Raw genomic sequence first — 57,078 nt, 5'->3', positions numbered from 1 at the left:
GGTCCTCGAAGACCTCCTCGTCGGGAATGACGCGCCCCTCGTTGGGGTCAGCGAGGAACAGCTGTCCGGGCTTGAGACGGCCGCGCTCTTCGATGTTTTCGGGCTCGGTCTCGAGCGCGCCGGCCTCGCTGGCCATGATCAGCTGATTGTCCGTCGTCACGTCGTACCGGCACGGACGCAGTCCGTTGCGGTCGAGGACGGCACCGACGCGTTCGCCGTCGGTCGCCGCGACGAGCGCGGGACCGTCCCACGGCTCGACGAGCGAGGCGTGGAAGTCGTACCAGTCCTTTCGATCGGGGTCCATCGCGTCGTCGCCGCGCCAGGCCTCCGGAACGAGCATCCGCAGGGCGTGCTCGAGGTCCCGGCCGTCCTGCATGAGGAGCTCGAGGGCGTTGTCGACGCTCGCCGTATCGGATTGGTCGGGGTCGTCGATGATCGGCTTGACCGCCTCGAGGTCCGCCAGGACGTCGCTCTCGATATCGGTCTCGCGGGCCCGCATCCAGTTGATGTTCCCCTGAATGGTGTTGAACTCGCCGTTGTGGATGATGTTCCGGTAGGGGTGGGCGAGGTGCCAGGCACCGAGCGTGTTCGTCGAGAATCGCTCGTGGACCATCGCGAACGTCGATTCCATGCGCTTGTCGGTGAGATCGGGGTAGTAAGCGGGGACCTGAACGCCTTTCAGCAGTCCCTTGTAAACGACCGTCTTGGAGTCGAGAGAGACAACATAAAACCGCTCTTTGTTCTCGATATCGGCGCTTTCGACGGCGTTCTCGAGCGCGCGTCGGGCGACGTAGAGTCGGCGGTCGAAGTCGTCGCCGGAGATATCGTCGTCGGGTGCGACGACGACCTGATGGACGTCCGGTTCGGAGTCGACGGCTGTTTCGCCGAGGTCGTCGTTGTTGGTCGGGACGTCCCGCCACTCGAGGACCGAGAGATCGTAGGTGTCGACCGTCTCCTCGACCAGCGAGACGAGCGCGTTGCGAGCCGCGTCGTCCTGGGGCAAAAAGAGCGAACCGACGGCGTAGGTGTCCGGAAGCTCGGCGTCGAGGACCTCTCGGAAGAACGAATCGGGCGTCTGAAGCATGATGCCGGCTCCGTCGCCGGTGTTCTTCTCCGCCCCGGTCGTCCCCCGGTGCTCGAGATTGATGAGTAGTTCGAGTCCGTCAGCGACGACGTCGTGGCCCCCATCCCCATCGAGATCCATGACGACGCCGACGCCGCAGTTCGACCGCGCGTCCGCGGGGTCGGCGAGCCCCTGTGAACGCTCGGCGGATGACGCTATATGTGGCTGTGGCATAGCCCTCCCTTGCGGAAACAGATATAAGAGGCTAACCCATTATGGCTAAGTGTATTATAAACACATATGGTGTGATATAAGGTATTTGTGGGGGCCTTATATATGAGCCACGTCACCGTCCACGCGCCTTCTCGCCGCAGTTGCTACTGCTATCGGATCGAGCTACCGCTCTGGGGTCGAGGTTCAGGACGGCACTGTTCGAACCCCCTTCCGGGAAGCGGTGCTTCCCGACAGCGGGGTAAATTGTCAGAGGCACGTAGTGTTCACCCACCAGAGTGAACACCACAGTCTCTAATTACTCGCCGCTGGTAAGCACTATTGGGTTAAAGAGTTAGGTGCGTGTGACTGTGACACCCACGATTCGTCGAGGTGACCGTTCGAACCAGTTCCCCAAGTGGGGCCGACCGGTTCATGTGGGGAGTCCGTCTCGACCCTGTTCGCACCGACGAACCATCTCACCGTTTTACGCATCCCGATGTGAGCGTTCCGTCGAAGACGACATCCGATCGAAAGTACCTGCCGCCGGCAGCGAAACACCGGAAAGCTGACGGTTCGATTCTCGGCTCAAGCGAGCAACGACGAGTCGACGTGTTACCACCGAACGGGCGTGCTACCACCGAACGGGCGTGCTACCACCGAACGTGCGTGTTACCGCCGAACGGACCTGCTCCCGTCGAGTAACCGCGCTAGTACGACTTCGCGAAGTAGGCGATCTCGTCGGCGGGATCGCCACAGACGCCACACTCGTCGCGGTCGGGTTCGGGGACCTCGCCGGCCGTCGTCCCGCCTTCGTCGGCCAGGGGCTGCATGACGATCTCGGCGGCGATCTTTTCTTTGATGGCCGTTTCACAGGCCTCGTCGCCACACCATGGCGTCTTCACGTAGCCGCCGTGTTTGCCGATCGTCCCGAGGATATCCTCCGGACTGTGGGCGTCCCGGACGTTTTCCTCGAGGTTCTCTTCCGCAGTTTCGTACAGTTTGTCGTAGATCTCGTCGAGGTGCTCGTCGACGGCGTCGACGATCTCGTCGCGCTCGGCGACGGACTGTTCGTTGTCCGGCCGGTGGACCAGCGTGGCTTCCCCGTCGTCGACCTCGTGGGGGCCGATCTCCAGACGCAGCGGGATCCCGTTGAGCTCGTGTTCGTTGAACTTGAAGCCGGGATTGCGCTCGTCGCGGTCGTCGAGTTCCACGCGGAAGCCGGCTTCCTCGAGGTCGTCGGCGATATTTTCCGAGTACTCGAGGACGTCGTCTTTGGTATCCTCCTGCCAGATGGGGACGATGACGACCTGCGTGGGCGCGACCGTCGGCGGGAGCACGAGCCCCTGATCGTCGGAGTGGGTCATGATGAGCGCCCCGATCGCCCGCCAGGAGAGCCCCCACGAGGTGGTGTAGGCTGTCTGTTCGGCCTCGTCCTCGTCCGCGAAGGTGATGTCGAACGCCTCGGCGAAGCTCTGGCCGAGGTTGTGGCTCGTCGCTCCCTGGACGGACTTGCCGTCGGGCATCAGCGCTTCGACGGTCGTCGTCGTATCCGCGCCGGGGAACTTGTCGTGTTCGGGCTTCTTGCCGCGCAGCACCGGGATCGCCAGCACGTCCTCGTAGACGCGCTCGTACTGCCCGAGGCGGGTCCAGACCTCCTCCCACGCGCCCGCGTCGCTCGCGTGGGCGGTGTGGCCCTCCTGCCACATGAACTCCTTCGTCCGGAAGAACGGCTTCGTCTCCGTGGCCTCCCATCGCACGACCGAACACCACTGATTGAGCCGCATCGGCAGATCGCGGTGGCTGCGGGTCCACTCGGCCATGAAGGGCGCGATGATCGATTCGCTCGTGGGACGAACGGCCAGTCGCTCCTCGAGTTCCTCGTGGCCGCCCTGGGTCACCCACGCGACCTCGGGATCGAACCCTTCGACGATGTCCTTCTCCCGCTCGAGGTAGCTCTCGGGGATGAACATCGGGAAGTAGACGTTGTCGACGCCGGTCTCCTTGAACCAGCCGTCCAGCGAGTCCTGAATGGCCTCCCAGAGGGCGTAGCCGCGGGGTTTCGTGACGATGAACCCGCCCATCGGGGCGTAGTCCGCGAGGTTCGCCTTCTGGACGACCTCGGCGTACCACTCCCCGGGCTTGTGCGATTTCGACTCGGTGATTCCGAGTTCTTGACTCTCGTCGCTCATTGTGTCGACATGCAGGCAGCGCGGGCTTAAACCATGCGAAGGCCACCGGCGACGTTGCGTGGCTGTTCACCCCCGACTCCGCGCAAAACGGTCGCCCGCGACGCTCCGCTGTGTCTGTCACGCACGCGAGACCCACGATTGGACGGAAACCCGTCCCGTTGAACGTGCCGGACCGCGGGCCAGAGTGCGAGCGTGAGCACGCCCGACCGCTCAGATCGAGATCCGCTCGCCCAGTTCGGGCGCCGTCGCGTCGTAGCCGTCAGTGCGCAACTCCGCCGCGAACGCTTCGCAGCGATCGCCGTGATTGATCAGTACCGTTGCATCCGCATATGACTCGAGGAACGCACGAACCCCCTCTCGATCCGCGTGCGCGGAAAAGTCGTACTGTTCGACCTGCGCGCTGACCGGCATCATCCGGCCGTCGATCTCGGCGCTCCCGGTCTCGAGCAGGTCGCGGCCGGGTGTCCCCTCGACCTGATAGCCCGTCATGGCGATCTTGTTCGTCGGGTGGGTGCGGATCGCGGGCACGTAGGTCATCGCGGGGCCGCCGTGGAGCATCCCGCTGGTCGTGACGATCACGGTATTCTGTTCCGCGATCCGTTTGCGCTGGCCGTCACGGCCGTCGACGAATCGAGCGTTGCCCTTCGCGCGTCGCAGGAGCTCGGGGTCGCGCAGGAATTCTCGGTTCCGGTCGCGTAAGAAGAGTTCGGTGACGCGTTTCCCCATCCCGTCGACGTAGCACTCGAGGTCGTGTTCCTCGCAGATGCAGAGGACCTCCTGCGTGCGGCCGATGCCGAAGGCGGGGACGACGACGGTGCCGCCCTCCCAGATCGTCGTCCGAAGGCTCTCGGCGAACTCGCGTTCGATTTCGGGTCGCGGCGGTCGCGTCACGTCCGAGTAGGTGCTCTCACAGAGCACAACATCGGCGTCGGGCCGAGCGGTCGTGCCGTCGAGTAACCGCTGTTCTTCGGTGTGGAAGTCGCCGGTGTAGAGCAGTCTCGTCTCGCCGTCATCGACGAGCACGTGGGCGCTACCGGGAACGTGGCCGGCGTCGAAAAAGGTGATTTCGTACCCGGCGGCCTCGAAGGGACTCTCGTAGCCGTGGTTCTCGGAGACTTCCGCGACGCGAGCGAGTTCCGCCTCGGTGAACGGACAGTCGTAGCTTCCGCCGTGGAGCTTCAGCGTGTCCCGCGCGAGGACCATCGTGAGGTCGTACGTCGGTTGCGTCCAGTGGATCGGCGGCCGCGCGTCGCCCGACAGGAGCGCCGGAACGGAGCCGACGTGATCGAGGTGGCCGTGACTGACGACGACGGCATCGGGGTCGACGTCGCCGATCGGAAACGACGGTGGGTTCCCCGAATCCATTCCGAAATCGAGCAAGAGCGTGTCGTCGATGAGGATCGCGCTCCGGCCGATCTCGCGCGCGCCACCCAGCAACTGGACGTCCATTGCGAGTTCCTTGCATCTCGTCCGGTTTGCCTCCGTTGGTTCACAGATTTCGGTCAAGAAACTCGATATCTGCATCCGAGAACGAGAACTGGGAGTCGCGATAGCGATCCCGGTACCGGTGCCAGCGAGTCCGGAGTCGGCATCAGTGATCTCGGAGTCGATGTCGGTCGCCCGATGGTCGTCGAGAACTCGAGCGATCGGCATCCGTTCGACTGCGTCGCTCGTCCGGTCCGAGGACGCGCTCGAGTTCTCGTTCGAACTCGTCGTCATCGAGTTCGCCGTCGACGTACCGAGAGCGAACCCTATCCTCGGGGGCGGTCCGGTCGTCGGACCGCTGTGGTGGACGCGCGTCGTCTTCGGCGGCTGAATCGCCACTGAACACTGAAAATAGCCCGACGATCGCCAGGACGAACAGGCCCAAGACGGTGAGCGAGACGATCACCGAGAGAACGGCGACGACGAGGGAGAGCGCGATACCGACGATCGTTCCGACGACGCTCAGCGCGATGAGCGCGAGTACGAGTACGCCGATTCCCTGGAACAGGATGGAACTGAGGCGTCCCATACGCACCGTTCGTCGGATGTGCACAAAAACCACTCGGGGCCGCAGACGGCAATAATCGCGACGCTGTGACTTTCTTTCGAGTCGACCGTTCGCGAAGCGGTATCAGGAGCTGTTCGATCGAAGATCGTTCGCATCGGCCCGCCGTGCGTCGGTCCGTTCGGTCAGTCCGATGAGATAGACGTCGAGGAGACAGATCAACAGGATCGCGAGCGGCACGGCGACGTCGGTAAAGCGCACCGCGTCGAACTGCAGCGCCGTCACGACGAACGGCTCGCCCGGTTCGAACGCGCCCGACAGCGATCTCGCGCTCAGGAACGCGATCGCGAGGCCGTAGCAGACGAACCAGATCCCGGCGCGTTTCCACCGACCGAGGTAACAGTGGCCGAGGCCGGCGACGAGCGCTGACAGCGGATACGCCGGCCAGACTGGCCGTGACAGCTCGCTCATTGAGAGCCACTTACGTCGTGGAAGACAATCCGTGTTGTCCTTTCGACCGAGTGGTTATTTCCGATACCGCTGGATCCCGAACCGGCCGTAGCCACCGTACGCGACCTCGAGCGAGCCGATCCACCAGTTCCACCGCTCGGGTGGGGTGCCGTCGGGGGCGTCAGAGAGCTCGTCGATGACGATATCGTTCGTCAGCGTTACACCGATATCACCCTCGTACTGGTTGGAATCCGCGAGATCGACGGCCTGTCGAACGACGACGCGTGACTGCCCCATCGTTCCGCCGAACTCCTCGCGCAGGCGGATCTCGAGTCGTCCGGGATCGATGAACACGGCTACTCGTAGGGGGTCGGGGTACTTGACTGTTCGAGCGATTGAACGCTGAAACGCCAACGCTGAAACGCCGCTGGCTCGAGTGGCCAGGCGGACGGCTCGAGCAACGCGAGAGCCGTCTAACCCAGGGGAGGGCAGGCGGTTACCCAGTACCGACCGCGAGCGAAGCCGTGCGCGGCGCTACGCGCCGCGAACAGTCGAACGGCCGAAGGCCGTGAGACGGGGTGAGCGAGCGGGCCGACGACTGACCCAGAAGCCGCGCTTGGCGCGGCTGGCGGGGAAGGAGGTGTGTCTTCGTGAACGGAGTGAACGAAGGCTCGGAAGTCGCAGCCCGCGAACGAAGTGAGCAGGAACGTCTTCCGTTGCTTTTCATCGAAGTTTTGCCGAGGGCGCGGCTCTGCCGCGCCCGTGGTTCGAAAGGCGCTTTGCGCCTTTCGTCATCACGAGAGAGCTTTGCTCTCTCGAACGACAGCGCAAAAGTTCGGTCCCGATCGATGATCTTTTGAGCGACGGCCGTCTTCCGTCGGGCATGGCAAGTTTCACGGTCGTTGTCGGCGACCCCGAATCCGGGTCGTCCTATCAGCTCGAGGCAGAGGAACAGGACGCGAACCGATTCATGGGCAAGTCGATCGGCGAGGAGGTCGACGGCGGCTCGGTCGGTCTCGACGGCTACACGCTCGAGATCACTGGCGGCTCCGACGAGGCGGGCCGTCCACTCAACGGCGAGGTTTCCGGGCCGAACCTGACGCAAGTGCTAATGACCGGCCGGCAGACGGGCTACCGTCCAGACCGTGACGGCGAGCGCCGGCGGATCACGGTTCGCGGGAGCGAGATTTCCGACGCCGTCGCGCAGGTCAACGCCTCGATCGCCGAGCGCGGGAGCACCGACGTCGACGACCTCCTCGGCGAGGGCGGCGACGACGACGAGTAATCGCGGCGATTCCTTCAATTCATTTTTATGGGAGACAGAATTGCGAGCGACCATTCCTCGGTGAAGGCGGTCCGGTCGACGTGTACCGAGACGGCGACCGGCGTCAGACTCGAGGTGCCAGCCGACGAACGCGGTGCGTTTCCGACCGACGAGGTTGTCCGGGTCGCCCTCGACGGCGAGGAACTGTTCGCGCGAGTCGAGCGGGCGCTGACGGGCGACGACCTGTTGATTCCGGGCGTCTACGAGACGCCGGACGAGGCCCGAGACCCCAGCGGCGCGACCGACCGCCTCTCGGAGTGGACCGCCGAGAACGATATTCCGGCGGGGGGCTCGGTGCTGGTCGACGTCGTCGAATCCGAGTTTCTCTACGGCCTTCGCGCACCCGGCGAGACGACCTATTACGACGCGCGAGAGCCGCCAAGCGATAGCCTGAGCGAGATCGCGAAGGATCTCGAGGACCACTGATTTGCGAGCCCCCAGATCTCGGCGGTAGCCGGGTTTCGGCCGGGGAATATAGTAGTCACTGAACGTCACTACACACCTGATCGCACGACTGCGTTGCGATCAGTGTATCAATCGTTTCAGTGGCTACTATAGCGTTCTCACGACCGGGCCGACGCGGTTCCGTCGACTCGAGCCTGTCGGTGACGGCGCGATTTCGGGTTCGAGAACGCGATCGGGTTCAACTCGAGCGCGGAAAACGGGAGCGCCTTAGAGTCGCGGCAGAAACGCGTACAGCAGCAGGCCGAAGGCGAGGTGCTGTACCATCGTCCGCTCGACGGTCGCACGGACGTACTCCTCGTCGGCGATCGAGTACTCCTTGGTTCTGACCTTGGCGTGCATCGAGAGCACGTCCTCCTCCTCTAAGTTGTGGAGGCTCGGATAGACGGTGCCCGGACTGAGCTGGGCGCCGAAGAGGTGGGTGAGATCCGAGAGGAGCTCTTTCCCGTGTGTTTCTTCGTGGAGCGCGATGAGCATCAGGAGGATTTCGTCTAAGTTCTCCTTGATGATGTCCTCGTCGAACTGGACCTCGTCGGTCGGGAGCGCGCTGTTTACCTGCGCCATCAGTTCGTCGAGTTCGCGTTCGACGTCTCTGGTCGCATCGTCGGCCGATCCGAGCGAGATATCGTACGATTCCGACTGGTTGTCCGCAGTCGCCGCTCTCGACAACTCGTCGAGCACGGATTCGGTATTTGGAGTGTCCTCACGCATTGACGATCACCTATGGGGGTACGTGATGTGGACCGTTCCGCAGCCGCCGACCACGCACTGTCGCCGGATGATCGGTGACGGCCCCACTCACGACTACTGAGTCCCTGACACTGATCCGTATTAAGAGACAGGGAAGTGAATGGTGTCGAATATAGATAAATCAACTTTCCGTGAATGATAGAATAACTATCCAATCATGGACTCTCCGGATACTAGTCCGTGTGGGGTGGAGAAAAGAAACAAGTGGTCGTGAATTACTTATAAATACATTTGTCTGTAGGATTCTGGGTACCAGTTCGAATCCAATGATAAGTGTTGTGGCCAAAAGCCAAATGTATGCTCAGTGGTGTGATGGCCCGTCACGGATGATGCTTACCATCTCGTTCGGTTCGTCGCCGTCGTCCTCGTCATCATCGATTCGCCGTTCGACTCGCCGCTCGGCCATCCGTGCGACCATCACGTGTTCCTCGAGGTCGTCGCCCCGGATCTTCGCGATGTACTCGAGGGTCTGAGCGTGGGCGCTGAAGAGCGTCCCGCTCAGGGATTCGAGGGGATACTCGAGCGTCGTCGGTTCGTCGTAGCGTTTGTTGTGGATCTCCCCGAGTGAGAGTCCGCGAAGGTACGAGGTCATCTGCTCGCGGACGAGTGGACTGATCCAGCCCAGGTCCTCGTAGTACCGCAGGCAGTTCAGCGCGCCCGTCGTGCCGAAGGTCTCGCCGAGAAAGCGAGCCCACTGGATGGTGGCGTTGGTTCGCCCGGCCGATCGCTCGAGCGTCTGGAGATATGGTTTTTGATCTGGCATGGATGGCTGGTGTCGCCGATCTACTGTAATGCAGTCGTCCGCTACTCAAGAACATTCACGTCATTACGAACGGTGAGTCGTCGTCGCTACCGGATCGAAGGCTGCTGGATTGCGAGCGATCGGGGTGAGTCGATCGATGGCCAGTCGTCCGTCGGGGGTGACGAGTCCGAACGCTGCTACACGCTGATAGCCATCCCGACGACGTACTCCGTGATGACCGCGATCACGGCACCGAGCCATGTCAGGAAGACGAAGTGAACCAGCGCGCTGATAATGTGGCCGCGGTCGGTGAGTCGAATCATGATCGCCGAGAGCGCGGCGTTGATGACGATCGTCAGGAGCAACAGGTACTCGATCATCTGAATGTCGTATTGCTCGGTACTGAGCAGCCCCTCGGTGAAACTGCCCTGGCTCTGGAGGTCCATCCCGCTCGTGATATTCATCATGATCTCGACGACCTCGAGGCCGACGAAAAACGAGAAGACAGCCGCGGCGGTGATGCCGTAGAGAACGCCGATCAGGGTCATCGTCGCCTGATCCCGTTGCTCGCGGACTTTGAGCACTTCGTTCTGGTTCTCGCTGATGACCTGCCCGAGGACTTTCGGATCGCCCCCCATCTGGCGACCGACGACGTACATGTCACCGAACTTTTGGATGAGATAGGAGCCGGTCTCCGCCGCGAACAGCCGCCACGAGCGGATGTCGTCGATCCGCATGTTGAGCCGCTTGTACAGCGCGTCGACGTTGTCGGTCAACGCCCCGAAGTCCTTGCGCCGGAGGCTCTCGAGGACGCTCCCGGTCGAGGTCTGTTTGACGCTCTCGACGGCACCGAGCGCGCGGATGAAGCTGGGGAACTCCCCGTCGCGGACCTTGACTTTCTGTTCTTCCTGTCGCATCCGCCACCCGGGGAGGAGCAGCGGCGTTACGGGGATCGCGACCATAATCGGTAGCGGGACGCGGCTGGCGATCCCCGGCACGATCCCGAAGAGGGCTAGTCCCATCACGACGGCGAGGAGGATGCTACAGCCGATACCGATCGCGAGCGCTCGCGGAATCCGGGTGAGCGGACCGGTCCCTTCCGTCTCCTCGATATACCAGAGGGGATCGTACGGCGAGATGACGTGGACCGCGTAGATGAACGCGACCTGGACGATCGTGAACATGGCGATGGTGCCGCCGATCAACAGCGTCGGGCTCGTTCCGGTCAGGATCGGCAGCACGATCGCGAACACGAGGATGAACGCCACCGACAGCATCATCGACATGTACAGCTCCTTCATCACGTCGAGTTTCCCCAGGTCCGCCTCGTATCGGGTAACGAACTGCTGGATGATCGTGTCCTGTTCGTCGATCAGGAACTCGCTGATCTGCTGGCCGCCGCCGACCGTGTACGCCAGCCGCTCGAGGAAATCTGTCAGGAGCGGACTCGTCGTCTGTTTGGCGCGGAGCCGACAGGCGTCGTCGAGACTCTGGTTCCAGGTGTCGACCATCGCGACGAGATGTCCCATCTCCTCGGCTAAGGCATCGTACTCGTCTTCCTCCGCGAGGGTGCGGAAGATCTCGACGCGGTTGATGTTCGTCATCGAGAGGACGGTGATGTGGGTCAAAAAGAGGTGAAAGCGCTGGCGAATCTGCTTGCGCTTTCGGTCCTGGGCCAGCTTGGGGTAGATGATCGCGACGACCATCGCCAGCAGCCCCAGGAGGACGACCGGGAGGGCGATCAGCAGCGAGAGTCCGAGCACGACGACCGCGACGCCGCTCCCGATGAAAAACGCGAACGCGGGCGCGATGACGAGCAGGAGATACCGCGAGGCACCCATCTCCATGTTCGCGTACGCCATGTTGAGCGACTCGAGGGCCGATCGAGTGCTCATATCGGGCGCGGACTGAGAGTCTGTTGACATAGTGATCTCAGGCGAACTGATCGATGCCGCTGATCCGGATGGGCAGCCCCTCGAGGCCGTCGCGATGGAAGCCAGCGATCGCGTCGTTGACCTCGTGGTAGCCCAGCACGTCGGCATCGATGAGCTGGCGGATGATCTCCGCCCGACGGTCGAGTTCGTCGTAGATCTTCCGGGTGTCCTGGTAGCCCAGCAGCGTCGCGATCTGTTCCTCGAGGACGTAGGAGTTGTTGCGACCCGTAAAGGCGACCTCGTCGTCGCGGGGGTCCCACTTGAACGCCTGCCGGGTGACGACACCACCCTCGTAGTCGGAGTAGCCCTCGATCTCCTGAACCGAGGTCACCCGCCTGAGGACGTCATCGCCCTGTTTCACCCGGTTCTGGAACAGCGCGACGTCGCAGTTGTCCATGAACGTCTCGGGGACGTTGATCGGCGCGCCGGTAAAGCGCTGGATCATCGAGACGATGTCGCTGGCGTGGAAGGTCAGCATGACGGGGTGGCCGGTCTGGGCCGCCTGGAACGCCATCTGCCCCTCCGCCCCGCGGACCTCACCCACGATGATGTAGTCCGGCCGCGATCGGAGCGCTGCTGCGACCAGGTCGAACATGTCCACGTCGGCCGACTCGTCGCCCGATCCCTCGCGGGTGAGCAGCTGCTGCCAGGTATTGTGTGGCGGAATGACCTCAGAGGTGTCCTCCGCCGTGTAGATCTTCGCGTCGCGCGGAATGAACGACAGCGCCGCGTTCAGCGTCGTCGTCTTTCCCGAAGCCGTTTCGCCGACGACGAACACGGTCTGTTCGTTCTCGAGACAGAGCCAGAGGTACGCGGCCAGTTCCGGGGAAATCGTCCCCCACTTCGTGATCTGAAAGACCGACAGCGGGATCTCCTCGCCCTGTCGGATGGTCATCGAGGGCCCCTGGACGGAGACGTCGTCGGAGTAGATGATGTTGATACGCGAGCCGCCGGGCAGCGTCGCGTCGATGATCGGATCGGAATCGCTGATCGGGTGGTTCATCCGCTCGCCCATGTTCCGGAGCCACTGCTCGAACTCCTCGGGCGTCCCGAAGTCGACGGTGGCCGAGATCATGCCGTACGTGCCGTGATCGAGGTAACACTGCTTCGGACCGATGACGTGGATGTCCTCGTTGGCCGTGTCGGCCATCACCGGTTCCAGCGGGCCGAGGCCGACGATATCGCGCTGGAGCTGGTAGCGCAACCGGGTGAACTGATCCTGCGAGAGCGAGACCTTGCTGGTGCCCAAGGACTTGAGTCGACCGATCGACTGGCCGGTGATCCCGGACGTGATTTCGACGACTTCGTCCAGGAGTTCGTCCAGGTGCTCCTCGAACTCCTCGTTGTCGCCCGGTGCGGGTCGGGTCACGCTCTTGTCGAGGATCCGCTGGCGAATCCGGTCGTACAGCGCCTTATCCTCGTCCTCGAGGGTCGGCTCGACGCAGTAGTAAGTGGTGTCGATCCCCATATCGCCGTAGACGTGACAGAAGATCGGTGCTTCGGCTTCGTAGATGACGTTCGGCCGGTCCGATTCCCACTCCTCGGACGGTTCGTCGATGAGTTTCGGGTACTCGCCGTACTCCTCGTGGAACCACTCGAGGTGTTCCCGCAGGTGGGGGTGCTCGTCGGCCAATGCGTCGAGTTCGTTCTCGAGTCGTGCGCTCCCGAAGTCGGACATTTAGGCCACCGTCCTGCTAACGATCGAGATTCCCCGTCCCTGCTGGACGCTGAATCCGATGGAGTCGTCGACCGGACTCTTCATGTTCTGAAACCGCCGGACCAGAACCTTTCGTCTGATCTCCTGACCGACCGTGTTCGTCTCGATCTGGAAGTAGATGTCGGCCACGTTTCGCAGCGGTCGCAACGCGTCGTCGCGGACGCTCGTCGGATCGACCGTCAGCACGACCGATTTGTCCTTCATCGTCATCTGGCGCAGGAACGTGACGAGCCGTTGAATGACGTGGTCCTCGTCGCCCGCTTCGATGACGCCCTCGTAGTTGGGATCGTTCCGCAACAGCGCTGAGAGGGTATCGACGAAGACCACGTCGGCCTTCCAGAGCGTCTCCGCGCTCGCGAGTCGCGCGAGGAGCTGGCGTTCTTGCCCCTCGTCGTGGGTGTCGATGTTCGCGTGCAAGAACAGCAACTGTTCGTCCAACAGCAGATCGACTACGTCGTAGGACAGCGAGTGCATCTGCTGGACGAACTCCCAGGACTCGAGTTCCGTGGAGATGTAGGTGACGTAGGCGTCCTCGGAGGCGATCCCGTAGGAAAAGCGCTGGGAAAGGGCGCTTTTGCCCGCGCCGTCTTGGCCTTCGATGAGCATGATGCTCCCGGCTGGAATCCCGCCGCCGATCGCTGTGTTCACGCGGTCCTGATCGGTCAGCCCGATGGAGTAGTAGTCAGTCATGGTTGGACGTAGAATTCGAACACCTCCTCCGCACCGTTGACGGTCACGCTAACCCGGTGCTCCTCGCCCGTCGCGAGCGACCGGTCAATCTCGAGTTCGGCGACCGTTCCGTCCCGCCAGGGGCCGCCGTCCGTGACCGCGACGGTAAACTCATCGCTCGAGACGTACGAGCCGTCGACCAGCACGTCGAGTACGGTGCTGTCGGCCGTGAGTGTCTTTCGGCCCGTGTTCTTCACGAGGAGCGTGATGTTCTCTGCGCCGCTCGAGTTGTACACCGCGTGGCTTCCCGGATCGCTGATGATCTCGATGTCGGTATCGATTTTGTCCGTCATGTCGCCGCTCTGGCTGTCGACCGAGTTGGTGAGATCGTTGACGTTGGTCACCAGCGTGCCGGCGACGCCGGCGGCGACCAACATCGCGGCGATGAACAGGATTAGCGTCGAAACGGAGTCACCGGCCATGGTTCACCCTCCGACCTCCGTTACCGTCTCGGCGATTCCGTGTTCGGTCACCAGTTTTACCCTGTCCGGTTCGGGCGTCCTGTTGGCTACCGTCACGTGCAGCGTCTCGCCGGGCTGCCACAGCTCTCGTTCGGCGCTGCCCCCGATGCTCGTGGCATACGAGTCCCGCGTCTGGTAGACGCCGTCGACCAGCAGATCCGTCTCGGCGACCGAGAGCGTCGTCGAACCGGTGTTGTTCACGCTCATGGTGAAGTCGTTGTCGCCGCTCTCGTTGTAGCTCCACGAGTCGACCGCGATCGCCGTGTTTCGCATCGACAGCGTCCGATCGTCGCGGTCCTGAATCGCCGTCCGTCGCTCCTCTTGTGCCGAGTGAAAGACCGGATAGGCGATCCCCGCGGCGACCAGCACGCCGACGAAGATGATCGCCGTCGCGCCACTGGTACTGAACCCCACGCGCGATCACCGTCCTCCCTCAGTGCCCCGACGCATGGCTACTGCCCCCGTCCGGTATCCGGGCCGACTTCCCGTTTCGTCTCGTGAATCTCCTGGAGCTTCATGATGTACGTGTAGCTATCGGCGTGATCCTCGGCGGTCAGTTCCTCCGGCGTCATCTCCGGGTCGACGTGAACGTCGAGGTCGGGCCCGCTCAACATCGCCTCGAGGTGGTCTTTGACCTCGTCGTCGATCCAGCCGATCTCGGCGTAGTACGAAATCGCACGCAGCGTCGCCGCCGGCCCGGCCGTCCGGACCAGTTCGGTCAGCCACTCGAGGACGATGATATCCGTCGCGTACGTGTCCGCGAGCGACTCGAGAGTGACGTCCGACTCGTCGTCGGCCGCCGTTACGTCCGCCCCATCGGCGTCCGAACTCGGCTCCGAACTGGTGTCGTCGACGCTCTCGGTCGCCTGCACTTCGACGCGGGTGTCGTCGTCGCCCTCGTCCTCGTCGAACGTGATCGTCTCACCGCCGGTCTCGTCGGCGCCGTCGGACTGGGCCGCCGCGTCCTCGATAACTCCCTTGAGGTCGTCGAACGAGACCGTTTCCTCGCGCCCCGACGAGCTCGTTTCAGCCCGGAGTCCGGCCATCGACTCACTCCCGCCGTCGGTCGTCGCCTTGTCCTCGCCGAAGACGCCGAACCCGTTTCGCTCCTCACCAGCGCCGGTAAACGGGTTCACGTCGTCGGTCAACATGTCGTACACGCCGAGCAGTTGTCGGACCGTGTCGTTCATCTCCTCGACCTGGTCCGCGACCTGCTGCTGGGAGTCCTGCACCGTGCCCAGCGTCGACTCCTTGCTCTCGAGTTCCTCCTCGAGTTCCTCAATCCGGTAGAAGAGGTCGTCGAAATCGTCTTCGTCGCCGCTCGAGCCCTTTCCGCGACCAAACAGTCCGCCACTGCTCTTCTCGTCGGTATCGGACTCGGTCGGTTCCTCGTCGTCCGTGGATTCCACGTCGGACTCGCCTCCCGATTGTGCGGTCGCCCCCCCAGCGTCGTCGGTGCCGTCGTCGCGCTGTTGGCGTTGTTGCTCGCGCTCGCGCCCCCGACGGCCGCCGCTGTCGCTGAGGAAGTCTTCGATGAGGCTCCGCAGGGAGGCGAGTCCGAAATCCATCTTAGCTCCGCGAGCCCGTCACTCGGCTCGTCACCTGCCGCCGGAGGTGGTCTTCGCCGTCGGACGATACGGTCATACTACTCCCCAGTAGCGAGGGCGGTCCTAAAGGTGTACGCTCGAGTTCGTCCCGCGTTTCGAGTCGTGAGTCGAGTTTCGATACGTCGACTGAACTGATACTGAGGTTGATACTCCGACTAGTCTTTGTCTTCGCCGGGGTACATCCCCAGAATCTGTGATGCCAACGACCTCGTCACACGTCTGCCTTCGACGGGACACCGATCGTGTTCCGTCGTCAGTCTCGCGGTGGGAGCGACGGGTTCGGCCCGTCGAGCTGGCAGATGGTGTCCGCGCGGACGGCTCGTGTCGCGATGACGATGACACGATGCAGACGAGGACGGCACGCAGGGTGTACACATAATGTTCGAAGCAATAACAGACTACGATAACGACGACCGCGGTCAGGTCGGGATCGGGACGCTCATCGTGTTTATCGCGATGGTCCTGGTCGCGGCGATTGCAGCAGGAGTACTGATTAACACGGCTGGTGTTTTGCAGAGCCAAGCATCCGATACTGGCTCCGAAACTCAGCAGGAGGTCGCGAACCAGATCGACGTGGTTCACGCAGTCGGTAACGTTTCGCAGTCTCCCCAAGCAGTCGATCATCTCAACCTGACGATTAAGAAGTCTGCTGGATCCGAGGCGATCGATATCACCTCGATGACGGTCCAGTACACGAGTGACGACACCGATCAGGCACTTACGTACAATGAGACTGATGCTAGTGCGACAGCAGTTGACGCAGCAGACGCTGGGAATTTCTCTACGTCCGCAATCAACGGCTACGATGATGAATCGCTCACTAACACTGAACACCGCATTAGGCTCACCATCGATACCGCCGACATCGAAGACAGTGACGGACTTGACGGTGGAGACAGCGCAACGCTCAAACTCATTGACCAATCTGGTGCTCAGTATACCTACGGTGTGAGTATTCCGAACACGTTCGGTGACAAAGAAGTGGTGGAGGTCTAACTAATGTTCGAAAAATTGCAGCTTGATGATGACAGTCGTGGGCAGGTCGGTATCGGTACGCTAATTGTGTTTATTGCGATGGTTCTCGTCGCAGCGATCGCGGCAGGGGTACTGATTAATACGGCTGGTGTCTTGCAGAGCCAAGCATCCGATACTGGCTCCGAGACCCAGCAAGAAGTCGCGAATCAGATCGATGTCATTCACGCTGTCGGTTCCGTATATGAAGGTACCGCGGCTAATGATTCTGCCCTTAATAATTCCTATGTCGATACGGTTAATATGACGATCAAAAAATCGGCCGGATCTGAAGCGATTGATCTCACATCGATGACGGTCCAGTACACGAGTAACAAAGAGGACGTCTCACTCACATACGATGACGGTAGCGTTTCGGGCGCTAACGCTGAAAATTTCACAACTCATTCCATAACAGACAGCTCCAATGAATCGCTAACTAACACTGAAGAGCGAGTCAAACTAGAAATTAACACCGGTGCAATTGAAGATGATGTTGATAATAGCGACAATGATCCTCGGTCCGTCGGGCTTCCAGCCGGCGAGAGTGTGACGATTAAACTCATCGACCAGTCCGGTGCGCAGTACACCTACGGTGTGAGTCTGCCGAACACCTTCGGTGACAAGAGCATCGTCGAGGTCTAACCACCTCACCGACGATTGACACACAATGACCCCCGATCCATCCGAAGACGACGGCGTTCTCTCCCCCGACGAGCTGCAGTTAGACGACGATCACGTCGACGAGTTGGGCGAGAACCGCTATCTCGTTCGATCGGAGGGGTCCGGTTCGAAGCGCGCGGCGATGTCGGCGGCCAGCGAGGTCGCGGACGCACTCCCAGCGGGCGACGAGCCCGCAGGGGACGCTCGCAGCGAGCGCGACGATCACGATCGCACACACGCACACGATCACGCACTCGCCGACGCGCCGGAACCGCACGGGGTCGATATCACGCTGAAGACCGATGGGGAGGTCGCACACCACAGCGCGGCGTCACACGACGTTCGCGAGGTGTTCGTGGACCTACTGACATGGTATGCCGGCCAGCTCGACGACGACATGTCGCCCAGCGAGGCGCTGCAGGTCATGCTGGCCGCGTCAGATCTCGAGGTCTAATAGGGTCGATTGTACCGGTTTCCTGGAAAGACCGCACGTACGGTCGCGGTCATCCCGGAAATGACGTACAATCGAGCCTATGACTCGTCGAATCGTTCGCAAACCACAGGGAGTACCGCGGCGGTACATTTTTTATGCGGATCGACGCACACCAGTGACGAGTGAAACCCAAGCCGACGCCCTCGAGCCCGGCCGAAAATCCGAATACCGCCCTTTTTCCACCTCGAGCGTGAATCCGACGCCATGAGTGACCAACGCGAGGCGTTTCTGGCGGGCGAGCGACTCGAGGACGTGGCGCTGTTCCTGGCGGATTCCTACGTGTCGGACGAGCGCCTCGAGGAGTTCGGCGAGCGCGTCGACGACGGGACGCTGATCGTGATCGACGGCGAGCGCGGGCGGAACGCCTTCCAGGCGGCGACCGGCACCGGAGCGATGGAGTTCGCCAAATCTGCGATGAGCAACGAGGGGGAGATCGACGACGATCTGACGGGCGGGCACTGCCCCGACGCAGCGGCCGACGAGGAACACGAGATCCAGTTCGTCTTCGCGTTCGCCGAGGCGCAAAACGAGGAGGTCGGTGGCATCTACGCCGAGGGGGACGTCGTCCACGCCTACGCGCAGTGTACGTGCGGAACGGCGTTCTCGGATCGATGGAACGTGGGCGAGATGGACGGCTAGCGACATCGGAAGCGAACCGCAGAGGTGGCAGACGTAGCAGACGTAGCAGACGTGGCAGACGTAGCAGACGTGGATAGTCAGTAGTAGGCCGCAGTCTTTTGCGGCTCAGCGGCGTAGTAGGACGTAATGAGTTCGACCGAAACCCCGTACGAGACCGGCCGCGGGTTCGGTCTCTCGAGCCGCGAAGCCCGTGTAATCGGCGGTGCGAGTGCTCTGATGGCGATCAACGTGGCGTTGATGTACGTCCTCGTGGTGACGCCGCTCGCGTCCGTCAACGAGTACCTGTTCTCGTTCCCGATCATCGGTGCGCTCGCTTACGGCGCAGCCATCATGGCCGGACAGGTAGTCGCCGAGCGTGGCGTCACGGGCGGGGACATGGGAATCGCGTTCGTCGGGATGGTCATTCTGCAATTGGCCTTCGGGGTCTTCGGAGCCGGCGTGCTTCGCTTCGCGCCTCGAGAGTCCCAGCTAACGATCCTCGCCGTGACGGCGGTCGTCGTGGCGCTGTTGACGGCCGTCATCTCTGCCTACGTCTACGCGCGGTCGAAGACGTTCGAGCACTGGGGGTCCTACGCCAACTACGCGTTCATCGGCGGCATCGTCGCGATTCTAATCGGGACCTTCGTCGCGCCGGTGTTGCTCGTGGGCTTCATCCTCATCTTCCTCGGCTTCCTGCTTCGGCTGGGCTGGGAGATCTGGAAGGTTCGCGACCAACGTAACGCGTCGGTCGCGCTCCAGACGATCGGCGTCTACATCGCCGTCGCCGGCGTCTTCGTTCACGTCCTGCAGCTGGTGATGCGGTACTTCGCATCGCGAGGGTGATTTTAATTGGTTTGCTCGAGCGTTCCCGACGGTTCGCTCGAGTGAATGGAAACGGAACCTGAGTGTTCTACTATCGTGGCAACACGGAATCGCCACACCCACCCCAGCCGATTCGCTCACGCCTGCGGCGTTCGCTCATCCCTCGCGCAACGTTGTCGACTGCCCTCGCTATCACTCGGGCAGTCGACGGCGCGCGCCACCGCATGCCAAGTAGTCGAAATAGTGCGGTACGCAGCCACCAATACTGGACGTTCAGAGCTAGTCGAGGTTCGACAATAGGGGACTTGATTCGGGATGCTCTACGAGCCGAGCCGATCAGTCCTCGCTTGCGTCCGTGTCCGCGTCGCCGTCGGCCGCCTCGTCCGCTTCGTCGACGACATCTCGGAACGCGTCGAGGATGACGCGTTTCGTCACGGCACCGCGGGTCGTCCAGTGGTTCGCGTAGTCGAGCATATCGTCGTAGATGTCGGGCTTGCAGCCCGCGGCCTTGGGGTGGCCGCCGCCGTTGACCTTCCCCGCGACCTCGTGGCACAGTTCGAACTCGTCGGTGCCCCGAATGGAGGCCGAGCCGGCGGGTTTGACGATCACCGAGGCGTCGGCTCCCTGCTCGCGCATCGTCTCGGCGACCTCGTTTTGTGAACAGCGGCCGTAGGTGATCCCGACCGTGTAGCCGCCGATTTCTCGAAGTTCCGCACGGCCGACCGCCTGATCGATGAGCGCCTCCTTCTCGACGCGGCGCTCGGCGATGTAGTCCGTGACCCACTCGGGCAGGTCGACGCCGTACTCGCGGACGACCTCGACGTACTCCGCGGGATCCGTCCAGTAGGCGTAGTCCGCGAGGTCGTCGCTGCGCGGGTCCTCGCGCAGCCAGAGGTCGTGGTCCCGGGTGACGGCCGCCAGTTCCTCGTACAGCGGGCTAAAGTCGTACTCGAGCGAGCGGTAGACCACGTCGGCGCTGCACTCCTCGTCGGAGTCGCCGACCACGAGGTCGACGCCGGCGTCGCGGACCGCCTTCGCCACGTCGTCGCCCCACTGGTGGTGGTCGTACCACGCGACGCTGTCGGCGGTCTCGAGTGCCGCGGCGAGCTCCGTTTCGACGTACTCGTAGCGGTCTGGCGCGAGGTCGCAGACGAAGATATCGATCCCCTCGTCGCCGAACTCGGCGACGCGAGCCAGCGCGTCCTCGACGTTGTGGGGGCTCGCTGGGATGAGCGCGATTTCGTGGGGCGTCGGTTCGGGCTCCTCGAGTGGCTCCTCGGCGTCGGCCGCCTCGATGACAACGTTCTGTTCGTCGGCGTCGTCCGTCGCGTCGGCGACCGGTTCCGGCTGGTCCCCGTCGTCATCATCTTCGGCCGCATCCTCGTCGGGTTCCGGCACGTTCTGCACGTCGCCGTAGGCCTCCCGGATGAGCGCGACGCAGGCCAGCCCGTCGGCGTCCGGGTCCGCGATAACCGCGACCTCGGCACCCTCGAGTGCGGCTGCAGTCTGCTGGTCCTCGAGGTCCTCCTCGAGCGTATCGGGCAGGAAGAAGCCGGTTCCCGGCAGTACCGATTTCCGGGCGAGCGACAGATCGCCGCTCTGAATGAGTTCGTCGTACATGGTACGTGCTGCGTGACCAGCGGGGAAGTAACCGCCGGTATCGTGAGACGGCGAAGGAGTGGCTGCCGCTGCTCAGATCAGGCGTCGGCGGTTTCCCCCTCGCCGGCGGCGTCGTCATCGTTGCCCGTCGGCTCGAATTGGCGCACCGTCAACACGGGGACGGGCGAGGTCCGGACGATCCGCTCGGCGACGCTGCCGAGCAGGAGGCGGTTCTCGCCGTGGCGACCGCGGGTCCCGGTCGCGACCACGTCGGCATCGACCTCGCGAGCGTACTCGCAGATCTCGATGGCGGGGCGGCCCTCGCGGATCTCGGTCGTCACTGCTCCCTCGGCGCGCTCCTCGACCGCGGTGATCGCGGCATCGGCGGTCGTCTCGAGGGCAGTGCGGAGCTCGTCCCGGAGCTGCTGGGGCGAGGCGTCGACCTCGCTGGCGTCGATCACCGAGAGGGCGTGGACGTCGGCCTCGAAGCGGTCCGCGAGATCGAGCGCGACGTCGACGGCCCGTTTCACGCTCTCGGAGCCGTCGGTGGCGACCACGACCGTATCGAACATATCGATGGATTGCGCTCGCGGTCGCTTAAACGTCCCTGTTCGGGCAGCGAGTTCGTTCGAGCGAGCTGAATCGCCTCGTTTGCGTGCGTACCAAACGCGATGGATCGGAGAACGGCCGATGGGATCTGAGTATCTTTCGGGCGGATCGAGGCGGCATTCGGTGGGGTGGCTTTTTTGTGACGGAACACCCACTGCCGCGTATGGACGCCAGCGAGCCGTTTACCGTCGACACCGTTCTCGCGCCGGTCGACGGCAGCGACGAGTCTGCCACCGCCGTCGAGTACGCCATCGCCGTCGCCGACCGCTACGACGCCGCCGTGCACGCGCTGTTCGTTCTCGGACGGGGCGTCGTTCGGGGATTAGACGTCGGAACGGTCGACGAAACCGATATCGCGGAGAATACGCAGGGGTTCTTCGACGACATCGGCGACATCGCCGAGGACGCTGGTGTTCCGATCGCCACGTCCGTTGACGACGGCTTTTCACAGACGCGAAAGACGCGCCACCCCGGCAATGTCGTCCTCGACACCGCCGACGACATCGACGCCGACTTCATCGTGCTCCCGCGCGAACCGGTGACCAGAGCCGAGGCGGAGGTCCTCGAGAAGGCAGCCGAATACGTCCTCTCCTACGCGAGCCAGCCGGTCCTCTCAGTGTAGCCGGACGGCTCGGCGATCGAGCGGTCCGCAGACGGACTGCTGTCCCGGGTTCCCGGCGCAAGCGACCATCCTGCGGACGGGCTGAAACCGATTGGCAGCGATCCGTCTCGGTCTGACGATCCGTCTCAGTCCTCTCCCTCGAGCAGGATCGCCATCTCCTGTTCGAAGCTCTTGGTCCCGGTCGCTTCGAACCCGACCCGTTCGTAGAGGGCGATCGCCGGATTGTTCCATCGTTCGACGGTCAGCCAGACGCGACTGATCCCGATGTCGCTTGCGTGGCCCAGCAGGTTCTCGAGCAAGAGCGTGCCGATGCCGGCCCGCTGGTAGGCCTGCAGGACGAATATCGCCAGCTCCCACTCGATCTCACTTTTCCGCTCGATCGCCGCCGGGTCGTCGGAGTCGGGGACGAGCATCGCGTGGCCGATCGCGTCGCCGTCGTGGCGGGCGACGACGTTGATGCTGTCTTCGCCGATCGTCTCGAGCCAGTTGCGGATGCGATCCTCGCCGGTCGGCGGAATCCCCTGGGCCCGATCGGAGGGATCGAACTCGAGGTACATGTCGACGACGTCGTCGAGCGCCTCGGTCGCGAACTCGTCCGGTGCGCGGACCTCGATCGAGCGACCCTCGCGGTCCTCGACGGTCGTCGGCGGCGAGGGGAACGGACCGGACGGTTCGTCCGGATACTGTCGCGTTCCGACCATGGTTATCGCACCAGCTTGACCGTCGTCGGGGCGTTCAACAGGACGAACTCCGTGATCGGGCCGAGCTGGATCTTCCCCATCGGGCTTAGGGTACCGCCGCCGATAACCAGCTGATCGAACTCGCCTTGTTCGGCGTAGTTGACGAGTGCGCTCCCGGGATCCCCCTCGAGTTTTTCGACTGTGATCTCGTCGAGTCCCACGTCCTTGAGGCGGTCGACGGCCATCTGGTACGTCTCGTCTTGCGAGCGTTTCGACTCGGGCTTGTCGACGATGACGACGGTGAGGTCGTCGCCGACATCCTGGGTTCGCTCGATGGTCTGTCGGAGCGTCTTCACCGACTCGTCGCTGCCGCCGAGACCCAGCAACACGTTCATACGGGTGATTGTGAGCCGATACACGAAAACGGTTGTGCTGATTTTCGGGTTCGAAACGCGGCCGCGGACCGTTTCGGGTGGAACTGTGTCGCATACGTTGCGCGTGACGACGCTGTTAAGAACGTGTAGTGAGTACGTTCACGGAATGAGTGATGCGGCGCTCGATGTCGTGGAGTTTCTGCTCACGACGAGCGTGTATTCGGATGACCGGACGTTAGACGAGAACGATCTCCCGCCGTCGTTTCGCCGCGTCTACTGGACCGGCGGCGTCGACGACGAGAGCGAGAGTGACGACGGGAGCGGCGGGAGCGGTGGAAGCACCCGGAAACCCGCCGGAATCAGTCGCCCGCTGTCGGTGACGACAAGCACGGCTCGCGAGGCAACCGGCGTCGGCCAGCCGTGGGATGCCGTCGCCGATCTGATGTTCACCGAGCGCGATGAGTTCTCCGGCACGATCACCCTCGCCCAGCGAGATATGGCCGAGGAGTGGTTCGTCGAACGCGTCGATGATGAGCGGCTGCTCGAGAACCCGACGCTGGCGAAACACTTCGCGGAGCACGAGACGTACGATGTCGACGTCACCCACGAGGAAGCTCGCGATCGAAACCGGCCGATTCAGGCCGATCGGGTCTGGATCGACGGGCTCCTCGACGAGTACTTCAACGAGGACGACGACGAGGAGATGCTCGACCTCGTGGAAGTCCGCGCCCCCGAGGAGGTCGAGATCACGCTCGACGACCTCGTCCTCACCCGGGACCAGGAGAACGAACTCGACAAGATCTCGAAGGCGATCGAACACCGAGACTACCTCGCGGATATCGGCCTGCGCGAGATCGGTAAACTGCTGTTCGTCGGCCCGCCGGGGACCGGGAAGACCTCGACGGCGCAGGCGCTGGCCCGGGACATGGACCTCCCCTTCGTCGAGGTCAAACTCTCGATGATCACCTCGCAGTATCTCGGTGAGACGGCCAAAAACGTCGACAAGACCTTCGAGGTCGCCAAACGGCTCTCGCCGTGTATCCTCTTCATCGACGAGTTCGACTTCGTCGCCAAAACCCGCCGCAGCGACGAACACGCCGCGCTCAAGCGCGCGGTCAACACGCTCCTCAAGAGCATCGATAACATCTCGCTCATCGATGACGACGTCCTGCTTATCGGGGCGACTAACCACCCTGACCAGTTAGACGACGCCGCCTGGCGGCGCTTCGACGAGATTATCAACTTCCCGAAGCCCGACTCCGGCATGCGGGCGGACATCCTCGGTCTCATTACTCGAACGATGGACATCGACGAGTTCGATCCCCACCTCATCGCCGAGGTCACCGAGGGACTGACCGGAAGCGACCTCCGAATGGTGCTCCGGGAGGCCGTCCTCGAGGCGCTGACCGAGGACCGCACGACGCTGACACAGGAGGACCTCCTCGACGCCGTCGAGGAGTTCGAGGAGCGCGATACCCTGAAGAACATGGACATGATGGGCGGCGACCACGACGCGCTCGTGGCCGGCGGGGACCTCGATGCGGCCAGTGACGGCGGTGAGCCGAGTGACCACTCGCACGATCACGACCACGACCACGATCACTGAGGACCGACTCGGACCGGGTCCGGTTCGATGTTCCCTGTTTTGTTCGGTAGTAGTGTTATTTGCGGGTTCTAACGAGAATTCCTAGACCGATCGTTCAGTAGCGGTGAGCTACGTATCGCAGAGACTGGGCAACCGTCTGCAGTGGCGCGCGCTGGGCCGCGGTGAGTCACTGACGAACCGCGGCGTAAAGCCGTGCGAGGCTTTCGCGAACTTCGTGAGTGACGGCTTGGAAGACGCTCGCGTCTTCCAGTGGATGAGCGAACGCTAGTGAGCGTTAGCGCGGAACCTCCGGTTCCGCGAACCATGCGAATAGTGCGAGACCGGAGGTCTCGCATACCATGCGAACGGCGGCGGAGCCGCCGTGAGCAGACGGGCGCGCAGCGCCCGTGAGCAGAAATCGGCTGGGGAGGGTGTGGCGATCCCCTGTTGCCACGATAGCAGGACGCTTCGTCTCACTCGTTCTCACTAGGCCTACTATTTCATTCACTGCGAATTGACCGACCCACAGCTCTCATCGAACGATCGTCACGGGCACGGGTGCCTGTCGAGCGACCCGTTCCGCGACGCTGCCGAGCAGGACCCTCGAGAAGCCGGTCCGGCCGTGGCTGCCGACGACGATCAGGTCGATCGCGTTCTCCGTCGCGTGGTCGACGATGGCGTCCGCCGGCTGCCCGACGACGACCGACGTGTCGATCGAACGACCGTGATCGGCCGCGCGAGCTTCGGCGTCTGCGAGCAACTCTTCCGCCTCCTCGCGCTGGCGCTCGAGCAGCGCCTCCGGTCCGAGGTGTGCAACCTCACCGTAGCCGCTGTCCGTGGGGTCGACGGCGTGGATGACCGTAATCTCGTCGTCGGCGTGTTCCGTACATGCGAACTCGAGTGCCGCCCATCCCGGCTCCGAGTCCTCGAGGGCGACTAGTAGGTGCATACTGCATCGTACGAGGACGACCTACTTGAGTGTCATCATCACTCACACGCTGTGGGCGGCCGTTCGTCGGCTGGTCGCATCGCAAAACGGGTTGGTAACGCGGCTCGTAGCCTCACTCCGAATACCCCTCCTGCAGGAAGGCCCCCTCGGTCTCGTACATCGATACCAGTTCCTCGATGAGTTCCTCGTTCGATTGGCCGTCCTCGCAGTGGTTGTCGAGTCGCTCCTTCAGATCGTCGCTGATCTCGAGTGTCTGTGTCATGGGTAGTAGTGTGGTGGGGTCGTGTCGATCGGAGTATCGACGACCGGTGTCAACTAGTCCCGGGGCGCACGGATAGCTTTCTCTGGCCGACATACGCAAGTAATATTTTACGCACCCGATCGGGTCGGCAGACGAATCGCTGAACCGGCACGGGACGGCCGTTCACTTACCCGGGTGGTCCTCGTAGCGATGGATATGACAACACCGCTGACTGAGGATGACGTTGGAAAGACCGTCGTCGACGTTGAAGGCAAGGAACTCGGGATCGTCGCCAAAGTCGACGGGAGCAGGGCCGCCGTCGATCCCAACCCCAGCGTGGCAGAACAGGTACTCGCGTCGGTCGGCTGGGAGGGCGAGGACGACGAGGACTACGTCGTTACCGAGGATATGCTCGAGCGGGTCGACAACGAGGTCGTCCTGCGCGGTGAACTGTAGGTCGTCCGCCGTGATCGATGGGGCGAACCCGGACGGCGGGGCTTACTCGGCGGAGCGGTCGTCGAACGACTGTTCGCGCCAGGTCGTCCAGTCGTAGAGCCGCTCGAGTTCGCCGCCCTGCTGGCGGATAGCGACGGCGGTGTTGAAGAGGAAGGCGGCGACCAGCGTCGTTCCAACGATCCACGCGGCGTCAGCGAGCGCGCCGTACCCGTTCAGATAGCTCGTCACGAGGTCGATGAAGACGACCGCGGCGACGCAGACGATCGCCGGCAGTAGGTGTCGGGTCAGCGCGGCGAACGTCGTCCCCTCGTGGACGCTGACAGCGCGAACGCCGTAGAGCACCGCCCACGCGGAGGTGACGATCCAGCCCACGGCGACGACTAGCCGCGTCGAGGATCCCTCGACGAGGAAGGTTCCCCACCAGGCGGCGACGAAGCCGGCGACGACGACGTAGTCCGCCCACGCGGGTAACAGCCGGGTGCGATCGCCCGCGGCCGGCTGATCGTGATACATGGCGCGGATCGCCAGCGCCAGAAAGAGGATGAAAAAGAGGACTGCGCCGTCGACGAATCGGCGGATCCACGCGGGCTCCAGCAGTATCGAGGCGACGCCGGCGACGGCGTAGACGATCGCCGCCCCGATTCCGATCGTGAGATACCACTGTTCGGCGCGCGCCTCGACCGCGAGGACTTCTCTGACGTAGACGATCGCGTAGTACAGGAGTATTACCGCGGCGATTCCGATCGCGAGATACGCGAACAGTCGGCCGAACGCGACCGTCGTCGCCGGATCGCCGGCATCGAACGTGATCGATGAACGCGAGACGAACATGAGTAGCTGTAACTGCCAACCGAATCGCCATAAGGATACCCTCGGTTTCCGTCGTTCAGGAAGTTACGGGGTGGCTGGTGTGTCGCCTCGAGCCACGGGCTCACGAACGGCTCGTAGCGTCCGCGACCGAGAGGCCGTCTTCCAGACGGAACTGGAAACGAAAGAAAAGGAATCTCGTCAGTAGGACCGCTCTCGCTCACGGATCCTCGTCGTAGACGTCGGGGTTTTCCTCGCCCTGAACGTTGACGACGCCGAGTGCGCCGCGGTGGACGACCCGCGAGAGGGCGTGGTCAACGAGCTTGACCGGACCGGGAACGGGGAACTCCATCTCAGCAGCGGTGGTGGTGCCCGGCGGGACGGGAGTCGTCTCGACGTTGTTGGCGGGTTCGCTCAGCAGGTCGCCGCTGCGGTAGAGGTTGCTCCAGACGTTGCCGATCGGGTGGAACGAGCTGAGCAGGTTGGGGCCGCCGTTGGCGAAGTAGACTCGAGCGGTCTCGCCGGTGTTGGTCTGCATGGGGCCGACGCCGTCTTCGGTGAAGCCGTAGGCCTGGCCGTTGAAGACGACGTAGGTGGGTTCTTCGCGCATCATCGCGTCGTGGTCGAACGTGTGGTGGCCCTCCTCGCCGACCTCGCCGGCGGTGTAGATTTCGTGCTGGCCGAGGTAGAACTCGTTGTCCACTTCGGGAAGCCCGTCCTCGGGTTCGACGAGGATCGAGCCGAACATGCCGCTACTGATGTGGTAATCCATGGCGGGGACCGCACAGTGGTAGATGAACACACCGGGGTACTCCGCGCGGAATTTGATCTGGGTCGGGTCGTCGTCGGGGGCGATGGTCGTCGCGTCGGCACCCCCGCCGGGGCCGTAGACCGCGTGGAAGTCGACGTTGTGCATTGCCACGTTCATGTCTTCGGGCACGTCGAATGTGAGGTTGACCGTGTCACCCTGGCGGACCCGAACCATCGGCCCCGGCACCTGCCCCCCGAACGTCATGTAGTCGAAGGTGACACCGGGTTCGATTTCGGCGGTGACCTTCTCGGTTCGGAGCGTCACGTCGTGCGTCCGGGGCTCGTTCCAGTCGACCGGTGCCGGAATGTCCGTCGGATCCCGTGCGATTCGGTCGACGTCGACCGATTTCGACGCCGCCAGCCCTGCCTCATCCGCCGACTCGTCGGTTTCCGCACCGTTCCCTTCCGTGTTGCCACCGAGACAGCCGGCTACTGCCAGCGCGCCGGTCGCTCCGATCGCCTGCACCATCTGCCGCCGGTTGATTTGAGTTTGGGTCATTGTCCTACTTCCATATAGTGGTGGACATATGATCAACCATCACGGTGATTCTCGACGAATAGTAATCCACTCCCGAAACCCCCGTATATCGTGGGCAGTTAAGTACCCCTCTCACCGAACGGAGCGGAAAAAGCGGGTTTCGACCGCTCGTTCCTCGTTCAGCGTCGGCTTGCGGTCCGCGACTCGAGAGCGACCGTCAGAACGAACCCGACGGCGATCCACAGTCGACCTATGGAACCGACCGATCTGCGCGAGACGATGCCCGCCCTCGAGTCGTCTGTCTACTGCAACTGGGGTGCCGGTGGGCCGAGCCCCCGCCGAGTCGTCGAGGCGGCCGAATCGGCGCTCGAGCACCACGAGTACGAGGCCCCCGCGGCGGACGGGATGTATCCCGCAGCGTTCGAGGGCTACGACGAGGCGCGAGTGGCTGTCGCCGGCCTGCTCGGTGCCGAACCGAGCGAGATCGCGCTCACCCAGAGCACGACCGACGGGATCAACCGAGTCGCGGGCGCGTTGAACTGGAACGAGGACGATGTCGTCGTTCGAACCGACCTCGAGCACTCCGCGGGGATCCTGCCGTGGCAGCGCCTCGAGCGCGAGTACGGCGTCGAGGTTCGCGTGCTCGAGACAGAGGGCGGACGGCTCGACGGCGGTCTCGAGGCGGTGACGGCAGCGGCCGAAGACGCGACGCTGTTCTGCGTGAGTTCGCTCACCTGGACCCACGGGACGCGGCTCCCGATCGAAGCGATCGTCGAAGCCGCTCACGACGCCGGCGCGCTGGTGCTGGTCGACGCCGTTCAGTCGCCCGGGCAGGTTCCGGTCGACGTCCGCGAGTGGGGTGCCGACTTCGTCGTCGCCGCGGGCCACAAGTGGCTGCTCGCCCCCTTCGGTGCCGGCTTTCTGTTCGTCCGCGACGGCGTCGAGGAGGATCTCGTCCCCGCAGCGATCGGCTACCGGAGCGTCGAGGACGCGAACGCGACCGACTATCGGTACGCGGCGGGAGCGCGGCGATTCGAAGTCGGGACCGCGAGTCCGGCCCCCCACGCCGGGCTGACCGAAGCGATCGCGATCCTTGAGGAGATCGGGCTCGAGACGATCCAACGGCGAATCGAACGCCTCACCGATCGACTCAAGGAGGGTGTTCCGGACGACCGACTACTGAGTCCCCGCTCCTACGAGTCCGGGCTGGTGACGATCGCCGTCGACGACCCCGAGCGGACCGTCGAGCGACTCGCCGATCGAGAAATCGTCGTCAGGTCCCTCCCGAATCCGGACGCGATTCGCGCGTCCATCCACGCGTTCAACAGCCGAGCCGACGTGGACGCGCTGCTCGAGGCGCTCGAGGCCGAGTTCTGACGGCCGTCGGCTCCAGTTCAGTCGGCGGCCTGCCGTTCCTCGAGGACGGCTCGAACGTCGCCGTACTGCTCGAATCGATCGGCACCGATGTAGTCGATCGTGTCCTGCAGGTACTGGATGACCTGTTTGCCGATCTTGCGCTGGTCGTAGCCCTCGAACGGCTGTTCGTCGTAGAGGGGACCCGCTAGCAATCGATTTTCGACGTACTCCTCGATGCGCGGCTCGTAGACGTCCGCGACGATGTCCGGTTCGGCCTCGGCCAGTTGTTTCATGACCCAGCGTCCGTTCTCGATGTGTCGGGTCTCGTCCTGGCGGACCTTCCCGATAGCCGTCTGGAACGATTCGAGGACGACGTCCCGGCCCATCTCTTCGGCTTTCAGTTCGATCATCTGGTCGAAGCTGAGGTAGCCGCCGCGGGCGAGTTGCGCCTCGACGATACCCATATAGTTCAGGTAGGCCTCGCCGAGCGCGTAGACGAGATCGGTGCGATCGCCGCCGTTGACCGCCGCCAGCAGGTCGTCCGCAGTGTCGTAGAGGTCGTCCGTGCTGTACCCCTGCTCCTGATAGCCGCCCTCGCGGTACGGTGCCGTCTCCTGCGTGCCGAAGACCTCCTCGAAATAGCGGCTGAAGAGGTCGGTGTGTTTGGCTTCCTCGTAGACCTGCTGGGCCAGAAATAGCTCCTCTTGTATGGTGTCGAAAGGCATCTCGTCGTTCGGCAGCGCGTCCAGCGCCATCATGTACGGCGCGAGCGTCCGCGTGACGTCCTCTTCGCCGTCGTAAAACCCCGAGCACGTCGCAAGGAATCGATGCTGTTCGGCCTCGGAGAATCGCTTCCAGTCGGCCCGGTCCCCCTCGAGGTCGTAGTCGTCGGGATCCCACGTCCCCTCTCGCTTGCCCTTTCGATAGAGTTCGTACGATTTCTCGCGCTCGCTGTAGTCGATTGCCATGTGTTGCCATCACAATACGATGACAAATGAACGTTCGGGTGGGTATCACGTATGACTAATCGCGAACGAGCAGTAGCACGGCGATCGATCTACTCTATGTCCGCGCTATCGATCCGCTATTCGGTCTCCGAATCGGCCGATGAAGCCGCTGCTTCGACCATCGTTTCCCGCTCGTCGAAGTACGCCGGCGCGTCTGCGTCGGCCTCGAACTCGACGATACTGGTCAGGGCCTCTTGCCCGTTCGCCGCCTCGGAAGGGAGATCCTCGGCCAACTCGGTATAGCCAGCGGCCAGTTCCTGAAACGCCTGCATTCGGGCCTGTTTGGCCTCCACGAGGAGTTGCTTCTCCTCGAGTTTCTCCTGTAACTCCTCGATCGCCGCGACGTCGACCTCACTCGTCGCCGGGACGTCCGCGGTCGACGGCGTTTCGGTCGCGGGCACCTCGTCCGGGAGGGTCTCGAGCCGCGATCTGATTTCGGCCATCTCGCGGTCGATCTCGTCGAGCAGTTCGTCGGCCTCTTCGCCCATCGTCTCGACGCGTCCCGAGAGCAGGCCGGCCTGGGTCCGGCAGTACTCGACGAACTCGTCGACCGCGAGCGCGTCCGCGGCGTCGTCGCTCATAGGTCCCCTTGGTGCCTCCGGCCGAAGATACTTTGGGACAGCATCGACCGTCGCGGCCGCCCCGTTTCGCCGTCGAACGGATCGACCGATCGGTTGGAGCACCCACCTCGGTGGCTCGCGCTCGAAGCGTGTCGTTCAGCAGGAGGCTACTCCTCGTCAATACCGTCCTAACGGCCGGTAACGGCGGTTACGTTTGGTATTCGAGCCGGTTTCACTCTGTCGGCGCGACGACTCGAGCGGCATGCTAACCGATCGGGTCTGGGCGGTGGTTGTCGTGTATGCGCTCCGTACTCAGTCTTCCAACAGCTATTACTGTACGAAACATTCTAACTATTGCAATATAATATTTTCACACCCTGTGCGAGACGAGGGCCCTGTGATAGCCGGTCAATTTCGCTTTCGGAGGAGGTAGCCGGGTTATTACAAGGGTAGTCTTTCTGGTTGTTCCGAGTATGAGTAAGGGAGAGGGGGAAGCACCGCGTCAGACGTGTCCACGCTGTGGGTCGTCGGCGGTACTGCGTCTTCGAGTCATGGAACACAAGTCGTGTGGGGCGATCAAGCCACGGGCCGATTTCCACACGGGCGAGGACATCACCTGTCCGGACTGCGGGGTGCAGTGCGACGACGATGTCGAATACGTCGCCGGCGGCACGCTGTATACGTGCGACGACTGTGGCTGCAATTTCGGGGAGGCTCGACGGGGTGTGTCGACCGACGACGATGAGTTTCACGAGGAAGCCGCTGCCGTCCTCGAAAACGTCCGCTCGCGGCTCACTACGACATCGTCGTCCTGGCACCGATGGGGACGGCACGTCGGGCTCGTTCTCGTCCTCGTCGCGTTCGTCTCCGCGGCAGCCATCGCTGCGGTCGGGCCATCGGTGTTTCAACCCGATCAGGCCGCAACTGAGGAGGATCCTGCGTCAGTCGGAACGGCACCTGAGCCCGAGTCACTCGAGTCGATAAACGCGTCCGACCTGGCCGTGCCGGTGGAGATGACCTGGTCTTCGTACCGGTCGATAGTCATCTTTCGAAACGACGATATTCAGCCGAACTACCGGGCGGACGTCATGCGCGACGTCGATCAGGTGTTCATCGACGAAGGCGTTCCCGTGACGCAGGGCGTTATTCCGGCCCGATCCGACGGAGAGCTCTGTCAGTATCTCCAGCAACAGCAGCGGGCTCATCCGGAGACGTTCGAATACGCGCTGCACGGATACACGCACGAACGACGGACGGAATTTAACGGCGGAAGCGAGTTCGGCGGACTTCCACCGGACCGACAGGCGGCGCTGATCCGAGCGGGAACGGCCGCGATGCGGGACTGCGTCGATGAGACGCCGATGACGTTCGTTCCGCCGTTTAACACCTACGATAACGCGACCGCCCGTGCGCTCGCCGACGAGGGGTACACCGCCGTCTCCGGTGGCGGCTGGTTCACGGCGGAGTACTACAACGAGACTGATCCGTTCACTGCGAACGGGACCGTCCACGTCCCGAACACCAACTCGTTCGTCCGGAACTGGACGACGAACGAGTTCTATTCCCAGTCCTCCCTCGAGGGGCAGTTCGACGACGCCTACCGGAACGGGGACCTGTACGTACAGATGCTGCACTACCAGGCGTTTACCTCTGACGCCGAACTGGAGACGCTTCGCGGCCTCATCGGACACATGAAATCCAGGGACGACGTCGCGTTCATGACCGTGGGTGAGTTCGCTCACAAGCAAAAACACGGACTCCTCGAGCGGACCGAGACCGGGTGGCGAGTCAAAGAACAGCGGGACGAAAACGAAACGGAACCGGCACGGTCGAGCGACCGAAACGGATCGCGAGCGGCAGTGTCACTCGCGGCCGATGCACGATGAGTAGAGACCTGTCGAGGCGCGATCTCGGCCTGGGACTCGTCTGTTTCGCGACGAGTATCCCCTACGGAGTGATCGCGTGGAACCTGTCTCCCGAGATCCGCATGACGATCGGGATCTACGTGGCCGTGCTCGCGGCGTATCTCGGCTGGACCTACTACGTCGTGGCGCATCGGCCCGCGTACCGACGGCGTTTCTCACCGGCGACCCTCGGTGTCGTCCTCGCGTGTTGTACCGTCGGTGTGGTGGTCCTCGGGTGGGTCCCGCTCACCGTCGTCGGATTCGTTCACCTGGGCGCGCTCGTCGTCGTCTTCGGCTACTGGGTGATCCCGTTTACCGCGCTCTATCAGGCGATAACGTCGCGGGGCGAATTCGACGATGTCTCCGAGTTTCCGGCGGTCACCGTACTCGTCCCGGCGTACAACGAGGAAGGATACGTCGGCCGAACCATCACGAGCCTGCTCGAGGCGGAGTATCCGGCCGGGAAGAAAGAGATCGTCGTCGTGGACGACGGCAGTACTGACGATACCTACGAGGAGGCCCGCCGCTACGAGTCCGATACCGTCAGGTCGTCTCGAAGGAAAACGGCGGGAAGTACTCCGCGCTCAACTACGGCCTCCTGTTTACGGAGACCGAGATCATCGTCACGGTCGATGCGGACAGCATCGTCGAAACGGACGCCCTCCGCGATATCGTCGCCCCGCTCGCGGCGGATCCCGAGGTCGGTGCGGTCGCCAGCAACGTCAAAATATTCAACCGGGACTCGTTCGTGACGAAGTGTCAGTCGATCGAATACGTCGTCAGTATCAACCTGTTTCGGCGGGTATACGACCAGCTCGCCGCCGTCTCGATCGTTCCCGGCTGTCTGGGCGCGTACCGTCGGTCTGCACTCGATGAGGTACACGCGTTCGACCCGCACACGCTGACAGAGGACTTCGATACGACGATGAAGGTACTGAACCGGGGGTATACGGTCCGGTTCAGTGACGCGGTCGTCTACACCGAAGCGCCGGATACGTGGCGGGACCTGTACCAGCAACGCCTCCGGTGGTACCGCGGAAACGTCATGACGCTGAAGAAGCACCTCTTCGGTACCGTTCCGCCGGAGAATCACTACGTCCGTCGGATTCACATCCCGCTCGCCCTCGTGCTGATGATCTTTACGCCCATCGCGGGCTGGGTGATTCTGGGTGTCATTGCCGTTATCGTCCTGACGAGTGCCGTCACAGAGATTCTACTGCTGTTCGCGGCGTACACCGCGCTCGTGGTTCTCCTGAACGCGCTCGCGCTCGGAATCGAGGGAGAGAGTTACTGGTATCTCGGCTACGCGCCGCTGTTCGTCCTCGGCTATAAACAGTTCAACGACCTCGTGATGGTGAAAAGCATCGTCGACGTCATCAGGGAGACGGAACTCGAGTGGACGACCGCGTCGCGGATCGAACAGCGGGACGGGACAGCCACCACTCCCCCCGACGAAACGCCGTCGGATCGACGGAGCGATTGACGGTGCGATTGACGACGTTTCGGGTCTCGAGCGGCGCGGGCCGGGCGTCTCCGTGCGGAGTAGCGGTCGTTTCGGGCGATTTTGGCATCGTATATGTTCGCTGCTAGCACGTAGCTTGCCAGTGTGCTTTCAGACTCGTTAAGGCCTTCCGGCCACTGACTCAGATACAATGAATCTGGAACCGTCCCGACAGGACAGACAGTCCCGCTCTGCGATCAAACGATGAGCAAGGACACCATCGAAGTACGTGGTGCGGAGGAACACAACCTCAAGGATATCGACGTCTCGATCCCTCGAGAGGCCTTTACCGTCGTCACCGGCCTCTCGGGCTCGGGCAAGTCCTCGCTCGCGTTCCAGACGGTCTACGCCGAAGGGCAGCGCCGATACATCGAGAGTCTCTCGGCCTATGCTCGAAACTTCCTCGGGCAGATGGACAAGCCCCAGGTCGAGACCGTCGAGGGGCTCTCGCCGGCCATCTCGATCGATCAGAAGAACGCCGCGAACAACCCCCGTTCGACGGTGGGGACGGTCACGGAACTCCACGACTACCTGCGCCTGCTCTACGCCCGCGTCGGCACGCCCCACTGTCCCGACTGCGGTCGCGAGGTCGGCGAACAGTCGGCCCAGAACATGGTCGAGCGCATCCTCGAGTTGCCCGAGGGAACCAGGCTCAAACTCGCGGCGCCGGTGGTCCGCGACCAGAAGGGAGCCTTCGAGGACCTCTTCGAGGAACTCGTCTCGGAGGGCTATGCCCGCGTCGAGATCGACGGCGAGGAGTACGACCTCACGATGGACGATCCCGACCTCGACGAGAACTTCGATCACACCGTCGACGTGATCGTCGACCGCGTGAAGGTCAGCGCCGAGGACCGCCCGCGCATCATCGACAGCGTCGAGACGGCGCTCGACGAGGCCGAGGGCGTCCTGAAAGTGATCCTGCCGGAGGCGTCCGCGGAAGTCGCCGCCGATCTCGGCGAGGAGGCTCGCCGGACCGGCGCGCTCGGTGAGGAGACCGAGGAGAACGATCGCTTCGTCGTCGAATTCTCGAAGGACCTCGCCTGCACGCACTGCGGGATCGACATCCCCGAAATCGAGACCCGGTCGTTCTCCTTTAACTCGCCCCACGGCGCCTGTCCCGAGTGCGAGGGCTTGGGCGAAACCAAGGAGGTCGACGAGGACCTCGTTCTGCAGGACGAGTCCAAGCCGCTCAAGCACGTCTTCGAGCCCTGGAGCTACAACCGGTCGTACTACCAGACCCGCCTCGACGCAGTCGCGGAGCACTTCGGCGTCTCGCTGTCGACGCCCTTCGAGGACCTCGAGGAGGATATCCAGCAGGCGTTTCTCTACGGGACGGACGGCGAGGTGCTGTTCAAGCGGCGCACCAAGAACGGCACCCGCCGGAAGAAAAAGCGTTTCGAGGGCGTTATCCCCAACCTCGAGCGGCGCTACCTCGAGACCGACTCCGACTCGACGCGGGAGCACATCGAGGACTACATGTCGGCCACGGCGTGTCCGGCCTGCGACGGCACCCGGCTGAAGCCCGCGAGTCGCGCCGTGCTGGTCGACGACAGTTCGATCACCGAGATCAACGCGATGAGCATCGGCGACGCCCGCGAGCACTTCGAGTCGATGGAAGCCGACCTCACCGAGCGCGAGAAGGTGATCGCCGAGGAAATCTTAAAGGAGATCCGGGCGCGGCTCGGATTCATGTGCGAGGTCGGCCTCGACTACATCACGCTCGACCGCGAGGCCTCGACGCTTTCCGGCGGTGAGAGCCAGCGTATCCGCCTGGCAACGCAGATCGGTTCCGGGCTCGTCGGCGTCCTCTACGTGCTCGATGAACCCTCGATCGGGCTCCACCAGCGGGACAACGACCGGCTGCTGGACACCCTGGAGGAACTGCGCGACCTCGGCAACACCCTGCTCGTGGTCGAACACGACGAGGAGACGATGCGACGGGCGGACGCCGTCATCGATATGGGGCCCGGCCCCGGCAAGCGCGGCGGCGAGGTCGTCGCCAACGGCTCCGTCGAGGAGGTCAAAGCGACCGAGGGATCGATCACCGGCGACTACCTCTCCGGTCGCAAGCAGATCCCGGTTCCCGACGAGCGCCGGGATCCCGACGGTGCCCTCACGATCCGCGGCGCGCGCCAGCACAATCTCAAGGATCTCGACGTGGACATCCCGATCGGGTGCTTTACCGCCATTACGGGCGTTTCGGGCTCCGGAAAGTCCACGTTGATGCACGACGTGTTCTACAAGGGCCTCGCCCGCCAGATGAACGACAACACGTCCGTAATTCCCGGGGAGCACGACGCCCTCGAGGGGCTCGAGGAGATCGAAACCGTGCGCCTGATCGACCAGTCGCCGATCGGCCGCACGCCACGCTCCAATCCCGCGACGTACACCAGCGTCTTCGACTACGTCCGGGAGCTGTTCGCCTCGACGTCGCTCTCGAAACAGCGGGGCTACGAGAAGGGACGGTTTTCTTTCAACGTCAAGGGCGGCCGCTGCGAGGAGTGTGGCGGGCAAGGAACGGTAAAAATCGAGATGAACTTCCTGAGCGATGTCTACGTCCCCTGCGAGGAGTGCGACGGCGCGCGCTACAACGACGCCACGCTCGACGTCACCTACAAGGGAAAGACCATCGCCGATGTCCTCGAGATGGAAGTCGAGGAGGCCGCCGACTTCTTCGAGTCCAACTCCCAGATCCGCCGGCGGCTCGAACTGCTGCAGGACGTCGGCCTCGGCTACATGACGCTCGGGCAGCCCTCCACCACCCTCTCGGGTGGCGAGGCCCAGCGGGTCAAACTCGCAGAAGAGTTAGGGAAGAAGGACTCGGGCGAAACCCTGTACCTGCTGGACGAGCCGACGACCGGCCTCCACTCGGCGGACGAGCGCAAACTCATCGACGTGCTCCACCGGTTGACCGACAACGGCAACACCGTCGCCGTCATCGAGCACGAACTCGACCTCGTCAAAAACGCCGATCACGTCATCGACCTCGGCCCCGAGGGCGGCGAGAACGGCGGCGAAATCGTCGCGACCGGCACGCCGGAGGACGTGGCTCGCCTCGAGGACTCCCACACCGGTCGCTATCTGCGGGACCTGCTGCCGAAAGTGGATCTCGACGGGCCGCGCGGCGAGCGCGTCGAACCCGTGAGCGCGCCGATGGACGACGACTGATCGGCGGGCCGAATTGCGTCTCGCGGCGACGGCGAAAGCCGTCAGCCGGTACCGCCCGCGATCCGAATCGTTAACGGCGGGAGCCAACGACTATCGTCGCATGAACAGGCGAAAGGCGATTATTCGTCGCGGGCTCACCGGCGGCGGCGTCGCGACGCTTCTCCTGGCCGCCAGTTTCGTCGCCGCGTTGGGCGTGCCGACGACCCCTTCGCTACTCCTGCTCGTCTCGTGGCTCGGCGTCGTCGGGAGTACGATGGTCGTCGCCGGACGCCGAGAACGGGTGTCGATCGGGTCGACCACTCTCGGCTGGCCTCGCGTCGCCGCGATCGCCATCGCGTTGCTGGCAGTCGGGTGGGCCGCGGTCAGCGTCGCGGGCCTCCTCGCAGGCGAGACCATCACCGGTCTCGGCCCGCTTGAGGCCGTTCTCACGGTCGGCGTGGTCGGTTACTTCGCGTGGTTCGCCCGCGAGTGCTGGGTCGGCGGTGCGTCCATCGACGACGAGACGTTCGTCGTCGACTGAGACGGCCTCCTGTACCGGTGTATCGGCGCACCCGTCTGGCGGGCCGCGGGTGCGCCGGAACTGACGGAGAGTCGTCCGTCTGATACCGTGTCCCGATAAAACTGGCCGGGAGTACAACCAAGGTGACCGCCGGACAACCGTCACGTATGCCAGAGGAACCCACACCTCGCGAGGAGCCGACGGTGACCGAAGAGGCTCGGACGGATTCGTTCGACCTCGAGCACTCTGAGCGCGTCCGAGTGGGCGTTACGCGCGGCGAAACCGACCTCGAGGTCGGCCCGCCGCGGGACTATCCGGACCGAGCCGACGTGTCGGTACGGCCCGAATCGACGGACGGGAACCGCGTCGTTCTCAGTATCGACGCGATGGCGGGCGACCACGGAACGGGACACGCGGATGTCGAACTGACCCCGACAGAAGCCCGGACGCTCCGGGATCGCCTCGACGAAATCGTCCGCTGGATCGCCGAAGACGGCACTTCCTCCGATACCGACCTCGAGACGACCGACGAGACGGTCACTGGTGAGCGCTGATCACCCGCTGCCGGCGACTCTCGTCGGTCTCGGGATCCCGATCCCTCGAGCCACCGATATCGAATCCACCCGTTCGGAACGGGTCGACCGATTACTCCGGACTGGGCGACTGCACGCGCGAGACGTACCCCGCTAGGTCCGTCGTCGTGACCATGCCGATGACGCCTTCGTCCTCGTCGACGACGGGGATGTGATGGAAGTCGTGCTCGACGATTACGTCCGCGGCGTCGCGGATACTATCCTGGGCCGATGCCGTGACGACGCCCGTGCTCATGTACTCCGAGACTGGCGTTCGATCCTTCGGCTGGCGCTCGGCGACGATTCGCACGAAGTCCGTGGTCGTCAGGATCCCCTCGAGCTGGTTCTCGTCGTCGACGACGACGACCGACCCGATTCCGTTGTCGAGCATCGTGTTGGCGGCATCCTCGACGAGCGTGTCCGGAGCCACCGTCCGTACCGACGTGGACATGACTCGAGCGACGAAAATATCGTCCATGCGGGACAGTACTCGGTACTCACTATAATGATTGTCGGAGCGGATTCGGGCGGACCCGGAGCGGCGGACGACGATCGGAATCGCAGCGGCGATACCCACAGCGAAGCGATCGCACGTTCGATCCGGCCGAACGGGCGGGTGAGAAGCGTCGTCGCGCCGCTGTCGTGAAGCCCCGTCGCTGCGCTGATGCCGTAATTTAAATAGGAACTCCGTCCTACTCGGTGACGTACCGACTGATGGCCCCCGCGTCGCCCACTCTCGACGGATCGTGCACGCTCCTCCCCGCACCCGGGCCCAGTACCGACGTGCTCGCAGCGATCGCTGCGGAGTACGCGACGCTCTCCGCCGAGTACGGGCCTCGAAACGTCCTGGTCCTGAAACGGCATCCGGCGGGGCTCGAGCCCCTGACCGAGGCGCTCGCGGATGTCGACCTTTGGGAGGCAGACGGCGGTCCCCATTCTCCCCGCGTCGAGTCGCTCCCAGAACACGCCTCGAAGACCATCGAGGAGTACGATCCGACGCTGTCCCGCCTCGAGTACGAAGAGCGGATCGAGCTCATCTCGCTGGTGATCGACGGCGCGAGCCGATCGGTTCCCGACTACCTCCAGCGCGCCGCCGCCCACGAGAGCTTCGCACGCGATGTCGGACAACTGCTGCTCGAGGCGACTCGCCAACGTATCCGACTCGACGACCTCGACGATCCCTACGACTGTCTCGCCTTTCTGTACGCGATGAACGACCGATTCCACGCCGAGATCGACGACCGGGGGTACGTCGAACGGGCCGACGTGATCCCGCAGGCCGTCGAGCGACTCGAGGCGAACGCGGACGAACTCCGGACGCGAGTCACCGGCTCGTTCGACGCCGTTCTCGCCGTCGAGTTCGAGGAGTATCGCCGACTCGATCGGCGGTACCTCGCGGCGCTTACACGCAATGCGGATCTCGTCTGTGTCGGCGAACGACACGCCAGCGTCGAACGGACGCGCGTCGAGCCGGGCCGCATCGACGATATCGCGACCGACGCGGGACTCGCGGTCGAGACGCTCGAGCCCGAAACAGTGCGTAATGGGGATACCGACACCGAGCCGCCACACCAGCCGATCGCGCGATTTCTCGCCACGGGCGACTCTCCGGTTCGATCTGCTGCCGTCGGCGACGGAGCGGGGCCACCGGACGCAGACTCGAGAGGCAGAGCACGACGCATCCGTACTGGAACCGCCCGCGAGCAGATCCGGGCGGTCGCGACCGAGATCCAGTCGCTTCGCGACCGCCACGGCTGGTCCTACGACGAGTTCGCCGTCGCCGTTCCGCGGATCGAACGGGTTCCCGAGACCAGGCGGCGGCTCCGCGACGCCGGCGTCCCGACCGCAACGATCGGCACCCCCTCGCTCGCGGAGGATCCCGCGGTGAATGAACTCTACGCGGTCGTCACCTGCCAGTGCGAACGGGAGCGCGACGGCGACGGGCTCGAGCGGATCGACCCCGCCGAGCCGACGCGGGACGCGAGCGATCCGCGAGCGGTCTCCCTGGACCGACTCCGGGCCCGAACCCCCGATTTTTCGACCGACCTGCTCGCTGAAACCGCCGGCGTGAGCGTCCGTCGCTCACTTGAGCGATGGATCCGCCGCACCGACCTCAAGGGGCGGATCGCCCGCGAAGAAGCGTGGGTCGACGCCCGGGAGCAGTACGAGGGGGTCCGTCGGGTTCTCGAGATCGCCGACTTCGTCGAGGAGACGGACCTCGTCGGACCGGACTGGCAGGGGCTGCGCCGGATGCTCCGGCGGACGATCCAGTACGACGCGCCCTACGTCCACGCGGTCGAGACGCGGCCGCCGACCGGCGGCGTCACGGTCTGTGACGTCGACGACCTGAAGTACGACTCGCGCAAGGCGGTCTTCCTGCTGGATCTGATCGACGAGACGTACCCGGGCGAGCAGTTCCTCACGCAGCTCTTTCCGACGGCGTGGCTCCGGGAAATGCCGGCCTATCCCGCGGTGACGAATCCGTCGCCCGAGTCGATCGCGGCCACGTTCGCGACGCTCGACGTTCGGAAGACGACAGAATCGTCTTCCGCAACCCAGCAGAACGCAAAGCATTCTGCGGACGCCGCCGATATCGGCGACCCCTTCGAGACCTACCACGCCCAGCGGTCCCGGCGGCGGCTCGCGCTCGGTGCCCGCGCCGCCGAACGCGCCCTCTACTGCTGTTCCTACGAGCGCGGTGCCGGCGGCCTGCGCCGGAGCTACGACGAGTCACGCTACCTGCAACTGATCGACGCGACGCCCGGACTCGAACTCGAGGACGTCGACGCCGCCGCCGACGCGGCGATCCACGGCGAGACGAACGCCCTCGAGGCGCTCCTCGCCCAGCCCCGCGGCGAACTCGAGCGCGTGCTCCAGGAGGCCAGTACCGGCGGTGAGGCCGATCTCGGCGAGACCGAGGCGCTGTTCGAGGAGATCGCGGTGGTGCTCGAGGAGGGGGAGATCGACGGCGAACTCGCCGAAGCGGTCCGCTCGCAGTTCGAGTTCGCCGCGGGCGAGGTGGTCCGAAATGACTGAGACCGACGCCAACACCGACGCCGCCGACGATGACGCCAACCCCGCCAACACCGACGACGCCGACACCGTGACAGCCCCTCCCTCGCTGTCGGTCGACGGCCTCCGGACCGCCCTGCACTGCCCCCGCCGATACGAGTTCGCACACGTCCACGGCCTCGAGGGCAGCGACGACGACCGCACCGTCGAAGACCGCGTTTCCCTCCTGCGGAGCGCTCTCTGCGACGCGCTCCGAAGCGGCGAGACGGAACGGGAGTCACTCGAGAGCGCCGCCCGGGATCGACTCTCGGCTCGCTGGAACGAGTACGATGAGCGCTTTCACTCCGTCGCCCAGCGCCGTCACGAACGGCGGGTGCTCGAGGCGACGCTTTCGGCGTACCTCGAGCGCGTCGGGGTCGATCACGCCGCGGGGATCGCACGGCTGGACGCCGAGGCCGCCCGCGGTGAACTGATCGGACCGGGGCTCCCGCTCTCGAGTACGATCGAGCTATCGACGCAGACGGCCGACTCGGACGCGGTAACGATCGACACCGCGGTGGACTACGTCTACGGCGACGGCTCGTCGATCGTCGGCGTCCGGTTCGTTCCGACGCTCGCACCCCTGGGTCTCCTGCGCTACCGATCCGACTGGGCGGGCGACGTCGAGGATCTCTTTACCGAGCACTTCGACACCGAATCGGCGACGTTCGAACCGGATCCCGTCGGCGCGCTCTTCGAGACCGCCGTCGTCCTCGACGGACTCCGCGACCTCCGCGACCGGCTCGAACTCGGCGACCGAACCTGCCGATACGTCCAGATCCCGCTGGCCGATCGGTCGGGAACGGCGGTGAACTGGGTCCGCGAGACGGTCGAAACGAATCTCGAAATCGTCGATCTAACTGATGTCTACGTCGATCACCATACCTTCGGAATGACTCACGAGCATCGAAACGGGACCGTCGACGATCGACTCGCGGCGGTCGCTACGAGCCTGCTATCGGGACCGTTCGATCCGTCCGATCGGTGGGACCGGATCGCGGACAACTCCTGTCCAGACTGTGAGTACACCGTCTGCTGTCAGGAGTACATCGCGGCGGAGGTGCGCTTTGATGGATAACGAATCACCGCGGGACGGCGGTGAGGAACGGACCCTCGATCCGGGGGCCGGCCCGACTGAGGACGATCTCGAGACTGCGAATCTCTCCGGCCTCGCGTCCGCCGCAGCCCTCGAGCCCAGGGGTAACCAGGAGGCGGTCATCGACAGCCGCGCGGCTTGTACCTCCGTCGACGCGGGGGCCGGCACCGGGAAGACGACGACGATGCTCGTCCGGATCGAGCGCGCCATCGAGCGGGGTGATGTCGATCCCGACGACGTACTCGTGTTGACCTTCGCGAACGAGGCCGCCGCAAGCATCCGCGCGGCGGTCTCCGAGCGACTCGAGCCCGATGCGGCGGCGGCGATCGACGTCTACACCTACCACTCCTTCTGTTACCGGCTCGTCCGCGAGTACGCCTACTACCTGGGCTACTCGCCCGAGTTCGACGTCGTCACCGAGCGCACGCGACGGCGGCTCATCGGTCGGCTGCTCGCCGAAAACGACTACGGCTTCGCGGCCGCCTCGAGACGTAACGACGGCTCGCCGACCGATCTCACGGACGCGGTCGACCGGTTCATCCAGTCCATGAGCCAGGAGAACATCACACCCGAACAGCTGCAGTCGGGACTGCCGCCGGTGCGCACCCTCGAGCTGTGCAACGAGTTCGTCCTCTGGCTCGAGCGAACCGCCGGCGAGGCGCTGTCTTTTGACAACGAAGCGCTTCGCTACTTCAATCGGGACGAGCATTGCGAGGCGGCCCGGGAGTCGCTGATCGACTACGGCAAACTCGTCTCGTATTGCCGGGAGAAGATCGCGGAAGCGCCGGCGGCCTTCCGCGACGACGACTTCGTTCGCGATGTCGATCGCTACCTCCGGGTCCTCCAGCAGTGCGTGACGAACACGATCGAGGCGCTCTCGCTGGACGACACGACGACGAAACACCTGCCGCGGGCGCTGTTCGGTAACCGGATCTGGGGGACGGCCACGAGCCGGATCGAACAGACCCCCTTCGGTCGCCTGAAACACTACGTCGAGTTCCTCCGGCTGGCCCGCCACTACGCCGATGTCTACGCGGCGTACCACGACGCCCTCGAGACCGAGCGGGTGCTGGACTTCGACGAGCTGGTTCGGACGGCGACCGGCTTACTGGACGACGCGGCAATTGCCGACGAAATCACCGGCCAGTGGACGCAGGTCTACTGCGACGAGTTCCAGGACACCGACGCGACTCAGTTCTCGCTGCTCACCGAACTCACGGACGGCCCGGACCGGCCGGACCTGCTCGCGATCGGTGACAAGGATCAGGCAATCTACGGCTGGCGCGGCACCGACCGCGAGGGACTCGACCGGCTGGCCGACGCCTACGACGACCACGAGGCGATCGAACTCGAGCTCAACTTCCGCTCGAGACAGGAAATCCTCGACCTGACCAACGCCTGTGAGTACGGCCCGCAGTCCTCGAAGACGCTCCGGGAGGACGGCCGAACGGCCGGCACCTACGACGAGGACGAACCGCCGGACCGCGTCGTCAAAGTCGAGAGCGATCAGGTCCCCCAGTCGACGCCCGAACAGGTCGCGACGACGGTCTCGCGGCTGCTCAACGGCGAGGCCGCGAACGTTCCCCAGCGCTCGCTGGGCGATATCGCGGTCATCGTCCGGACCAACCGTCACGCGCAGGCAGTCGCGGACGAACTCCGGGAGCTGCGCATCCCCTACGAAATATCCGGCTCGCCCCGCGGCGAGGTCTCGCCCGGTATCGAGACGGTGCTGTCGTATCTCCGGGCCCTCGTCGAGCCGGACGCGGATGCCCATCTCCGTCGCGTCCTCCTCTACCGGTACCGGCTCACGGAGGCCGATCTCGCGACGCTGCAACGGCGGGACGGGTCGCTGTACGACGCCGTGATGGACTCCAATATGGATGCGCTCGAACTCGAGGGAGCCGACCGAATCGAGCGAGTGCGAGACCATCTCGAGGCGCTCGAGCGGTTCCGAGACGTCTATCCCCTCTCCGGGTTCGTCCGCCGGTTCCGGGAGCTCACTCGGATCGAGTGGTTCTGTACGAGCGAGGAGCGGGCGGAGTTCGACCGCCTCGAGCGGTTCGTCGAGGCCTACGATTCCGATGGCGTCGTCCAGTCGCTGTCGACCGACTTCGTCGACGCGCTCGCGGCGACGCTTCGGGGCGGCGGGAACGATCGAACCCGCGGGAGCCGGTCCGCCGACAGCGTCGACGTGATGACTGTTCACCAGGCCAAGGGCCTCGAGTTCGACACCGTCCTCGCCCCCTACCTCACGGACGAGGAGTGGTGCGTCGACGGCGACTACGTCGAGCGGGCCCGATACCGGCTGCTGGCTGCAACGCTCGACGCCGACGTCGATTCGCCATTGCTCGCGGATCTCGCCGCCGAGCGGGTCGGCGAGGAGTGGCGCGTGCTCCACGTCGCGCTCACCCGAGCCGAGAACCACCTGTTCCTGTTCGGCTCCGAGTACGAGTACGACGGCGACGAGGACGAACTCGCCGCCTCGACGGCCGAGGCCTGTCTCGCGAGCGACATCGAGTGGTCGGTGACCGGCCAGCGGATGGATCTCTGGTCGTCGCTGACCGAGAGTTTCGAGCAGGTTCAGGAGACCTACCCCGAAACCGTGGTCGACCGAACCGACGAGATCGCTGCCTCGGCCGGCGAGAGTCCGGGGACGATCACGTACTACGCCGACTACGACGACCGACCCGTCGAACCGCTCGAGACTCGAGCGGCGATCGAGACCGTCCATCGATTGGGCCGGCAGCTCCGCGATGGCACGCTGTTGCCTGCAGCCGACGCGGCGAGCCACGGCGGCGATCTCGGCGAAGATGGGAGAGATGAGGGGCCGCAGATCCGCGTGCCCAGCGGTCGCCGACCGTCCGCGCTGACGACCGACACCGTCCGCTTCCCGGTCGAGACGCTCGCGTCGGCGACCGAACTGCCGGTCGCGATGCGACACAGCTACTCCGCGATGGACACCCACGAGACCTGCCCCCGGAAACACTACCTCGATCACGCGGTTCGTGCGTTCGACGATCCGCTCGCGGCAGCCGATATCGGTGATGCGGGTTCGTCGGAGGTGGTCGTCGAGGCCACCTCGCCGACCGAGACGAACGGCGGAACGCCCGCAGCGGCCGACGACTCGGCGTCGCGGCTCGTCGGCACCGTCTTCCACGACGTCGCCGAGGAGGCATTCCACCGCGAGTACCGAACCCGCGAAGCGTGGCGCGACGCCGCCGTCAGACAGCTCACCGCACGGAACCTGCTCGAGCATCGCGAGGCCGTCCTCGCCTGTGTCGACCGCTACTTCGAGGCGGGTGTCCCGAAATTCGCTCGGCCGATCGCCGAGTGGGAACCGCTGGCTGCGGAACTCCCCTTCTCGCTCGAGGACGTCGTCGGCGTGACGGGTGACGTGGTCGGCTACGTCGACTCGATCCGGCGGCTGCCCGGCGGCGGCCTCGCCGTCCTCGACTACAAGGCCACCGCCGAGCGGATCGCGCCCGCCGACGCCGTGCAGCTGTCGCTCTACCGTCGGGCCTGCGAGGACCGGTTCGACGAACCGATCGCGGCGGCGGGCTACGTGTACGTCGGCGACCTCGACGGAGACGACGGTCCCCGCGTGGACCTCCTCGAGCCCGCCGATCTCCCGCCGTGGGAGGCGGTCCGGGAGACGCTCGAGACGGTCGACGAGCCGTCGTTCGCGGAGACGACGCCGGGCGAGCACTGTCGGCACTGTCCGCACCGGTCGCTGGGCTGTGGACCGGACGAGTACACGCCCGAGACCGATGGAATGGGTGACGACTGAGTCGAACTCGGAACCGCAGGTACGACGCTGTCGGGCTCGCGAACGGACTCACGATATCGATGGAGCGATTTCTTCGTTCAGAAATCGATCGACGTCGTCGATGCTATCCATCTCGATCGACGACTGCGCTCGCTGGAGGGAGACGATGAACCCGGATTTGGTGTGGAGGGTATCGGGCCAGAACAGAACCCACGCGGTATCGAAGATCTGGACGACGCCGTGGAGGCCCCCTGTCTTGATCGCCTGTTCTTTTCGGTCGAGACTCAACTGTTCGATAATGGCGTCGTCGACGATTTCCCGTAGCTCCGTCTCGGTGTACTGCTCTCGAATGTCGTCCCGCATATACGTCTCGAACTCCGACGGGTGATACCGGATCACGACGCGCAGATCGGTGCCGTAGCGTTCTTCCAGTTCGCCCCAGACGGTCTGGCCCAGACTCATGGTCTCGTCTCGGGTTTCCGCTCTGATAAATTGTATCGACGCTTCAACCAATTATTGCGTCTTCTCTGCCACGGTCGCGCCGTTGCTGGTAGTCGATGGCCGAGTACGACTCGCTGCGCGCCGATTACGAGTCCCACTCGAATTGCTGCGGATCGCGTGTCGCCAGCGTCGTCCGGACGGCGGCGACGTTCTCGCGGACGTCGTGGACGCGAACGATGTCGGCCCCGCGGTCGGACGCCAGCGCCGTGGCAGCGACGGTCGCCTCGAGTCGCTCGTCGCGGTCGCGGCCGATCCGTGCGAACATGGACTTGTGGGAGTGGCCGAACAATACCGGACAGCCGAGCGCGTGGAACTCGTCGATCCGGTCGAGGAGTTCGAAGTTCTCGGCAGCGGACTTGCCGAAACCGATGCCGGGATCGACGATGATCTGCGCTCGATCGAGCCCCGCCTTCTCGGCCAGCAACACCCGCTCGGAGAGGTGATCGATCACGTCCGCGACCACGTCGTCGTACTCGATGTCGTGATCGGGCACGACCGGCGCGTCGATGCTGTGCATCACCACGAGCCCCGCGTCGTGCTCGGCGGCGACGAAGCGCATCTCGGGGTCCTCGAGCCCCGAGACGTCGTTGACGATGTCCGCACCGGCCTCGAGCGCCGCGTCGGCGACCGTGGCCCGTCGGGTATCGACCGAGATGTGCGCGTCGAGGTCGGCGATCCGCTCGATGACGGGGACGACCCGGTCCAGTTCCTCCTCGACCGAAACGGGAGCCGCACCCGGTCGGGTGGACTCTCCGCCGATATCGATCACGTCCGCGTCGGCGTCGATCATCGCTTCGGCTCGAGCGACGGCGTCCTCGAGGGCGTCGTACTCGCCGCCGTCGTGAAAGCTGTCGGGGGTGACGTTCAGGATGCCCATCACGGCCGTCCGGTCGGCCCAGGGATACTCGCTCGCGTCGGTGTCCGAGCGGCCGGACCAACGGGACCGTCCTGCCGTCCGGCTCGGCGGCTGCGTCGATTCGTCCCCGTCCCCGGTGTTGGCTGTCGTACTCTCGGCACCGATATCGGCGTCGGCCTCGAGCGCGAGGGTGTCCCGAAGTTCCCGCACGATGTCGGCCAGCCCGTGTGGCTGGGGGCGCTCCTCGAGCGCCTCGACGAGCGCCTCGAACTGAGCGAGCGTCCCCATCAGAACGGCGTCGACGGCCTCGTCGTCCCGCTCGAGCCCGGAGAGGGCACACTCTCCCCCGAGTCGGAGGAGTTCCTCCTTGAGAACGGTCGCCTGTCCGTCCCGCAGCGCCGTCCTGACGACCCGGTGGACGGCGTCACCGTCCAGTCGCTCGACCTCGCCCGGGGCGACGTTCGCCCCCTCGAGCGCGTCGCGGGCGTCGGCGAGGTTCCGGACGCGTTTGGGAACGTCGGTCCGGGTCCATCGGGAACGGGCCTCCGCGACCGCGAACAGCGAGCCGGTGACGAGCACGCAGTCGTCGGGCCCAGCGGCCCCGAGAGCGGTCGAGAGGGCGTCCTGAACCGCTGTCTCGGTTCTGACCGTTCGGGCACCGGCGTCGGCGAACACGTCCGCGAGGACCGCCCGGTCTTCGGCGCGATCGAGCATCGGTTCGGTCGCGACGACGGTGTCGAGCGTGGGCAGCGCGGCGGCCATCGCGCGGTGATCCTTGTCGTGCATTGCACCGAAGACGACGTGGAGGTCGTCGTACTCGTACGTCTCGAGCGTTTTCGCAAGTCCCTCACAGGCCCCCGGATTGTGCGCACCGTCCAGAACGACCAGCGGTCCGGTATCCATCACCTCGAACCGGCCCGGCCAGTGGGCGCTTCGCAGCCCGCGCTCGAGGTCGGCGTCGGAGACATCGCCGACCTGCCGGGCGAGGGCGACGGCAATGCCGGCGTTTTTGGCCTGATGTTCGCCCAGCAGCGGAATCCGCGTCTCGAGGTCCCAGTCGCCGGTGTCGATCGAGACGGCGGCTTCCGTGTGGTTCGTCCGGCCGCCGTAGGCGACGCGGACGTCCGGTCTGCAATCGTCGCTGTCGCTCGCGTCGCCCGACGGCTCCGTGCCGACGGTCACGACATCGCCGGCGACGTCGCGAACCGCCTCGAGCGGGCTCCCGGTGACGCCCGTCACGAGCGGTGCGTTTTCGGGGACGACGTGGGCTTTGTCGCGGGCGATCTCCTCGACGGTGTCGCCGAGGATCCCCGTGTGCTCTAGGGTCACGCTCGTGACCGCACTCGCGACGGGATCGACGACGCTGGTGGCGTCGTACTTGCCACCGATGCCGACCTCGAGGACGGCGATATCGATGTCTTCGCGGCCGAAGTGCCACAGCGCCATCGCGGTCATCGCCTCGAAGAAGGTGGGGGACTCGCCGTCGGCGGCTCGTTCGGTGGCGTACTCGTGAACCGCCTCGACGTACTCGCAAACGGCCGACTGTGGGATCTTTCGGCCGTCGACGCGGACCCGCTCGCGGAGGTCCTCGAGGTGTGGCGAGGTGTAGAGGCCGACGGAGTGGCCCGCCTCCCGCAGGGCCCGCTCGAGCATTCGAGCCGTGCTCCCCTTGCCGTTGGAGCCGGCGATCTGAACGAAATCAACGGTTTCGTGAGGGTCCTCGAGGTGGGCTAGCAGCCGGGCCGTCGACTCGGTGCCCGGCTTCGGGCGGAACCGCCGCAGATCGAAAAGGAAGTCCGCCGCCTCGTGATACTCCATATGGGTACCAGAGTATCCGATCGTTTTTGAGTATTCTGTTCGGAGACGGTCGCGGCTCTCGCCCATTCAACCCGACCGGCGGATTCGAGAATCGAGCGCCGCCGAGGCCCGATATGTTCGGGAGAAGACCGACCCCGCCCGAAATCCTCCGTTCGGGTATGTCTCGAGACGAGCCACGAAGCCCAGTCGGCGGTGGTCGCGGATGCCAGTAACCGACTTCGACACCGCACGGACGTACGACGAGCATCGATTCAGTACCCAACCCGTCTTCCGGAGCGACCGGATGAAGGTCGTCCTCGGCTACTTCGAACCGGGACAGTTCATTCCGGTTCACGCCCCCGGCAGCGACGTGACGATCTGCGTCCGATCCGGCACCGGCGTCGTCCGCGAGGGCGAGACGGAACACGCGGTCGGTCCCGACGACGTGGTCGTCGTCGAGGCGAACGTCGACCGGGGGATTCGCGCGAGCGAGGACGAGCGACTCGAGGCGCTGCTCGTCACGAGTCCGCCGCCGACCGACGCCGAGCACGACCCCGTCCGGGAGGGGCTCGAGCGCGGAGTCTTCGACCCGTAATTCGTCGAACAAAAATACGCGTCGCTATCGAAAGTCCGGGTGCTGCAGGGCTGTTACTCCAGAGTCACCGATCGCTCGGTCGCGAGCTATCCGGACGCGACGAACGAGACTCACGCGCCCTGCAGCCCGTTTGGCGGGCGGACGAACAGCCCGTCGAACAGGGCGAGCGAGGCGACGGCGACGCCGCAGAGCAGGGTCGCCTCGAGGGGGAGATCGAGGATGCGCCCGGCGAGGCCGGCGACGCCGAACGCGGCCGGAATCAGGCCGAGCAGGAGATCGTATCGGTCGATCGTCGAGAAGTGATCGGCGAATCGATCGACCCCATCGATTCCAGCGATATCTCTCTGCATCATCGATTCTCACCACCGGACGACAGTACGATACCCATTCACTAAAACGTACGGGAGTCGAACAGCACAGAGCGAAGCTGCGTTACTCTACACCTATCTCGTGCGGTCTCGTCGGTGTGCGTCACTCGGCAGCCTGCTCCCTCGGAAGTCCCTCCTCGCCGTGGTCGCGGGTGATCTCGAGGAACGCGTCCTCGAGACTTCGGGCGTCGCCGGTCTCGGCGCGGGTCTTGAGCGTCTCGGGATCACCCTCGGCGACGAGTTTCCCGTCGTGGAGGACGCCGATCTCGTCGGCGAGTTCGTCGACCACGGGAAGGATGTGCGTCGAGAGGAAGATCGTCATCTCTCGATCGGCGAGATCGGCGATCGTGTCCCGCATGGTCCGGGCCGCGCGCGGATCGAGTCCGCTGGTCGGTTCGTCGAGGAAGGCGACATCGGGTTCGTGCAACACCGCCTGGATGACGCCGACTTTCTGACGCATCCCCTTCGAATAGTCCTCGATGCGTTTGTTCGCGTCCGCCAGCAGGTCGAAGCGCTCGAGCAGCGACTCGATGCGCTCGCTCGCCTCCGCGTCGGGCATATCGCGGAGGCCGGCGGCGTACTCGAGTTGTTCCCGGCCGGTGAGTTCGTCGTAGACTGGGGGGTCCTCGGGGAGGTAGCCGATGTGTGGGGTAACGGACTCGCGCTCTCCGATCGAGTGGCCGGCGACGCGGGCCGTCCCTGCTGTCGGTTTCGTCAGCGTCGTCAGTATCCGCATCGTGGTCGTCTTCCCCGCCCCGTTCGGACCGAGAAACCCGTAGACGGTTCCCCGCTCGACGTCCATCGTCAGGTCGGAGACGGCGGTCGTCTCGCCGTACCGTTTCGTCAGTCCGTCGGTTTCGATGGCGAGGGCGTCGACAGGGCTCATACGCGTCCTTTCGTCGGCGTATAATTAAAGGTATGTCATGTTCAATCGCCGTCGGCGACCGCTGTGGCGGGCGCGAGAGCGTCCGACTCGACGGCCTCCGATGCGGGACAACGACTCGACCGAGCCGACCGACGGAATCGGATGACAGAAATCCAAAGGGTTTACTGGCAGCACGACGCGGATTCGACTATGCACGCTGCCATTTCGTCTTTCGACCGCTCGAGTCGAGGTGGGTCCTGATGGCTCACGCGTCCGCTACCGTCGCCGGAACCGAGCTCCGACGGACCGTCCGGGCGGTCGTCGGCAGTCGGACGAAACTGCTCATGGTAGCAGTGGTCGCGCTGGTCGTGCTCGGCCCGATAACGGCCGTCGGACTCTTCTTGTTGCCCGAACTGGGCGAGCAGGCCGCCGCCGCATCCCTCACCGCGGACACTGCCGTAACGGTGACCGAGTACGTGACCGGCGGCGTTGCGGTCCTGTGGGTGTTCCTGGTGATGATGTCGATCATGCGGACCGTGACGACCGTCGCCGACGTCGACGAACCGGCCTTTCTCCTGTTGTCGACGGCGGTCCGGAACACCGTCGTCGGTATCGTCGCCGCAGAAACCGCACTCTACGCGGCCGTTTTGCTCCCCTTCACGGTGCTTTTCGCCGCCGCGTTCGCGTCCGGCGCGGGGACGGTGCTTCCGGTACTCGTCGCACCGTTGCTGGTCGCCCTTCTCTTGCTCACTGCCATCCCCGTCGGATTCGTCGTGGGCATCTGGGTCCGTCACCTGATCACGGTCTACGAGCCGGTCGCCCGGTATCGAACGCTCCTGTTCGCCGCGTTCTGGGTCGTCTACTTCGGCGCGATCGCGACTGGCGGACTGAACGTGGTCATGTGGTCACTGTTCACGACGTTACAGACCAGCCCGCTCGGGTGGCCCGGCCACCTGCTGCTGGTCGGGGTCCCCGGTATCGAGCCGTCGATGGTCGGCATCGCCGGTGCGCTCGCCGGATCCGCCCTCCTCGTCGGGCTCACCTTCGTCGCCGGCGTCCCCTCCGCACAGCGCCACTGGTTCGCGGATCCGGCTCGCACCGACGACGAGGAGATCGACGAAGAGACGTCGTCCGACCGACTCAGTACCCTCCTCCCGGGAACCGTCTCGAGGCCGGTCCGGACGGTGGCGGTGACGGCGATTCGGCGGACAAAGCGAGCGCCGATCCGATTGGCGTACGCCGGCTACCCGCTGCTCGGCGCGCTCGGCTTCATCCAGCAGATCATCGAGAGCGGCACGGTCCCCTCGTTCATGGCCGTCATGTTCTGTCTGTACGTGGTCTGGGCGGCCGGCGTCCTGTTCACGCTCAACCCGCTTGGCGACCTCGGACCGGCCCTGCCCGCCGTTATCACGTCGACGCTCACCGGCCGGCAGGCGATCCGCGGCCGCATGCTCGCCGGTGCGCTCGTCGCCGTTCCGCTCGCCCTCCTCGTGTCGCTCGCATTCGGACTCGTCAGCCCGCTCTCGCTCGAGCACACCGCCGCGCTGACCGCCGGTACCGTCGTCGGCGCGGTCGTCACGCCGGCGCTGGCCGCCGGGGTCGGCTCGGCGTTTCCCCGCTTTGGTAGCGTCAAACTCACCAACAAGCGCGAGGCGGTGATGCCGAGCAAGACGGCGTTCGTCGTCTACACGCTCGCGATCGCGCTACCCGCCGTCTCCGCCGTCGTGTTGTATCTCGAGGCCCCCGAACTGATCGCCGGCTTCGTCTCGTCGGTTTCCGCGTGGACGCCGCTTCCCGACGTTTCGATCTCCGCCCGCGCCATCACCGTCGGTTCCTGGATCGTCCTGATCGCGGGACTGCTCGCGCCGGTCGTCGCCTATCACTATGCAGTAGAGCGCTTCGACTGGTACGCGCTCGAGTGAGCACATTGTCTCGGATCGCAACCCGCTGGATCGACCTCTTTCTGTGACGCTACGTTGCCCGGATTCGGATCGAACCTATGCTGCCCGAATTCGGATCGAAATCCCGTCCGGATCCGTGAGTTCGAGGCCGTCGGTCCGGTCGCCGACCGCGACATCGGCGTCGTCGAGACGGCGGCGAACGGTCGCGAGCGTCTCGTCGTCCGGGACGACGAACTCGAACCACGCGAGTCCGCGACCGCCCGCCGGTTGCGACCGGCCGTTCCACGCGTTCGTCCCGAGGTGGTGATGGTAGTCCCCGGCCGCGAGGAACAGCGCCGATTGCGCCTCCGTCTGTACGGTCAATCCCAGCGTCTCGACGTAGAACTCCCGCGTCGCGTCGATCGAGGACACTTCCAGGTGGACGTGTCCGACGGTCGTTCCGGCGGGAGCGTCCGCGCTTCCGTCCGACTGGGCGGCGACGTCCTCGAGATCGAGCGGGGCCGTTCCGATCCGTATCGTCCCGTCGCTCGCACGCGGCCACTCCGCTCGCGGCCGGTCGGTATAGATTTCGATGCCGTTGTCCTCTGGATCGGTGCAGTACAGCGCTTCGCTCACGTAGTGATCGGACGCGCCGTCTAAGTGCCTGCGCTCGCGGATCCGCTCGAGTGCGGCACCGAGCGCGGTCCGCGTTGGGACTTTGAACGCGTTGTGGAAGAGTCCCGCCTGGTCGTGGCCCCTGGGCGATGCGCTCTCGTCGCGATCCAAGACGAGCAGCGGTGTTTCGCCGACGCCGAGCGTCGCCGTCGTCTCACGCCGCGTGAGAACCGAGAGGCCGACGACGTCTCGATAGAAATCGATCATCCCATCGAGATCAGTCACGAGCAACGCGGTACGGCCGATCCGAGCCGTATCCGGAAGGAGAGAGAATTCAGCCATCGTCTCATATCATTTTCGAGAGAGCGCTATATGTGTCTTTGCGGACGGCGAGATTACTACGTGACACCGGCGTTACCGGGCCGTCGTCTCGCGTGAACGGACGACGTCCGTCCGATGGTCAAAATACTGGCAGAAGAAATCGACGACTGATCGGCGAGATCACCGAACTCGAGCCGACCGTATACGGACTGCTGTCAGTCAGTTCCGGAGCAACCGCAGGACGGTTCGCGGTTGCTCCGGAAAATCGGGACAACAGATCGTATTACTCCGCGTGGCCCCAGTCGGCCGCGCGCTTCGGGCGGTCGGACACCGATTCGACCTCGAGTTCCCCATCGAACTTGTCGAGCGCTTCGACGTACGCTTTCGCGCTGGCTTCGGTCGACAGATACGGAATCTCCTCCTCGACGGCCATCTCGAGGGAGTCGCGGTCGCGGCTGACGACGAAGTCGACCTTGCTTTCGCGGATGGCTTGCGGGACGTCGTCGAAGTCGGCCACCTCGAAGTGGTTCTCAAAGCCGTCGACGTCGAGGTCGACGACGGCGGTCCCCTCGCTGACGGCGTTGCCGGCGGCCTGCTGGGCCTTCCAGTAGGCCGTCCCGAACTCGCTGGCGGTCCCCATGACCTCGCCCGTGGACTTCATTTCCGGGCCGAGGCGCGGATCCGAGCCCGGCAGGCGGTCGAAGGGCAGGACGACCTCCTTGATCGAGGTGTGATCGGGAACCTGTTCGTCGACATCGAGACTCGCGAGGGTCTCGCCGGCCATGACCTTCGCGGCGAGTTTGGCGATCGGGACGCCAGTCGCCTTCGAGACGAACGGGACGGTACGCGAGGAGCGCGGATTCGCCTCGAGGACGTAGACTTCCCCGTCGCGAACCGCGAGCTGGACGTTCAACAGCCCCTTGGTCTTCAGCGCCTCGGCGATGTCCTCGGTGACCTCGCGGACGCGCTCGAGCGTCTCCTCGTCGAGCGAGCGCGGCGGGATCATACACGCGGAGTCGCCGGAGTGAACGCCCGCGGTCTCGACGTGTTCCATGATGCCGCCGATGATGACGTTGCGACCGTCGGAGACCGCGTCGACGTCGAGTTCGATCGCGTCCTCGAGGAAGTCGTCCACGAGGATCGGTTTGTCGGGGCTGACGCGGACAGCCTCCTCGATGTAGGTCTCGAGTTCGTCATCGTTGTAGACGACGTCCATCGCGCGACCGCCCAGCACGTAGGAGGGACGGACGAGGACGGGGTAGCCGATGTCGTGGGCGAGTTCGAGCGCCTCCTCCTTCGAGAAGGCGGTGCCGCCGTCGGGCTGGGAAATGCCCAGTTCGTCCATCAGGGCGTTGAAGCGGTCGCGGTCCTCTGCCAAGTCCATCGCCTCGACGGAGGTTCCCATGACCTCACAGTCGAGGCCGCGGCGCTCGAGTTCGTCCTCGAGCGGTTCGCCGATGTTGACTGACGTCTGGCCGCCGAACTGGACCATCACGCCATCGGCACCGGTCGCCTCTGCGACGTCGGCGACCTCCTCGGCGGTGATCGGTTCGAAGAACAGGCCGTCGGAGGTGTCGTAGTCGGTCGAGACGGTCTCGGGGTTGTTGTTGACGACGTAGGCGTCGATGCCGAGTTCGCGCAGCGCGCGGACCGCGTGGACCGAACAGTAGTCGAACTCGACGCCCTGTCCGATGCGGATCGGGCCGCCGCCGACGACGATCACGCTCTCGATGTCGCGGTCGACCTCGAGCTCGCCCGCCGCGGCGTCGCCGAGCAGCGGACCGGACTCGAACTCGGACTTGCGCGCCGAGTAGTAGTACGGTGTCTCGGCTTCGAACTCACCCGCACAGGTGTCGACCTGCTTGTAGGTGCGGCCGGGGACGTCCGTCTCGACGGTGTCGACCTCCGCGCCAGCGGCCGAGGCGATGGTTGCGTTGGTGTGGCCGGCGATCGCGGCCTCGGTGAAGTCGCCCTCCTGGGCGGCGAGCGTCGAGTCCGCGATGCGCTTGTAGCGCTCGGTATACCACTCGAAAATGCCCGTCAGCTCCTGAACCTCCTCGACGGTATATCCGCGCTCGAAGGCCTCGAACATCGCGTAGGGACGGTCCGGCGACGGGCGCTCGAGGTACTGCTCCTCGAGTTCCGCGTCGCTGAGTTCGGCCCAGTCGACATCGGGTTCGTACTCGGAAGAGCGCAGCGCCTTCAACAGGCTCTCCTCGAAGGTGCGGCCGATGGCCATCGCCTCGCCGGTCGATTTCATCGCCGTCGTCAGCTCGAAGTCGACGTCGTCGAACTTGTCGATGGGCCAGCGGGGGACCTTCGTCACCACGTAGTCGATCGCGGGCTCGAAAG

General features: G+C 64.4%; 51 protein-coding genes and 1 pseudogene (2 of these 52 cut by a window edge). 21 read left to right on the top strand and 31 right to left on the bottom strand.

What is annotated here, in order from left to right; genetic code table 11:
• The 6 genes from gltB to ACEWFR_RS08035 all read right to left on the bottom strand — a co-directional run.
• Positions 1-1,297 carry the beginning of a glutamate synthase large subunit gene (gene gltB, locus ACEWFR_RS08060; protein WP_374060540.1) on the bottom strand. Its footprint begins 3,263 nt before the window's first position, so the window shows 1,297 of its 4,560 coding nt (coding positions 1-1,297); its start codon is at positions 1,295-1,297; the stop codon falls past the left edge of the window.
• A gap of 686 nt (positions 1,298-1,983) precedes the next feature.
• Positions 1,984-3,465, bottom strand: coding sequence for a proline--tRNA ligase (gene proS, locus ACEWFR_RS08055; protein ID WP_374060539.1), 1,482 nt, complete (start codon positions 3,463-3,465; stop codon positions 1,984-1,986).
• A 210-nt stretch (positions 3,466-3,675) separates the two neighbouring features.
• The gene (locus ACEWFR_RS08050; protein WP_374060560.1) at positions 3,676-4,914 is read right to left on the bottom strand and encodes an MBL fold metallo-hydrolase; all 1,239 of its coding nucleotides are present in this window, start codon (positions 4,912-4,914) and stop codon (positions 3,676-3,678) included.
• 142 nt (positions 4,915-5,056) lie between these two features.
• Complete coding sequence (locus ACEWFR_RS08045; RefSeq protein ID WP_374060538.1) at positions 5,057-5,479, bottom strand: SHOCT domain-containing protein; 423 nt, start codon at positions 5,477-5,479, stop codon at positions 5,057-5,059.
• A gap of 102 nt (positions 5,480-5,581) precedes the next feature.
• On the bottom strand, positions 5,582-5,926 hold the full coding sequence (locus ACEWFR_RS08040; RefSeq protein WP_374060537.1) for a hypothetical protein: 345 nt from the start codon (positions 5,924-5,926) through the stop codon (positions 5,582-5,584).
• Positions 5,927-5,980: 54 nt separating this feature from the next.
• Positions 5,981-6,259: a hypothetical protein gene (locus tag ACEWFR_RS08035; RefSeq protein WP_374060536.1), complete on the bottom strand. Its 279-nt coding sequence runs from the start codon at positions 6,257-6,259 to the stop codon at positions 5,981-5,983.
• Between the two features lie 529 nt (positions 6,260-6,788).
• Here ACEWFR_RS08035 and ACEWFR_RS08030 point away from each other — a divergent pair.
• Positions 6,789-7,190: a 30S ribosomal protein S6e gene (locus ACEWFR_RS08030; protein ID WP_374060535.1), complete on the top strand. Its 402-nt coding sequence runs from the start codon at positions 6,789-6,791 to the stop codon at positions 7,188-7,190.
• A gap of 27 nt (positions 7,191-7,217) precedes the next feature.
• The gene (locus tag ACEWFR_RS08025; protein ID WP_374060534.1) at positions 7,218-7,655 is read left to right on the top strand and encodes a hypothetical protein; all 438 of its coding nucleotides are present in this window, start codon (positions 7,218-7,220) and stop codon (positions 7,653-7,655) included.
• Between the two features lie 246 nt (positions 7,656-7,901).
• On the opposite strand, the gene ACEWFR_RS08020 is transcribed toward ACEWFR_RS08025, so the two are convergent.
• The 8 genes from ACEWFR_RS08020 to ACEWFR_RS07985 all read right to left on the bottom strand — a co-directional run bounded on the left by ACEWFR_RS08020 (position 7,902) and on the right by ACEWFR_RS07985 (position 15,592).
• Positions 7,902-8,402 (bottom strand): PadR family transcriptional regulator, encoded by a 501-nt coding sequence (locus ACEWFR_RS08020; protein ID WP_374060533.1) that lies wholly within the window; start codon positions 8,400-8,402, stop codon positions 7,902-7,904.
• Between the two features lie 340 nt (positions 8,403-8,742).
• Positions 8,743-9,204 (bottom strand): FlaD/FlaE family flagellar protein, encoded by a 462-nt coding sequence (locus ACEWFR_RS08015; RefSeq protein ID WP_098725519.1) that lies wholly within the window; start codon positions 9,202-9,204, stop codon positions 8,743-8,745.
• Positions 9,205-9,380: 176 nt separating this feature from the next.
• Positions 9,381-11,108: an archaellar assembly protein FlaJ gene (gene flaJ, locus ACEWFR_RS08010; protein ID WP_374060532.1), complete on the bottom strand. Its 1,728-nt coding sequence runs from the start codon at positions 11,106-11,108 to the stop codon at positions 9,381-9,383.
• A 7-nt stretch (positions 11,109-11,115) separates the two neighbouring features.
• Positions 11,116-12,795, bottom strand: coding sequence for a type II/IV secretion system ATPase subunit (locus ACEWFR_RS08005; RefSeq protein WP_374060531.1), 1,680 nt, complete (start codon positions 12,793-12,795; stop codon positions 11,116-11,118).
• Positions 12,796-13,524 (bottom strand): ATPase domain-containing protein, encoded by a 729-nt coding sequence (locus ACEWFR_RS08000; RefSeq protein ID WP_374060530.1) that lies wholly within the window; start codon positions 13,522-13,524, stop codon positions 12,796-12,798. It abuts the gene before it with no gap.
• Positions 13,521-13,985, bottom strand: a complete 465-nt coding sequence (locus ACEWFR_RS07995) for a flagellar protein G (RefSeq protein ID WP_374060529.1) — start codon at positions 13,983-13,985, stop codon at positions 13,521-13,523. The genes ACEWFR_RS08000 and ACEWFR_RS07995 overlap by 4 nt, the downstream gene beginning before the upstream one ends.
• 3 nt (positions 13,986-13,988) lie before the next feature.
• The gene (locus tag ACEWFR_RS07990; protein WP_374060528.1) at positions 13,989-14,438 is read right to left on the bottom strand and encodes a flagellin; all 450 of its coding nucleotides are present in this window, start codon (positions 14,436-14,438) and stop codon (positions 13,989-13,991) included.
• 38 nt (positions 14,439-14,476) lie between these two features.
• Entirely contained in the window at positions 14,477-15,592 is a 1,116-nt protein-coding gene (locus tag ACEWFR_RS07985) for a FlaD/FlaE family flagellar protein (RefSeq protein WP_374060527.1), read from the bottom strand.
• Between the two features lie 417 nt (positions 15,593-16,009).
• Between ACEWFR_RS07985 and ACEWFR_RS07980 the strand changes: the two genes are divergently transcribed.
• The 5 genes from ACEWFR_RS07980 to ACEWFR_RS07960 all read left to right on the top strand — a co-directional run bounded on the left by ACEWFR_RS07980 (position 16,010) and on the right by ACEWFR_RS07960 (position 19,259).
• Positions 16,010-16,627: an archaellin/type IV pilin N-terminal domain-containing protein gene (locus ACEWFR_RS07980; protein WP_374060525.1), complete on the top strand. Its 618-nt coding sequence runs from the start codon at positions 16,010-16,012 to the stop codon at positions 16,625-16,627.
• 3 nt (positions 16,628-16,630) lie between these two features.
• The gene (locus ACEWFR_RS07975) at positions 16,631-17,287 is read left to right on the top strand and encodes an archaellin/type IV pilin N-terminal domain-containing protein (protein ID WP_374060524.1); all 657 of its coding nucleotides are present in this window, start codon (positions 16,631-16,633) and stop codon (positions 17,285-17,287) included.
• A 25-nt stretch (positions 17,288-17,312) separates the two neighbouring features.
• Entirely contained in the window at positions 17,313-17,759 is a 447-nt protein-coding gene (locus ACEWFR_RS07970; protein WP_374060523.1) for a hypothetical protein, read from the top strand.
• A gap of 243 nt (positions 17,760-18,002) precedes the next feature.
• Positions 18,003-18,437, top strand: coding sequence for a DUF5807 family protein (locus ACEWFR_RS07965; protein ID WP_374060522.1), 435 nt, complete (start codon positions 18,003-18,005; stop codon positions 18,435-18,437).
• A 126-nt stretch (positions 18,438-18,563) separates the two neighbouring features.
• Positions 18,564-19,259, top strand: coding sequence for a hypothetical protein (locus tag ACEWFR_RS07960; protein ID WP_374060521.1), 696 nt, complete (start codon positions 18,564-18,566; stop codon positions 19,257-19,259).
• 315 nt (positions 19,260-19,574) lie between these two features.
• Here the strand turns inward: ACEWFR_RS07960 and ACEWFR_RS07955 are convergent, their stop codons facing one another.
• Positions 19,575-20,858: a DHH family phosphoesterase gene (locus ACEWFR_RS07955; protein WP_374060520.1), complete on the bottom strand. Its 1,284-nt coding sequence runs from the start codon at positions 20,856-20,858 to the stop codon at positions 19,575-19,577.
• A 77-nt stretch (positions 20,859-20,935) separates the two neighbouring features.
• Positions 20,936-21,409, bottom strand: a complete 474-nt coding sequence (locus ACEWFR_RS07950; RefSeq protein WP_374060519.1) for a universal stress protein — start codon at positions 21,407-21,409, stop codon at positions 20,936-20,938.
• Positions 21,410-21,609: 200 nt separating this feature from the next.
• Here ACEWFR_RS07950 and ACEWFR_RS07945 point away from each other — a divergent pair, with 200 nt between their 5' ends.
• Complete coding sequence (locus ACEWFR_RS07945; RefSeq protein ID WP_374060518.1) at positions 21,610-22,068, top strand: universal stress protein; 459 nt, start codon at positions 21,610-21,612, stop codon at positions 22,066-22,068.
• A 125-nt stretch (positions 22,069-22,193) separates the two neighbouring features.
• On the opposite strand, the gene ACEWFR_RS07940 is transcribed toward ACEWFR_RS07945, so the two are convergent.
• Both ACEWFR_RS07940 and ACEWFR_RS07935 read right to left on the bottom strand, forming a co-directional pair.
• A complete protein-coding gene (locus ACEWFR_RS07940; RefSeq protein WP_374060517.1) occupies positions 22,194-22,769 on the bottom strand; it encodes an N-acetyltransferase family protein in 576 nt (191 codons plus the stop codon).
• 2 nt (positions 22,770-22,771) lie between these two features.
• Positions 22,772-23,143 (bottom strand): universal stress protein, encoded by a 372-nt coding sequence (locus tag ACEWFR_RS07935; protein ID WP_374060516.1) that lies wholly within the window; start codon positions 23,141-23,143, stop codon positions 22,772-22,774.
• Positions 23,144-23,288: 145 nt separating this feature from the next.
• On the opposite strand from ACEWFR_RS07935, the gene ACEWFR_RS07930 reads away from it, so the two are divergent.
• Complete coding sequence (locus ACEWFR_RS07930; protein ID WP_374060515.1) at positions 23,289-24,728, top strand: ATP-binding protein; 1,440 nt, start codon at positions 23,289-23,291, stop codon at positions 24,726-24,728.
• Between the two features lie 511 nt (positions 24,729-25,239).
• On the opposite strand, the gene ACEWFR_RS07925 is transcribed toward ACEWFR_RS07930, so the two are convergent.
• A complete protein-coding gene (locus ACEWFR_RS07925; protein WP_374060514.1) occupies positions 25,240-25,656 on the bottom strand; it encodes a universal stress protein in 417 nt (138 codons plus the stop codon).
• Positions 25,657-25,768: 112 nt separating this feature from the next.
• Complete coding sequence (locus ACEWFR_RS07920) at positions 25,769-25,918, bottom strand: ribbon-helix-helix protein, CopG family (protein ID WP_176548167.1); 150 nt, start codon at positions 25,916-25,918, stop codon at positions 25,769-25,771.
• A 195-nt stretch (positions 25,919-26,113) separates the two neighbouring features.
• Between ACEWFR_RS07920 and ACEWFR_RS07915 the strand changes: the two genes are divergently transcribed.
• Positions 26,114-26,353, top strand: a complete 240-nt coding sequence (locus tag ACEWFR_RS07915) for a hypothetical protein (protein ID WP_374060513.1) — start codon at positions 26,114-26,116, stop codon at positions 26,351-26,353.
• 42 nt (positions 26,354-26,395) lie between these two features.
• On the opposite strand, the gene ACEWFR_RS07910 is transcribed toward ACEWFR_RS07915, so the two are convergent.
• Together ACEWFR_RS07910 and nirK are read right to left on the bottom strand one after the other, a co-directional pair.
• A complete protein-coding gene (locus ACEWFR_RS07910; protein ID WP_374060512.1) occupies positions 26,396-27,184 on the bottom strand; it encodes a hypothetical protein in 789 nt (262 codons plus the stop codon).
• A 196-nt stretch (positions 27,185-27,380) separates the two neighbouring features.
• Positions 27,381-28,469: a copper-containing nitrite reductase gene (gene nirK / locus ACEWFR_RS07905; RefSeq protein ID WP_374060511.1), complete on the bottom strand. Its 1,089-nt coding sequence runs from the start codon at positions 28,467-28,469 to the stop codon at positions 27,381-27,383.
• Between the two features lie 231 nt (positions 28,470-28,700).
• Here nirK and ACEWFR_RS07900 point away from each other — a divergent pair, with 231 nt between their 5' ends.
• Complete coding sequence (locus tag ACEWFR_RS07900; RefSeq protein ID WP_374060510.1) at positions 28,701-29,825, top strand: aminotransferase class V-fold PLP-dependent enzyme; 1,125 nt, start codon at positions 28,701-28,703, stop codon at positions 29,823-29,825.
• A 17-nt stretch (positions 29,826-29,842) separates the two neighbouring features.
• On the opposite strand, the gene ACEWFR_RS07895 is transcribed toward ACEWFR_RS07900, so the two are convergent.
• Complete coding sequence (locus ACEWFR_RS07895) at positions 29,843-30,772, bottom strand: ribonucleotide reductase (RefSeq protein WP_374060509.1); 930 nt, start codon at positions 30,770-30,772, stop codon at positions 29,843-29,845.
• A 116-nt stretch (positions 30,773-30,888) separates the two neighbouring features.
• Positions 30,889-31,392, bottom strand: coding sequence for a hypothetical protein (locus ACEWFR_RS07890; protein ID WP_374060508.1), 504 nt, complete (start codon positions 31,390-31,392; stop codon positions 30,889-30,891).
• A 452-nt stretch (positions 31,393-31,844) separates the two neighbouring features.
• On the opposite strand from ACEWFR_RS07890, the gene ACEWFR_RS07885 reads away from it, so the two are divergent.
• The 5 genes and pseudogenes from ACEWFR_RS07885 (at position 31,845) to ACEWFR_RS07865 (ending at position 38,997) form a co-directional block, all read left to right on the top strand.
• Positions 31,845-33,257, top strand: coding sequence for a DUF2334 domain-containing protein (locus ACEWFR_RS07885; protein WP_374060507.1), 1,413 nt, complete (start codon positions 31,845-31,847; stop codon positions 33,255-33,257).
• A pseudogene (locus tag ACEWFR_RS07880) lies at positions 33,254-34,758 on the top strand (glycosyltransferase family 2 protein). The gene ACEWFR_RS07885 and the pseudogene ACEWFR_RS07880 overlap by 4 nt, the downstream one beginning before the upstream one ends.
• A 222-nt stretch (positions 34,759-34,980) precedes the next feature.
• Entirely contained in the window at positions 34,981-37,944 is a 2,964-nt protein-coding gene (uvrA, locus tag ACEWFR_RS07875) for an excinuclease ABC subunit UvrA (protein ID WP_374060506.1), read from the top strand.
• Positions 37,945-38,044: 100 nt separating this feature from the next.
• Complete coding sequence (locus ACEWFR_RS07870; RefSeq protein ID WP_374060505.1) at positions 38,045-38,464, top strand: hypothetical protein; 420 nt, start codon at positions 38,045-38,047, stop codon at positions 38,462-38,464.
• A gap of 146 nt (positions 38,465-38,610) precedes the next feature.
• Positions 38,611-38,997 (top strand): hypothetical protein, encoded by a 387-nt coding sequence (locus ACEWFR_RS07865; protein ID WP_374060504.1) that lies wholly within the window; start codon positions 38,611-38,613, stop codon positions 38,995-38,997.
• 91 nt (positions 38,998-39,088) lie between these two features.
• Here the strand turns inward: ACEWFR_RS07865 and ACEWFR_RS07860 are convergent, their stop codons facing one another.
• Positions 39,089-39,493, bottom strand: coding sequence for a CBS domain-containing protein (locus ACEWFR_RS07860; RefSeq protein WP_273741472.1), 405 nt, complete (start codon positions 39,491-39,493; stop codon positions 39,089-39,091).
• A gap of 236 nt (positions 39,494-39,729) precedes the next feature.
• Between ACEWFR_RS07860 and ACEWFR_RS07855 the strand changes: the two genes are divergently transcribed.
• The 3 genes from ACEWFR_RS07855 to ACEWFR_RS07845 are packed head-to-tail and all read left to right on the top strand — an operon-like array spanning position 39,730 to position 46,949.
• Positions 39,730-42,051 (top strand): hypothetical protein, encoded by a 2,322-nt coding sequence (locus ACEWFR_RS07855; protein WP_374060503.1) that lies wholly within the window; start codon positions 39,730-39,732, stop codon positions 42,049-42,051.
• Positions 42,044-43,144 (top strand): hypothetical protein, encoded by a 1,101-nt coding sequence (locus ACEWFR_RS07850; RefSeq protein WP_374060502.1) that lies wholly within the window; start codon positions 42,044-42,046, stop codon positions 43,142-43,144. Before ACEWFR_RS07855 ends, ACEWFR_RS07850 begins: the two co-directional genes overlap by 8 nt.
• On the top strand, positions 43,137-46,949 hold the full coding sequence (locus tag ACEWFR_RS07845; protein ID WP_374060501.1) for a UvrD-helicase domain-containing protein: 3,813 nt from the start codon (positions 43,137-43,139) through the stop codon (positions 46,947-46,949). Before ACEWFR_RS07850 ends, ACEWFR_RS07845 begins: the two co-directional genes overlap by 8 nt.
• Before the next feature lie 48 nt (positions 46,950-46,997).
• Here the strand turns inward: ACEWFR_RS07845 and ACEWFR_RS07840 are convergent, their stop codons facing one another.
• Both ACEWFR_RS07840 and folP read right to left on the bottom strand, forming a co-directional pair.
• Positions 46,998-47,390, bottom strand: a complete 393-nt coding sequence (locus ACEWFR_RS07840) for a hypothetical protein (RefSeq protein WP_374060500.1) — start codon at positions 47,388-47,390, stop codon at positions 46,998-47,000.
• Positions 47,391-47,514: 124 nt separating this feature from the next.
• Positions 47,515-50,103, bottom strand: a complete 2,589-nt coding sequence (gene folP, locus ACEWFR_RS07835; RefSeq protein WP_374060499.1) for a dihydropteroate synthase — start codon at positions 50,101-50,103, stop codon at positions 47,515-47,517.
• A 202-nt stretch (positions 50,104-50,305) separates the two neighbouring features.
• On the opposite strand from folP, the gene ACEWFR_RS07830 reads away from it, so the two are divergent.
• Positions 50,306-50,677 (top strand): cupin domain-containing protein, encoded by a 372-nt coding sequence (locus ACEWFR_RS07830; RefSeq protein WP_374060498.1) that lies wholly within the window; start codon positions 50,306-50,308, stop codon positions 50,675-50,677.
• A gap of 110 nt (positions 50,678-50,787) precedes the next feature.
• Here the strand turns inward: ACEWFR_RS07830 and ACEWFR_RS07825 are convergent, their stop codons facing one another.
• Both ACEWFR_RS07825 and ACEWFR_RS07820 read right to left on the bottom strand, forming a co-directional pair.
• Positions 50,788-51,030 (bottom strand): hypothetical protein, encoded by a 243-nt coding sequence (locus ACEWFR_RS07825; RefSeq protein WP_374060497.1) that lies wholly within the window; start codon positions 51,028-51,030, stop codon positions 50,788-50,790.
• Positions 51,031-51,148: 118 nt separating this feature from the next.
• Positions 51,149-51,931, bottom strand: coding sequence for an ABC transporter ATP-binding protein (locus ACEWFR_RS07820; RefSeq protein ID WP_374060496.1), 783 nt, complete (start codon positions 51,929-51,931; stop codon positions 51,149-51,151).
• 239 nt (positions 51,932-52,170) lie between these two features.
• Between ACEWFR_RS07820 and ACEWFR_RS07815 the strand changes: the two genes are divergently transcribed.
• Complete coding sequence (locus ACEWFR_RS07815; RefSeq protein ID WP_374060495.1) at positions 52,171-53,832, top strand: hypothetical protein; 1,662 nt, start codon at positions 52,171-52,173, stop codon at positions 53,830-53,832.
• A gap of 75 nt (positions 53,833-53,907) precedes the next feature.
• On the opposite strand, the gene ACEWFR_RS07810 is transcribed toward ACEWFR_RS07815, so the two are convergent.
• Together ACEWFR_RS07810 and carB are read right to left on the bottom strand one after the other, a co-directional pair.
• Positions 53,908-54,747 (bottom strand): VOC family protein, encoded by an 840-nt coding sequence (locus tag ACEWFR_RS07810; RefSeq protein ID WP_374060494.1) that lies wholly within the window; start codon positions 54,745-54,747, stop codon positions 53,908-53,910.
• Positions 54,748-55,009: 262 nt separating this feature from the next.
• On the bottom strand, positions 55,010-57,078 hold the 3' portion of the coding sequence (carB, locus tag ACEWFR_RS07805) for a carbamoyl-phosphate synthase large subunit (RefSeq protein ID WP_374060493.1). 1,108 nt of this gene lie beyond the right edge of the window; the window shows 2,069 of its 3,177 coding nt (coding positions 1,109-3,177); its start codon lies off the right edge, out of view; its stop codon occupies positions 55,010-55,012.

The organism is Natrinema sp. H-ect4 (genome assembly GCF_041894845.1).
Taxonomy (GTDB): Archaea; Halobacteriota; Halobacteria; order Halobacteriales; family Natrialbaceae; genus Natrinema.
This window is presented reverse-complemented; position numbering and strand designations above follow the sequence as displayed.

Bases quoted from the DNA above. Each gene is read 5' to 3' on its own strand.
- ACEWFR_RS07860 (WP_273741472.1), bottom strand. From the start codon at position 39,493: ATGGACGATATTTTCGTCGCTCGAGTCATGTCCACGTCGGTACGGACG.
- uvrA (WP_374060506.1), top strand. From the start codon at position 34,981: ATGAGCAAGGACACCATCGAAGTACGTGGTGCGGAGGAACACAACCTC.
- ACEWFR_RS08025 (WP_374060534.1), top strand. From the start codon at position 7,218: ATGGGAGACAGAATTGCGAGCGACCATTCCTCGGTGAAGGCGGTCCGG.
- ACEWFR_RS07840 (WP_374060500.1), bottom strand. From the start codon at position 47,390: ATGAGTCTGGGCCAGACCGTCTGGGGCGAACTGGAAGAACGCTACGGC.
- ACEWFR_RS07885 (WP_374060507.1), top strand. From the start codon at position 31,845: ATGAGTAAGGGAGAGGGGGAAGCACCGCGTCAGACGTGTCCACGCTGT.
- ACEWFR_RS07850 (WP_374060502.1), top strand. From the start codon at position 42,044: ATGACTGAGACCGACGCCAACACCGACGCCGCCGACGATGACGCCAAC.
- ACEWFR_RS07825 (WP_374060497.1), bottom strand. From the start codon at position 51,030: ATGATGCAGAGAGATATCGCTGGAATCGATGGGGTCGATCGATTCGCC.
- ACEWFR_RS07855 (WP_374060503.1), top strand. From the start codon at position 39,730: ATGGCCCCCGCGTCGCCCACTCTCGACGGATCGTGCACGCTCCTCCCC.
- ACEWFR_RS07945 (WP_374060518.1), top strand. From the start codon at position 21,610: ATGGACGCCAGCGAGCCGTTTACCGTCGACACCGTTCTCGCGCCGGTC.
- ACEWFR_RS07920 (WP_176548167.1), bottom strand. From the start codon at position 25,918: ATGACACAGACACTCGAGATCAGCGACGATCTGAAGGAGCGACTCGAC.
- ACEWFR_RS07950 (WP_374060519.1), bottom strand. From the start codon at position 21,409: ATGTTCGATACGGTCGTGGTCGCCACCGACGGCTCCGAGAGCGTGAAA.
- ACEWFR_RS07910 (WP_374060512.1), bottom strand. From the start codon at position 27,184: ATGTTCGTCTCGCGTTCATCGATCACGTTCGATGCCGGCGATCCGGCG.
- ACEWFR_RS07960 (WP_374060521.1), top strand. From the start codon at position 18,564: ATGAGTTCGACCGAAACCCCGTACGAGACCGGCCGCGGGTTCGGTCTC.
- ACEWFR_RS07995 (WP_374060529.1), bottom strand. From the start codon at position 13,985: ATGGCCGGTGACTCCGTTTCGACGCTAATCCTGTTCATCGCCGCGATG.
- ACEWFR_RS07810 (WP_374060494.1), bottom strand. From the start codon at position 54,747: ATGGCTGAATTCTCTCTCCTTCCGGATACGGCTCGGATCGGCCGTACC.
- ACEWFR_RS07865 (WP_374060504.1), top strand. From the start codon at position 38,611: ATGCCAGAGGAACCCACACCTCGCGAGGAGCCGACGGTGACCGAAGAG.
- nirK (WP_374060511.1), bottom strand. From the start codon at position 28,469: ATGACCCAAACTCAAATCAACCGGCGGCAGATGGTGCAGGCGATCGGA.
- ACEWFR_RS07930 (WP_374060515.1), top strand. From the start codon at position 23,289: ATGAGTGATGCGGCGCTCGATGTCGTGGAGTTTCTGCTCACGACGAGC.
- ACEWFR_RS07975 (WP_374060524.1), top strand. From the start codon at position 16,631: ATGTTCGAAAAATTGCAGCTTGATGATGACAGTCGTGGGCAGGTCGGT.
- ACEWFR_RS08040 (WP_374060537.1), bottom strand. From the start codon at position 5,926: ATGAGCGAGCTGTCACGGCCAGTCTGGCCGGCGTATCCGCTGTCAGCG.
- ACEWFR_RS08020 (WP_374060533.1), bottom strand. From the start codon at position 8,402: ATGCGTGAGGACACTCCAAATACCGAATCCGTGCTCGACGAGTTGTCG.
- ACEWFR_RS07870 (WP_374060505.1), top strand. From the start codon at position 38,045: ATGAACAGGCGAAAGGCGATTATTCGTCGCGGGCTCACCGGCGGCGGC.
- ACEWFR_RS07935 (WP_374060516.1), bottom strand. From the start codon at position 23,143: ATGAACGTGTTGCTGGGTCTCGGCGGCAGCGACGAGTCGGTGAAGACG.
- ACEWFR_RS07955 (WP_374060520.1), bottom strand. From the start codon at position 20,858: ATGTACGACGAACTCATTCAGAGCGGCGATCTGTCGCTCGCCCGGAAA.
- ACEWFR_RS07940 (WP_374060517.1), bottom strand. From the start codon at position 22,769: ATGGTCGGAACGCGACAGTATCCGGACGAACCGTCCGGTCCGTTCCCC.
- flaJ (WP_374060532.1), bottom strand. From the start codon at position 11,108: ATGTCAACAGACTCTCAGTCCGCGCCCGATATGAGCACTCGATCGGCC.
- ACEWFR_RS07830 (WP_374060498.1), top strand. From the start codon at position 50,306: ATGCCAGTAACCGACTTCGACACCGCACGGACGTACGACGAGCATCGA.
- ACEWFR_RS08030 (WP_374060535.1), top strand. From the start codon at position 6,789: ATGGCAAGTTTCACGGTCGTTGTCGGCGACCCCGAATCCGGGTCGTCC.
- ACEWFR_RS07970 (WP_374060523.1), top strand. From the start codon at position 17,313: ATGACCCCCGATCCATCCGAAGACGACGGCGTTCTCTCCCCCGACGAG.
- ACEWFR_RS07845 (WP_374060501.1), top strand. From the start codon at position 43,137: ATGGATAACGAATCACCGCGGGACGGCGGTGAGGAACGGACCCTCGAT.
- ACEWFR_RS08000 (WP_374060530.1), bottom strand. From the start codon at position 13,524: ATGACTGACTACTACTCCATCGGGCTGACCGATCAGGACCGCGTGAAC.
- ACEWFR_RS08005 (WP_374060531.1), bottom strand. From the start codon at position 12,795: ATGTCCGACTTCGGGAGCGCACGACTCGAGAACGAACTCGACGCATTG.
- ACEWFR_RS07965 (WP_374060522.1), top strand. From the start codon at position 18,003: ATGAGTGACCAACGCGAGGCGTTTCTGGCGGGCGAGCGACTCGAGGAC.
- folP (WP_374060499.1), bottom strand. From the start codon at position 50,103: ATGGAGTATCACGAGGCGGCGGACTTCCTTTTCGATCTGCGGCGGTTC.
- ACEWFR_RS07980 (WP_374060525.1), top strand. From the start codon at position 16,010: ATGTTCGAAGCAATAACAGACTACGATAACGACGACCGCGGTCAGGTC.
- ACEWFR_RS07925 (WP_374060514.1), bottom strand. From the start codon at position 25,656: ATGCACCTACTAGTCGCCCTCGAGGACTCGGAGCCGGGATGGGCGGCA.
- ACEWFR_RS08015 (WP_098725519.1), bottom strand. From the start codon at position 9,204: ATGCCAGATCAAAAACCATATCTCCAGACGCTCGAGCGATCGGCCGGG.
- ACEWFR_RS07820 (WP_374060496.1), bottom strand. From the start codon at position 51,931: ATGAGCCCTGTCGACGCCCTCGCCATCGAAACCGACGGACTGACGAAA.
- ACEWFR_RS07895 (WP_374060509.1), bottom strand. From the start codon at position 30,772: ATGGCAATCGACTACAGCGAGCGCGAGAAATCGTACGAACTCTATCGA.
- ACEWFR_RS07815 (WP_374060495.1), top strand. From the start codon at position 52,171: ATGGCTCACGCGTCCGCTACCGTCGCCGGAACCGAGCTCCGACGGACC.
- ACEWFR_RS07900 (WP_374060510.1), top strand. From the start codon at position 28,701: ATGGAACCGACCGATCTGCGCGAGACGATGCCCGCCCTCGAGTCGTCT.
- ACEWFR_RS07985 (WP_374060527.1), bottom strand. From the start codon at position 15,592: ATGGATTTCGGACTCGCCTCCCTGCGGAGCCTCATCGAAGACTTCCTC.
- proS (WP_374060539.1), bottom strand. From the start codon at position 3,465: ATGAGCGACGAGAGTCAAGAACTCGGAATCACCGAGTCGAAATCGCAC.
- ACEWFR_RS08050 (WP_374060560.1), bottom strand. From the start codon at position 4,914: ATGGACGTCCAGTTGCTGGGTGGCGCGCGCGAGATCGGCCGGAGCGCG.
- ACEWFR_RS07890 (WP_374060508.1), bottom strand. From the start codon at position 31,392: ATGAGCGACGACGCCGCGGACGCGCTCGCGGTCGACGAGTTCGTCGAG.
- ACEWFR_RS07915 (WP_374060513.1), top strand. From the start codon at position 26,114: ATGACAACACCGCTGACTGAGGATGACGTTGGAAAGACCGTCGTCGAC.
- ACEWFR_RS08045 (WP_374060538.1), bottom strand. From the start codon at position 5,479: ATGGGACGCCTCAGTTCCATCCTGTTCCAGGGAATCGGCGTACTCGTA.